Consider the following 41701-nt stretch of genomic DNA (forward strand, 5'->3'; position numbering starts at 1 on the left):
GGCGAGCGTGACTACCTCAAGGCGCTGAGGCCGGACGCGCTGGCCGGCAAGCGCATCGGCGTCTGGCGCTCGGCCGCGGGCAACAACCAGGAGGTGCTCGCCACCCTGGACGCCACCGTCGCCACCCTCAGGGCGAAGGGCGCGACCGTGGTCGACAACCTCGAACTGGAGGGGCTGGACCAGGTCGGCGAGGCGGAGTACCCGGCCCTGCTGACCGAGTTCAAGCACGACCTGAACGTCTACCTGGCCCAGACCCCCGGACGGCACCCGGGCGACCTGGCCGGGCTGATCGAGTTCAACAAGCGGCACGCCTCGACCGAGCTCCGTTACTTCGGGCAGGAGTTGTTCGAACAGGCGCAGGCGACCACCGGCGACCTGAACGACCCCGAGTACCGCGCGCTCAGGGAGAAGGTGACCTCACTCGCCCGTACGGCGATCGACTCCGTGGTGTCGGAGAACCGGCTCGACGCGGTGCTCGCGCCGACCAACAACGGAGCCTGGCTGACCAGCCTGACCAAGGGCGACGACTTCACCGACTTCGTCGCCACCTCCACGCCCTCGGCCGTCTCCGGCTACCCCGCGATCACGGTCCCCGGCGGATACGCGAGGAACGTCCTGCCGCTGGGCGTCACCTTCTTCGGCGGCCGTTTGTCCGAACCGACCCTGATCGCCCTGGGGTACGCGTTCGAGCAGGCCGGTCAGGTGCGCAAGCCGCCGACCTACCTGCGGACGCTGCCCTGACGAGGCTTTCCGCCCGAACGGCCACGCCGCCCCGCCGACACCGGCGGGGCGGTGCGAGGGAACCGCGTGAGTGTTTCCCGATGATCGGCTGATCGGCGAAGGGTCGTTGTCCGGAGCGCCCGTGCCCGCGAGCCGGAGGCTCGATCGGTCAGGGCATGCCGGGCGCCGCTGTCAGGTCCCGAGCGCGGCCAGCTCGTCGCTGGTGAAGGTGAGCCTGATCGCGGGGACGGTCTCGTCGGTGATGAAGCCGATGTAGTCGAGGTCCCAGAAGGGGCTCTTGCCGTCCCCGTGGATCGAGGTGGCGTCCTTGACCCCGTCGGTGCCCGGCCTGGACCCCTGCTGGCGGGCGTACCACTGGTCGACGAAGAAGCACGAGGTGCCGTATCGGCCGACCTGCGCCACGTCTCCCGAAGCGCGTCCGACCAGCACGTAGGCGTGCCCCTGGCCGCCGGTCTTGTCGAGGATGTTGACCAGCTCGACCTTGACGCCGGGACCGAGCAGTTCGGGCTGGTCGGCGAACATCCCGATGACGCAGCAGGCGAACAACGTGCAGTTCGCGCTGGCGAGCGTCTTGTACTTGGCCCGGCCCGCGGCGACGTACCTCTTCTTGAGCTCCGTCCGGGCCCGGTCGAACGTGGCCTCGGTCACCGGCCCGCCGAGCCCGGCGGCTTCGCCCAGGGGGCCCAGGTGCACGGCCTTGAGGTCGGAGAACTTCTGGCCGTCCAGGATGATGTCGGGAACCTCGCCTCTCCTGGCCGGAGCCTGCAGTTCCTTGATGTCGACGCCGTCCTCCACGACATGTGTCCACGGGTTCCACAGCTTCGCGGTGGTCATCTGCGTCCTGCCCAGCGCCGCCTGTACGGCGGCCATGCGGGCCTGCTTCCGGTCTGCCGTGCCGTGCGTGTTCTCACTCATGGTGCTTCTCCCGGTGCTGTTTCTGGCGCGCCCTGACACTCCCATCGCGTTGTCGCAAGGGGCCAGTACGGCACCGGCATCGGCACCGTGGGAGAGGAGCCCTCCGGCCTCCGCCGCCCGGGAGGGCGGGTGTTCCGTGCGGTAATGTCTTGATCATGGTGGCCGCTCCCCTTCTGCGCCTCGCCCGCGCCGTGGTTTTCGCCACGGTGTGCGCCGGGCTGGGGGTGCTCGCCCACCTGTTCGCCGGGGGTACGGTCAGCCCGGAGACGGCCGCGTGGGCACAGGGGCTGTCGCTGCTCGCCGCGCTGCCGCTGACCGGGCGTGAGCGCGGTCTGCGGGTGATCCTTCCGCTGCTTGCGGGGGTGCAGGCCGGAATGCACGTGGTCTTCGCCCTCGTGGACGCCACGCCTTCCGGGGACAGCGTCATCGGGCATCTGCACTGTGCGGTGCCCGGTTTCGGTATGACGATCCTGCACGGTGTGGCGGTGATCCTCACCGCAGTCTGGCTCGCCAGGGGAGAGGCAGGCATGTGGGCGCTGCTTCTGCTGGCGGGTGCCCGTGTCATCCGGCTGATCTTCGCGTGGCTGCTGCCCGAGCCGGAGGACGGGCGCGGGCCGGTTCCCGTCTTTCCCGAGGTGCCCCGCCCCGGGACGGTCCTGCTCGGGTCCGTGGTCCGCAGGCGTGGTCCGCCCGCGGGTGCTTTCTGTCGCTGAACTCCACCGAACTCCAGTGACCTCCGCTGGGTTCGGCTGAATTTCCTCTTCCGCGAGAAAGCGCCTGTTTGGCGTGTCCTGAAAGGACTTTTCCCCCATGCGTTTCACGCATGCCCTGACCGCGCTCGCCGTACTGTGCTTTTCTGCGGCCGCGTGCGGCGGGCAATCGCCGAGGCCGGTCTCGGCCACCCGGGCTGCCGCTCCCGGCTATCCGGTCACGATCACCAACTGCGACCAGGCCTACACCTTCACCGGGCCGCCCGGCCGTACGGTCCTCATGAGCGGCGGCGCGGTCGGTGAGGTCTCCGCGCTGGTCGCGCTCGGCCTGGAAAGCCGGATCGCCGCGAACGCACAGTCCTACGGCACCTCGGACGTGCCGGGCAGGGCCGCCGCGATCGACGGGCTCCCGAAGGCGAAGATCCTGAAAGGGGGCTGGGACATCTCCCGCGAGAGCGTGCTCTCACTCCGCCCCGACCTGGTCATCGGCACGACCGGCTACGACTTCGACGCCCAGAACGGCTACGCCACCAGGCCGGAACTGCTCGAGATCGGCGCCAACACCTGGCTTCCCGACTCGACCTGCGGCGGTCCCGGCACCGTCAGGGGCACTCAGACGATCGAGGACAGCTACGACATGCTCCGCGACTTCGGCAGGATCTACGGCGTCGCCGACCGCGCGGAGGAACTGGTCGAGCGGTCGAGACGGCGGATCGCCGAGATCGAGGCCAAGGTCAGGGGCGGGTCCAGGCCGAAGGTGATGTACATCATCCCCGGCATGGAGATGGGCACCGCCGAGTTCAGCTCGATCGGCGCCAACGGGATCTGGAACGACATCTTCGAGAAGGCCGGTGGCGCCAACGCGTTCGGCGGCGTGACCGACGGCATCTTCGCCAACCTCAGCAAGGAGCAGGTGGCGAAGACCGCCGTCGACGCAGTGGTGATCATAAATTGGCGCAACCCCGACCCGGACGCGGAGGCGAGGAAGCTCTTGGCCCGGTTCCCGCAGTGGCGGGCGGCCAGGGACGGACGCTACGTCGTGCTGTCCGACTCCGCCTACCTCGGCCCGGACAACGCCGTCGCCGTGGAGAGGATCGCCAGGATGCTCCACCCGGAGAGGTTCTGATGCCGCGCCGTCTCCCCCTCGTGCCCTGCCTGGCGGTCCTTGCCGTCGCGCTGCTGCTGAGCATGCTGGTCGCCGTCGGCGTCGGATCGGTCGACGTGCCGCTCGGCGAGACCTGGGACATCGTGACCGGTCACGCGGCCGACCCGGTCAACACCAAGATCATATTGGACTACCGGATTCCCCGGGTGCTGCTCGCCGCGCTCGCGGGGGCCGGCCTGTCCATCGCGGGAGCCGTACTGCAGGCCCTGGTGGCCAACCCGCTCGCCGACCCGTACGTCCTCGGGATCTCCTCGGGGGCCTCCGTCGGCGCGGTGCTCGTCATGACGATGGGCTCGGCCGTCGCGGGCGGCCTTGGTGTCTCCTCGGCCGCGTTCGCCGGGGCGATGGCCGCCGCGCTGATCGTGTTCGCCCTCGGGCAGCGGCGGGGCCGTCTCACTCCGACACGGCTGGTGCTCTCCGGGGTCGCGGTCGGCTACGTGCTGCTCGCCGTCACCAGTTATCTGCAGCTCAAGGCTGACGCGGACGAGCTGAGGAAGGTGATGTTCTGGATGCTTGGCAGCGTGGCGGGCGCGCGATGGGAGCAGCTCCCCACGGTCGCGGTCGTCGTCGTGGCCTGCGCCCTCGGCCTGATGCTGTACGGCAGGCGGCTCAACGCCCTGGTCACCGGGGAGGAGTCGGCGACGGCCCTCGGGCTGGACGTCCGCCGCGCGCGCGTCGGGCTGCTGGCCGTCTCCTCCCTGCTCACCGGTGCGGTCGTGGCCGTCGCGGGCGGCATCGGGTTCGTCGGGCTGATGGTCCCCCACCTGGTACGGCTGGCCTTCGGCGCCGACCACCGCAGGCTGCTGCCGCTGGTGACACTGGTGGGGGCGATCTACATGGTGCTGGTAGACCTGCTGTCGAGAACCGTCGACCGTCCGGCCGAGTTGCCCCTCGGCATCTTCACCGCGGTGTTCGGCGCCCCATTCTTCGCCTGGCTGCTCCGCAGGGAGGAGGCATGAGGCTGCGGGTCGACGGTGTCTGCGTCAGACTCGGCGGGACTCCGATCCTGCACGAGGTCTCCCTCGCCGCGGAATCGGGCCAGGTCGTCGGGCTGGTCGGCCCGAACGGCAGCGGCAAGTCCACCCTCCTGCGCACGGTCTACCGCTCGCTGCGCCCCGAGTCGGGGGACGTGCGCCTCGATGGGCACGACGTGTGGGCCTGGCCGTCGCGCACGGCGGCCCGCCGGATCGCGGCCGTGCTCCAGGACGACGCCACCCCGCCGACCATGACCGTGGCCGAGGTGGTCGAGCTCGGCAGGACCCCGCACCACGGGCTGTTCGACCGGAACGGCCCGGGTGACCGGGCGGTGGTGCGGGAGGCGATGAAACGCGCCGGGGTCCTCGCCCTGGACGGGCGCCGCTTCGGGTCGTTGTCGGGTGGTGAGCGCCAGCGCGTTCAGCTCGCCCGCGCCCTCGCACAGGAGCCGCGGCTGCTCATCCTCGACGAGCCGACCAACCATCTCGACATCCGCGCCAGGTTCGAGCTGCTCGACCTCGTCAGGGACCTCGGCACGACCACGCTCGCCGTCATGCACGAGCTGGACCTGGCCGCACGGGTCTGCGACTCGCTCGTGGTCCTGCACGGCGGGCGGGTGGCCGCGGCGGGACCGGTCCTCGACGCCCTGACGCCGAAGGTACTGAGCCGCGTGTTCGGGGTGCGCGCCCGGGCGGCGCGCGACCCCGACGGGATCATCCGGATCACCTACGCCGCCGGCCCCCTGGCGGACGGCGGGCCGGTCGCCCCGCGGCCGTAGTCCCGCCAGGCCACGCACGCGACGGACGCCCTGGGCGCGGCCGTCGCGTGCGCGGGTCGAGGCCGCGCTTGTTCGGTGTGATTAGAACTCGACATTTCGGACACGGGTTGTGGTGTCGACCGTGAGAAAGGTGGACCCGATGAGTGAGCACGAGCGTTCCCGCAGGATTCCGGCGGCTCCGGACCTGGTCTTCGACCGGGCGAGCGACCTGGACCGGATCGATCGCTGGCTTCCCCAGGACCTGCACGTACGGCCGGACGATCCGCCCGCGGTGACGGTGCACGAGGACGAAACGGGACGCGACGCCCGTGCCCTGTTCCAGGCGGAGCGGGATCAGCTCCGGATGGAGTGGGGCACCCGCGACGACGACCGGTACGCGGGCTGGTTGCAGGTGGCGGGCATCTCCCCCGAGGAGAGCGAGGTGACCGTGCACCTGTCGTTCTTCGAGGAGGAGCGCCCGCCCTCCGACGAGGACATCGCCCGCGCGCTCGACGAGAGCCTGGAACGGCTCGCGGAACAGGTGAGGCAGACCACCTGAACGCCGCTGCGGAACGGCGCGGTTCGGCGGAGGGCGGACCGCGGGCCGCATCGGTGCCCGGCGGGTGGGAGTTTCCGGTTTTTGCCCGGTGGGTCCGCGCTGTCGTGTCGCCACGCGTGCCGGTTTCGGGCTTTGGGCCGCGCTCTTGCCGCCCGTCGCTCCTGGAAAGTTCGGATGGTGTCCACCGGGAGGCGGGTGATTTGTCGTTCTGATAATTCAATATGCTTTTTGGCTGGTGGTGGGCACTCTGTGAAAACCTCTCAAGGGGTTGAGGTCGCGGAGAGGTGGCCGGATCCTCGCTGTGGCCTGGGGATGACGTCTGTCGGCAGGTAGGGCTTCGTGTCGCTTTGGGGAAGAAGATGAAACAAATTATGTATGACAGAAATATCCTTTATTTACTAAGTCTCGATAAATGGTTATTTTGGGTGTTGGGCGGACTTACAGGGATGGAATCAGGGAGACGGGGCACATGGGGGAGTCCGGTGACCAGGGCGAATCCGGCGGCTTGACGTTCGGAACATCCGAGGTTCCAGCCATGACGGAGACCGGGCCGCCTGGCCGGGCGACCGGGCGGCGGACACCGCCTCAGACCGACCCGCGGGCTCAGTGACCGGCTGTGACGGCGCCGCCGTCCCGTGACGGGACGGATTCGTCCGAACGGCCCCGCGGCTTTCGTGTGCCGGGCGTGCCGGATCCGGTGACCGAACGCCGGGACGCCGGTCACCGGGGACCCGCCTGACGGACGGGCGGGAGGCGCTTCTCCCACGTGACGGACACGTGGGGGCACAGGCCCGATGACCTTCCCCGTGAAAGCCGGAGGGCGTGTGGCCGATGCGCGGAGGCCCTGGCCAGGCCGTCGAGTACGCGATTGTCGGTGCGGGGCGTTAGCGTTCCGCGCATCACCGTCACAGGTGCGCAACCCCTGTGCGCGTTGACGATCCGTGTGTGTCGAGAGGTGGGGACCGTTGGGTTGGCTGTCGGCGGGCGAGGGGTACGACGTCGCCCTTGTGGAGGGCAGGGTGGTGGCGAGGGCCACCACGGGCCGAGCGGCTGGACGGCAGTTGAAGTCACTGCCGAAACAGGTGCGGGAACACCCGGAGGCGGAACGGCTGCGCCGCTTCGCCGAGTGGCTCGACCGGCACGCGGCCGCCTGCCTGGCACAGGTGGACACCTGGATGGTGTCCTCCCTGCCCGTCCCCACAGGCCTGGTGGCCAGGGTCTGGCCTGATGAGGCATGGCAGTCGGTGCTCCGCGACCTCGTGGTGGTCGGCGACGATCCGGAGGAGGCGGGATTCCTGCGCGACGTCACCGCCTCGGGCGAGCTGCGGGTGGTGAACCTCGACGGCGAGACCGTCCGGTTGTCCCCGGTGACCGTCACCCTGCCGCATCCGGTTCTGCTGCCCGACCTGGAGGACCTGCGCGAGTTCGCCGCGGAGCTGGGGGTCGTTCAGCGTGTCGAGCAGATCCACCGCGCCACCTGGACGCGGCCGGTCGATCTCGCGGAGAAGAGCACGGAGATGACGGAGTTCGCCGGAGGGAGGTTCGCCTCCCGGTTCGGCCTCGCTGCCAGGGCGACATCTCTGGGCTACCGGGTTTCCGGAGGCTACGTCACCTGCGCGGTGCGCGACACGGGACACGCGGCCGAGGCGTCGGTGTGGATCGGTGAGCCCTACTGGGACGGGGAAACCGAGACGGGCAGCCTGACCTGGCACGACCGGGAGGGCAGACGGCTGCCCTTGCGCGAGGTCGGTCCCGTGGCCTGGTCCGAGGGGATGCGGATGGCGGCGGCCCTTTACGCGGGGCGAGCGGTCGAGGAAGGAGGGGACGCATGAGCGGCGCCACACTGTCAGCGGGCACCGGGGCGGAGCCACGGCCCCCGCAGGGGACGGAGGCCGGGATGCGGGAGCTGCTTGAGGCCGGGGCGGTCTTTCCGCCGGGCATCGAGGCCGGGGACGAGCGGGCTGTGCCGCTCACCGCGCGTGCCTACCGGCACCCGGGGCTTGAGGGGCGGGTAGTCGTCCGCCTGGTCGCGGAGGAGCTCGGGGCGGCCGAGGACGCGGCGGCCGGTTTCCTGGGCCTCGAGCCCGCGGACGAGCCGGTCATGGTCGGGCTGGGCATGAGACGCTCACTCGGCTTTCCCGAGTGGGTCCTGGTGCACCACCCTCGGGACGGCCACCACGCGCTGTCCATCGTGCCCGAGCTGGAGCGTACGGCCCGGCAGGCCAAGTCCAAGCCGAAGGCCGCCCTGGACGCCTACCTGCGCCTGGCCGCGCAGCTCGCCGGGTCGGTGCCGCACTTCCTGCCGACGTTCTTCGAGCAGGCGGGCCGGATGTTCCTCGCGGCGGACAACCCCACCTACGCGGCGCAGATGTTCACCCAGGCACGCAGGGCCGAGGCCGAGCACGGCCTGCGCGTCGACGAGGAACGCCTCGACGCGGTGTTCCTGGAGTTCGCGCTCGCCGGGGCGCTGCCGGTGAAGGCGCTGTCCGGATACGCCAGGGAACTGGCCGCCAGGGTGCCCGCCGACGAGGCGCTGCGCAGGTTCCGCGGACTGTGCGTGCGCCGTACCGCGGGAGGCCTGGCCCCCTCGGCGCAGATGGCCGGTGACCTGCGGCGGCTGGCCAAGGCCGCGGGCAGGGACACCGACGCGGAGGAGCAGGAGTACTTAGCCGAGCTGCTCGGCCTGCCCGCGACTGTCGGAGCGCCGCTCGGCTGGTGGAAGGCGCACCGCCCCGCCCTGGTCGCCCTGGGACTGCGGGACCCGGCCGTGCGCGGGACGCTGCTGAACCTCATGCCCCGCAAGGGCGAGAGCCAGATGCCCGCCTTCTGGCTCGACCTCCTTGAGGAGTCGGGGGCGACCGCGGGCCTGGGCGATGGAGAGGTCTCCGAGCGGGAGCGCCCCGCCGACGGCGTGGCGGGCTGGCTCGGGCGTTTCCAGCGGCTCTGGAGCCCTGGCTGGCAGGCGGAGCCGCGGCTCCCCGGCCTGTACACCCTGGTGGAGCGGGTGGCGGGGAGGCTGCGCGCCGAGCTGGCCGAGACAGGCGGAAACCTGACGATCAAGCCCGATGTCGACCTCCTCGATCTGCTGCTGACGTTGCGGGTGCCGGTCGCGGAGCCCGACGACGACACGCGGCTGCTGCTGGAGCCGTGGGCGCGGGGGGAGGGGCAGCGCGACCTGCTCGCCCTGGCCGCCGACCCGCGGTTCGCCGCGGCCTTCGACCGTGCCGCCGACCGGTTCGACGACGACGAGGACGGCAGGCTGGCCGTACGCCGCCTCGCGGCCTCTCCTGGCGGCAGGCCGATGCTGGCCGAGTGGATGAGGACGGTCGCCAGGCGCTCGTTCACCGCGGGTCTGCCGCAGCTGCCCGACGCCCTCAGACGGCTCACCTGGCTGCCCGCGGAGGCCCTGGTTCTCGCCGAGGAGGAGGTCACCGCGGTCGCGCGGGCTGACCTCGCCTCCGAACTCGCCAGGACACTGCGCGGCGGCCTCGTCGACGAGCTGGGCTGGCCCGCCTGGGAGGAGGCGGTCGCCGCGCTCGTCAGGCCGAAGGACCTCGACGAGATCGAGATCGCCGACGCCTGGCCGCACCTGGTCGTCTCCGGCCCGGCCCAGGCCAGGGTCATCGGTCTCGAGGGCACCGTGCTCGTCCACGACCTGCGCAGGCCGCCGAGCGAGGTCTACGGGGATCCCGGCTTCCACTACGTCGACGGCGAGCTGCTCGTCTACTGGAACGCCTACGGCACGGGTGACCAGCTCCGCGGCTACTGGCACTCCTCTGCGGGGTCGTTCCGGTCGCTGCAGGCGCTGGCCAGCACGTGGGCGCTGCGCAACGACACGGTGACCCTGCCGCTGCCCGGCGGCGGGCGGACCACGGGGGCGGGTGTCGTCCACCAGGGGGACACCGTCGTGCCCGCCAGGGCCAACCTGATCGGCGACGGTTCCTCGTTCTGGGTGTGGGACCAGCAGGGTGAAGGCTGGCGCGAGTACGACCCGGCCGGTGGGGCGTACGGCAGGCCGAGCACGCCGGGCTTCCTCGCGGATGCCCTGCGCTCCGCGCCGGCCGGAAGCACCTTCCAGGGCGGCTGGCTGCTGCCTCTTCCCTCCGGCGAGGCGACCCCGGCGGCCGTCCCGGTGGACGGCCTGCTCGGCTGGCGAGTCATCCGGCTGCCCGACGGGTCGTGGCGCGGTGAGGACCTTGCGGGACGCGCCGTCACCCTGCCAGGCGGCCAGGACGGGCCCGGCACGCCCGCGGGCGCCGTCACCTTCCCGGGAGACGACCGGCCGCGCGCCCTCGTCGAGGAGTACTCCCGGATCAAGCTGATCGACCCCGAAGGAGTCGTCGTCGCGACCGTCACCGCGGGGCGGGCGCCCGGGATGTTCGCCGCGGGCACCGCGATGCTCCCGCCGCTGCGATACTGGCGCTGCCTGCGTCCCCGAGACCCGGAAGGCTCCCTGGCGCTGCGCCGGATCGACGACGAGACGGCGGTCGCCCTGCTGAAGGCCGCCGTCTGCGTCGAGGGCGAGCGGTCCGTGCGGTCGGCGCAGCCCGGACAGCTCACCCATCCGTCCGCCGCGGCGCAGCACGCGCACCCCGCGCAGGGGGCGGGGCACGCACGATCCGCGCAGGACGAGCTGCAGTCACAGATCCGGACACTGCTGCCGCAGGTCAGGAACGAGGCCCTGATCGCCGGGATCGCCGGAGTGGCGCGCTTCGCCGCCGCCCAGCAGATCACCCTGGACGCCGTGGCGGCCAGGCTCGCCCACGCCCTGGCGGGAACCATGGAGGAGCAGCCGCTCTCCGGCCCCTCGGACCAGTTGCTCGCCCGCGCCTTCAGCGGCCTCGGTGTCTCGGGCCCCTGGTGGTACGGCTCGGGCTGCCACGACGCGTTCTGGCAGCTGAGGACGATCGGCCAGGCGCTGCGGACCGCGTCGGACACCGCGGTCTCCGGGGCGGTCGCCGTGAGGCGCGCGGCCTCCGATACGGCGCTTCGCCTCCACTTCGACGGGCCGAGGTTGCCGGACACCTCCCTCAGATGGGAGCCCCTGCTCGACCGGTGCGCCGCGGTCGCCTACCGCGCCGCGTCCGCGGCGTTCGATCCCGAGCACACGGAGGCGCTGCGCGCACTGCTCAACGAGATCGACGCGCTCGGGCTCGACTCGGCCGCCGAGCCCGCCTCATGGCGCCGCTTCTCGCTGTACCTCGAGGAGAGCTGGCTCGTCGACGCGACGGGAAGCAGGCGGGAAGGCACCTGGTGCGGAGTGCTCCCGCTGCCGGGCGGCGCTTTCATCGCCTTCCAGGACAGCTCCATCGAGAACGGCGGATGCCGTTTCACTGCGCTCTTCCACGATCCGGCTGGTCGCTTCGAAGTCCCGCCCCCCTACACCGTGCACGGCTCAGGCCCGGTCGGTGAGGACCGCGGGAGCGGCTGGCTCAAGGAGTTCCTTGCGCTGTGGTCGGCACGCGGCCCCGCGCCCTGGCGCCCCGAGGCGGCGGAGGAGTTCGCGCGGCTCACCGGGGTGACCCTGACGACGGCCCGGCTGGTCGTTGCGGGCCTGCCGTACGTGGACAGCCACGACCGCGCCTTCCTGCCGGCCGCCTCACGGGCCGTGCTCGGACTGAAGGCGGCGGACGCCGTCGTCGCCAGAGACGAGCTGCGCGAGATGGGCGCCGAGGTCAGGAGGCAGGTCGTCGCGGCGTTGCTGCCCGCGAACCCGGCCGCACTGTGGGCGGACGGCCCGGACATCGCCGCCGCGGCCGAGGTGTGGAACACCAGGGTGGGCAGGCGGGCCGCCGTTCCCGAGTGGATCGTCTCCGAGGCGTCCCGCGCGGTGCGGACGGCGTGGGAGCCGAGCCGGGTGCTTCCGGCCCTGCTCGACCCGGCCTCCGCACCGGAGCTGAGCGGCGACCTGCACTGGAGGGTCCATCGCGACCGCGTCTCCCCGGTCGAGGAAGGTGCCGCGGGGTTCACGGAGTCCACGCTGGTCAGCGCCATCGCCGTGACCGCCTGGCTCGCCCACAGGCTGCCCGTGGGAGACCCGGTCAGAGCCGTTTTGCCCGCGGCGCTGGCCGCGGTCAGGAACCGGCTGGCCAACCCCGACCTGATGCTCAGCCTGGGCCGTTACGTCAACCTCCCCGGTTTCAGAAAGGTCGCGGGAACGCCCAGCGAGGTTGCGGACGGATGGGAGCGCTACGGCGCCGTGATCATGGCCACCCATGACAACCAGCCTGCACCGGGCATTCGGATGGCCCTGCTGGACGCCTCGGGGGACGACCCCTACCTGCCCGCCCTGCGGGCCCTCGCCGGGGACGCGGGGGCGCCCTTCCCGGTCGAGCTGGCGCTGCGCGCCGCCCGCGACCCGCGTTTCGAGGCGCTCCTCGCCGACCCCGGTGACCCCGTCGCGGGGGAGCGGGCGGCCGACGGCACCTGGTGGCCGCAGGATCCCACCCGGTCCGTGCCCGAGCTGGTCTCCCAGGCGGCGGAGGAGTACGGCCTCGGCCGCGACGCCGCCGCGCTCTACCTGGCCCTGCTGGCGATGCCGGATCCCACCGACAAGAACGTCGCTCGATGGACCTCCTGGAAGCCCGCCCGGCTTAAGGCGGCCCGCGCCGAGCTGGCCGTCACGGACCTGGTGGTCGAGGCCAGCCGCGCCAGGGCGGGACGGTCGCTGTTCCTGCCGGGAGGCTGGGTCGACCTCAAGACGCCGCGCCTTCCGTTCGAGCAGTGGAAGGCCCCGCTGTACGACCTGATCAGCGGGGAGACCGCGCAGCTGGGGGTGATCGTGCCCGCCGAACCCGCCGCCGCCCTCTACGCCAGAGCGTGGCGACGTGTCCGTGACGGCGACATCCCCCGTTTCGAGGAGCTTCGAATACGGCGTGGCAGGCGCCGCTGAGGCTGCCGGTTCACCGCTCGTTCTGTCTCCTCAGGTGCGCTCCCGCTCCTGCGGGTTCTCTCCGTTCCCCGCCTCTGGTGGTTTCTCCGGCCACCGGCAGGCATGACTCACCGGCACGATCCAGCCGGCACGCCCGGACCCGTCTCGCGGCGGGGCCGGGCGGCCCGAGACATGAAGGACTTCCCTCCATGACCACGACGCGACAGGTGGCGCCCCCCGGGGTCCCTTCCAACAGGCAGGTGCAGCCCGCCGAGGAACGGCACGCCGCCGAGCTCGCCTTTCTCGCAGCTCACGACGACGGTCCCCGGCCGCCGGGCTGGGCGCTGACCCCGCGGGCGGTGGTCACCTTCGTCTGCGGCAGCGGTGACGAACCCCTGGAGCTGCCCAAGGACCGGCGTACGCCCGGCGCCGACGGTCTCGAGCCACCGGCCAAGCTCGTGGTGGCCCCCAAGTTCGTCGGTGAGCGCGCCCTGGTCGAGCGCTGCGTGGTCACTCTCGCCGGTGAGCGCGGCCTGTTGCTGGTCGGCGAGCCCGGTACCGCCAAGTCGATGCTTTCCGAGCTGCTCGCCGCCGCGGTCTGCGGCACGAGCGCGCTCACCGTGCAGGGCACCGCCGGGACCACGGAGGACGCCTTCCGCTACGGCTGGAACTACGCCCTTCTGCTCGCGCAGGGACCGAGTTCCCAGGCGCTGGTCGACTCCCCGGTGCTGACCGCCATGCGCACGGGGCGCGTCGCCAGGGTCGAGGAGATCACCCGTTGCCTACCCGAGGTGCAGGACGCCCTGGTGTCCATCCTGTCCGACCGGCGCGTCAGCGTGCCCGAGCTCGCGGGTGCCGAGGACGCACTGGTGGCCGCCGCCCCCGGTTTCACCGTGATCGCCACGGCCAACCTGCGAGACAGAGGTGTCTCCGAGATGTCGGCGGCGCTCAAGCGCCGGTTCAATTTCGAGACCGTCCATCCCATCGCCGACCACGCGGCCGAGACCGCACTGGTGCGCAGCCAGGCCACGGCCGTGGTGCAGCGGGCCGGTGCCGCCTTCGGCGTGGACGACGCGGTGCTGGACGCGCTGGTCACCGTCTTCCGCGATCTGCGCTCCGGCCGTTCGGCCGAGGGCTGGGACGTGGAGCGGCCGGGAACGGTGATGTCGACGGCCGAGGCGGTGCAGGTCGCGGCGTCCCTCGGGGTGGCCGTGGCCTACCTGCCTGCCGGGGACGTCCTTGACCTGATGCCGGGGCACCTGCTTGGCGTGGTCCACAAGGACGATCCGGCCGACCACTCGCGGCTGCTCGGCTATTGGGACGGCCCGGTGCGGCGCCGCGCCGAGGACGGCTCCGCGATGTGGCGCCGTCTCTGGGACCTGCGGGAGAACCTGCGTTGACCGGCGGCGGGGAAGCGGGGAAAAGCACTGGCCGGGCGGGGGACAGGCGGCACGTGGCCGCTCAGGACGCGGCGCCCGGGGAGGCGGGGGGGCGGAGGGCGGTTGCCCGGGACGCGGATGTCCGGAGTGCGGACGTCGGCGACCCGCGGAACGCGGTCGACGCCCTGGCCGCCTCCGCCTCGCCGTACCTCCTGGGGGTGCGTCACCACAGCCCCGCGCTGGCGGTGGCCGTTCCGGCGCTGCTGGACGCCGCCGGAGCGGAGGTGGTCTGCGTGGAACTGCCCGCCGACTTCCAACCGTGGCTCGTTCACCTGGCGGATCCGGCCACCGTCGCGCCGGTGGCCCTCGCCGGGACCGGGGAGGACGGCAGACTCGGGTTCTACCCTTTCGCGGACTTCTCACCGGAGCTGGCCGCCATCCGCTGGGCCAGGGAACGCGGGGCCGAGGTGCTCTGCTGCGACCTGCCGCTTTCGGCCCCGGCCATGTCGGAGGGAGGGGCGGCCCGGATCTCTTCGCCCAGGCCGGAGCCGTCGCCGGCAGGCCGTTCCCGCGCGAACCCGGCTCAGCCCGAACCGGTTCCCGCAAGCCGGCCTCGGAGCGAGGAGGCTCGTACGGAGCGGTTTCCTGGGGATCCCGGCCAGGGGGGACAGCCTCACGGGGGTGATGGTCAGGCGGACCGGCGGGCCGGTGCGGAGACCCCAGCGGGGAGCGCCTTCGCCGACGGGCTCACCGCCTCCTGTACCGGCAGGGACGGGGACGACATGTGGGATCGCGCCGTCGAGGTGCTCGCTCCCGGATGCCCGCCCGAGGCGGTGCGCAGGGCCGCGCTCGGGGTTGGCTGGGCACTGCGTCAGGACGCGGAGGCCTCGGGCGGCGTGCCCTCAGGGGACCTGGCCCGTGAAGCGCACATGCGCGAGGTGCTCGCCGGAGCCGTGGCCCGTGGCCTCCGGGTCGCCGCGGTGGTCGGAGCGTTTCACGCTCCCGCGCTGGTCCTCGCGCCCGCGCCGGGCACCGGTGCGTCCGCCGAGGAGACTCCCGTTCTCGCGCGGTCCTCCGCTCCCGGACCGGTCCGCGCGCCGGAGCACGACGTCGGCGCGTCCGCCGGACAGCCGCCCGCTTCCGTCTCTCCGGCCGCCGCCCCCGTTTCTCCTCCCGCACCCGCTCCCACGGCCTCCGTCCCGTCCGCCACGTCGCTCGTCCCGTACGCCTTCGACCTGCTCGACTCCCGCTCGGGATATCCGGCGGGCATCCGGGATCCGCGCTGGCAGCAGGCGGTTTTCATGGCCGCGGGCGATCCCGGCGAGGTCAGGGACGCCGCGGCCCGCGCGATCACTAGTGTGTGCAGGAACATGCGCGAGGCCGGGCACACCGCGGGTACCGGGGAGGCTGTGGAGACGCTGCGGCTCGCCTGCGATCTGGCTCGCCTGCGAGGGCTGCCCGCACCGGGCCGGGGCGAGTTGCTTGAGGCGGTGACCAGCGTGCTCGGCCAGGGCGAGCCGCTGGGACGGGGCAGGGCACTCGCCCGTGCCCTCGAAGCGGTTCTCGTCGGCGCCGATCGCGGCAGGACCGCGCCCGGCACGCCTCGTTCCGGGCTCGGCCCCGCGGTGGAAGCCGAGCTGGCGGCGTTGCGGTTGCCCTGCCCGGACAATCCCGACTCCCGGGAGATCCGTCTCGACCCGCTTCGCTCAGATCTGGACAGCCGCCGCGAGATCCTGCTGCAACGTCTGCTGGTGTGCGGCGTCGGGTACGGCAAGCAGATCGAGGTCACCGGAACGGGGGACGCGTCCGCGCTCACCACCCGCTGGCGGCTCTCGTGGACTCCTTCCGTCGCGGCTCTCCTCGACCTGGCGGGCATTCGCGGTGTCACCGCCGCGCTGGCGGCGGCCGGGACTCTGCGCGAGACCTTCCGCCGCGAGTCCGCGGAGGGCGGCCCGACCTGTGAGCTGATCCTCGCGAGCCTGCGCGCCGCGGCCGTTTGCGATCTGCCCGACCTCGTCGCCGACCGTCTCGCGGACGCCGCTACCGTGCTTCCCGCGACCGCGGGACTCCCCGACCTGCTGCGGGCGCTCGACCTGCTGGAGGCGCTGCGGAGAAAGCACCTTCCCGGCACCACGCGGGAAAGCAGGGACCAGGCGGCCGAGTTGGCCACGACCTTGCTGGACGCGGCCGTCCGCGCGCTGCCCGGCCTGGTCGGCAGCGACCGGCACGAGGACGCCGCGGCCCTGGTCGCGCTCGTCACCCGGGCGGGTGAACACCGCCTGGGCCTGCGCATGGACGACATGCTCGGTGTTCTCGCGCGCACGGGTTCCCCGCTCATGCAGGGAGCCGCGCTCGCGGCGCGAGTCCTACTCGACCTGGACGAACCGCACACCCTCGGCGCCCGCGCCGCCGGATGGATCGACACCGCGACCGGCCCCGATGGGCGCCACCGCCTGTCTCGCCTGCTCGCCGGTCTGCTCACCGCGGTGGGCCCGCTCCTGCAGTCGGCCACGGCGGCGTTCGAGCCGATGCTCGACCGCGTCGACGGCCTCACCGACCGGGATTTCCTGGACCGGTTGCCCGCGCTACGCGGTGGCTTCGACACACTCACCCCCGCGGGCCGAGACCGGTTGCTCCGGGTCGTGATCGACCGTCTCGGCGACCGGCTCGACCTGGCGCTGAGCGCGCCGCCGGAGCTGCTGGCCCTGTGGGCCGCGGCGGACGCCGCGGGGCTGGCCACCCTGGAGGCCCTGGGCGTTCCCGTCTTGGAACTTCTTCACCCCCTGCCCGGGCCGGGCCAGGCGCCCGGGACATCCGAGCCGTCTGTTTCATCCGGGCCGGTGGAAAACCTCGACCCTCTGGAGGAGCTCGTTCCGATCCGCCGGAGCGCGCAGCGGGAGGTGAAGCAGGAGAGGACCCCCGCGCGGCGGCTCACCCCCGCCGACCGGTGGCGTCTGCTGCTCGGCAGGGAGACCGAACGGCTGCCCGCCGATGTCCGTCGTTACGCGTACGCCCTGGACGAGTTGTACGGAACGGGACGGGGAGAGGGGGCGACCGACCTCGCGCCGGGACAGGGAAGCGGCGACGGCGGCGGCCAGGGAGCCTCCTTCCCCAGTGCCCGCGAGTGGGCCGTCGAGCTCGACGCCCTGTTCGGGGCGGAGGTGCGCGAGGAGGTGCTGGCCAGGGCGGCGGGCGAGGGGCGGACCGATGTGCTGGCCGTACTCGACCCGGAGGCGGTGCGTCCGTCGGTCGAGCTGCTGGCCTCGGTCCTGTCGCTGGCGGGCGGGCTGCCGGAGCAGCAGCTCTCCCGGCTGCGGCCCCTGGTGCGGCGCCTGGTCGCCGAACTGGCTCGCGAACTCGCGACCCGGCTGCGTCCCGCGCTGACCGGGCTGGCGACGCCGCGCCCGACCCGCCGCCGTGGCGGCAGGCTCAACCTGCCCGCCACCCTGAGGGCCAACCTGGCGCACACGCGCAGGACCGGCGACGGAAGGTTTCTCGTCGTCCCCGAGCGACCGCTCTTCGAGACCTCGGTCCGCAAGGAGGCCGACTGGCGGCTGATCTTCGTGGTCGACGTGTCCGGTTCGATGGAGGCCTCGGTGATCTGGTCCGCGCTGACCGCGGCCGTCCTCGGGGGCGTGCCGACGCTCTCGACCCACTTCCTCGCCTTCTCCACCCAGGTGATCGACCTGACCGACCGAGTCGTCGACCCGCTTTCCCTGCTGCTCGAGGTCCAGGTCGGCGGCGGCACCCACATCGCCGCCGGGCTCGCCCACGCGCGGTCCCTGGTCGCCGTGCCCAGCCGTACGCTCGTCGTCGTGGTCAGCGACTTCGAGGAGGGCTACCCGATCGGGGGGCTGCTCGGTGAGGTCCGTTCCCTCGTCTCCTCCGGCGTCCACCTACTGGGCTGCGCCGCCCTGGACGACACGGGGGCGCCACGCTACTCGGTGCCCGTCGCCCAGCAGCTCGTGGCGGCAGGCATGCCCGTCGCCGCGCTCAGCCCCCTCGCCCTCGCCCGCTGGGTGGGCGACCGCCTTCGAGGAGAAGCCCGGTGAATCCCCCCGCCACGCAGTTGCCGCCGGTGGAGCCGCATGTGACCGCCGCGGCGGTTGAGGACCTCACGCCCCGGCTGCGCAAGAAGCTGGACGCGGCGATCGAACGCTGCGCCACCCTGCCCGTCGTCGCCGACGGGCGGACCGTCTCCGTCAACTGGGGCGAAGACGCGATGGTCACCCTCACCCCTGGGCGGTCGGGTACGGTCGCCGACTCCGATGCGGCGGTGTGCAGCTGTCTGCTGGCGCCGCGCTGCCTGCATCGCGCGGCGGTTCTCACCGCCTGCCCGGTCGCGGACACCGGTGGTGCCGTCGATACCGGCGTCGACGCCGACACTGACGTCGACGGTGCCGCTGGCGTCAGTGTCGGCGTCGCCAGTGCCGCCGCCGGTGACGCGAGCACGATCCGGGACGATGACACGGGCACGGGCACGGACACGGACACGGCCCAGGACGGGCAGGCATCCGCGGACGTGACCGCGGGGAAGGGGCCCACCGCCGGGCAGGTGGCCGCCGCAGCGGAGTTGTGGGGCGCCGCCGCGGCCGTGCTCGTCGCCGGGGTGCCCGGGGCGGGCGCGGTGCTCCAGGCCGAGCTGCTCCGCGCGGCGCACACCGTTCGCCTCGCCGGCCTGCCCAGGGCGGAGGCCGCCGCCTTACGGGTCGTCCGTGACCTGCGGGCCGCCCGTGCGCGCCATGACGGCCACCGCCTCGCGGACCTGGCCTCCGCGCTTCGCGACCTCCTGCTGACCGCGGGCAGGCTCGCGGCGGCCGACCCCGACCCGGCCCTGGTGGGGACCGCGCGCCGCGCGTACCGGCAGGGCGAGGGTTTGCGCGTCCACGGGGTCTGCCGGGAACCGGTGATCAGCGCGACCGGCTACGGCGGAGTGGTCACGCACCTCGTCACGGAGGACGGGCGCTGGTTCTCCGTCGCCGACGTCAAGCCGGGAGGACCCGCCCGTGCCAAAGGCGCGGGCACGGCCACGGTCGCGCTCGGCGCCGCCGCTCTGAACCATGCCCAGCTGGCCCGTGGCGGACTGCTGATCTCCGGCGTGACGGTCTCCCCCGAGGGACGTCTCGGAGCAGGCCGGGGCGTGCGGGCCACCCCCGTCGCCGGCCTGCCCTGGTCGCAGGGCCCGCTGGCCGCGCTGTTCGCCGGCACCCTCGCCCAGGCCGCCGACACGAGGCTGTCCGGGAGCACCTGGAGCGATCCGCAGGCGGAGGAGGAGACGAACCGGCCGGTCGGATGCGATCTGGTGATCGTTGGAGCGGAGGGAGACCGGTTGCTCGCCCGTGAGCTACCGCCCGCGAGTTCGGAGGTGGGCGAGGCACAGAGTGGCGGCGCGGTCGCTCCGCGAGGGCCGCTGATCCGGCTCGTGCCCGCCAGTTCCCACCCCGACCTGGCCCACGTCGCCAACCTGCGGCAGCTCGCGTCCCGTCCCGGGCTGCGGGTGCGGGTGCTCGGGCGGCTCGACCCCGACAGGGCGGCCACCATGCGCCCGCTGGCGGTCGGACCGGTCCCCGGCGCGGAGCCGACGCTTCGCCTGCCCCCGGAGTGGCTGGACCGCGCCGACCTCGGATACGACCGCCTGCGAGGTTCCCATCTCCCGCCTCGCGACGCCTCCCCCCCGAGCCAGGGCAGGCAGGACGACGGAGGAGGCGTCGGAGAGGGCACGGGACGGGGCGTCGCGGGAGAGGTGTCCGGCACCGACCCGGTGACCGGCTCGCCGCTCTGGCGGGTGCGCCGTCTGGTCGAGCTGGCCGTCTCCGGCGGCAGGCGGGCCGTCGCGGAGGCCGCCAGGGGCGGTGACTCCCTCGCCCAGCGGGCACCGCTCCGCCAGGCGGGGTTCGGGACCGCCGCCGAACTGGTCGTCGTGCTCGCCGCCGAGGCCGACCGGCACGCCCGTGACGTGTTCGGCCGTCTGGTGGACAGCGGAGGCGACCGTTACGCCTGGGCGTGGCTCGCCGCCGCCGTCCATCTCACGGCCACGGAACGGGAACTGGTCAGGGCCTCCTGGCACGGGAGCCACTCCTTGTGAGATCCGCTCCCGTCGAAGGCGGCATGCCGGTGACGACGACGGGCCAAGATCACGGGGAGGCGCTCCCGCACATCCTCACCGTCAGGCGAGCAGGTCGGCCAGGCGGAGGTCGGCCAGCTCGGGGGCGTCCTGAGGCAGGAGCCTCAGTGCCGCCGCCTCCTCCAGCGACCGCTCCTGGCCGGGAACCGCCCCGAGACGCCTGACCTCGTCGATCTCCCCGGCGATCAGCCTGGCCACCCGTTTCCTGTCCAGCGGGGTCAGGTCGGGCGAGCACCAGGCCCGCACCACGGCGTCCGAGCGCAGGTCCCTGAACGTCTGGGTCTCCCCGCGCCTGAGATACTCCTCTCCGGCCCGGTCGATCAGCTGGGCCAGCTCGGGGAAGCGCCAGTCGTCCCGCTCCGTCCGGCACTCGATCCGCAGCACCAGGAAGTCGGCCCCGGTGGGAGGCCTGCCGTCCACGCGCAGCCTGCCGTCCTCGATCGACAGCGTTCCCGGCGGCCGGGGGGAGTCGATCACCACCAGGTGCCCGGCGCGCATGGCCCTGCCGCCCGCGCCGGGGGCACCGGGCACCGGCGCGACCATCGTCCGGTGCACTCCCAGGACCGGCTGCTCGCCCAGGTCGCCCAGAATCCGGTCGATGCCCTCCGACACCTTGGTCGCGACGTTCGCCGCGGCGGCCAGCGGCGGTGCGACGAGTCCGGCCAGCCCCCCGACGATCTGTACGGCGGTGCCGAGCGGTCCCCTCCCAGAAACGCGGTACAGGCCGGCCTGAACGGTCACCGTGCCGCCGCCGTACGGCAGCAGCGGCGTGATCGGCTCGTCGAGCGTCACGCCGGGGGCGAGCCAGGCGGCCTGCCCACCCATCGTGGTGAACGCCAGCGGCTCCCCGCCGAGGAAGGAGAGCGAGACCCCGCCGTGCAGCGCGGGATACTGGTCGGCCGCCCAGCTCCGCCGGTCGGCCAGGAAGCCCTCGGCGACGAACAGCCGGAGATACCCCTCGTACGGCGCGAGCGCGACCGCGCCCTCGTCCGGCACGAAGTCGACGGTGACGTGCTCGGAGGCGGCGTGGAACCAGGACTCGATCCGCTGCCACATGGTCATGCGCGGGGATCCTCTCTGGGGGTGGTCGGCAGGAACAGGATCACGTCGAAGGCGGCTTCTTCTCCGCTTCCGAGGTTCCTGATGAGTGTCTTCAGGGCGTTCTGAAGTTCCAGCAGGCGCCATGGTGATGGCGGACGGCGATGACCGGAGACCATGGCCCGCACCAGGCGCGCCGCGTCCCCGGCGGCCTCGTCGGGCAACGGCGGGATGACGAGCACGGCACCGGCACCGGCGTCCACCAGCTCCCTGGCCATGGCCGCGAACCCGCCGCGTTGCTCGTCGAGTGGCGTCGGCGGCCCATCGACGGGATCGGCCTGCAGGATGATCAGGGCTCTCGCCTTCGGGGTCAGCGACGCCTGGCTCAGGAGTTCGGAGCGGGGACTCTCGGATTGACCGGGGCCGTCTTCTGTGGTGAGGCGGAGCCGCGGTCCCGCGCTCGTCGTCACCACCGTGCCGGCGACGTGGAGCACGGGCCGCGGCTCGTCTTCCGCCTCGCCGGGCACCGGCCCGGTGAACGAGAGGAAGTGCTGGGAGCGCTTCCCCGCCTCGTCGAGTACCGACTCGGTGAGCGTGGGGAAGTACCCCAGGTACTCCGTGTTCGCGTCCGCCGACCAGTTCCGGTGCGTTTCCTCCAGGGGAGGTGAGGAGACGCCGCGGAAGACACGTGCGCCGTCGCGGAGGAAGCGTGACTCCCATCGGAGGTGGTCGAGCGAGGCGGGGAGTTTCAGCCGGACCAGGGCGGCGGACCGGAAGGCACGCGGTGCGTCGTGGCCGAAGAGCTCCTCCGTCGAGCCGTTCCACGTGGTGACGTAGGTGTCGCGGCCGGGCCGGTCACCGGACACGTCGGTCCAGCCAGGTCTCCGGTTCCATACGGAACGACGACTGCTGAAGCGGACCGTCATTTCTTCCCCGGCGGTTTCCGCCCCCGGGCGGACAGCCTCGACGGTGACCAGGCAGGGGGCCGCCACGTCCAGGACGAAGGACAGGCCTCCCAGCAGCCGCCCGTCCCAGGAAGACAGAAGGAGGGCGGCCGCGATGCCGAGCGGTGTCGCACCGAACAGGCCGCGCACGACGGGCGGGAGGTTCTCCCCGACGGGCAGCCAGGGTACGACGCTCAGGAGCAGCAGCACCGCGACGGCCGTCCATCTCGTGGCCACGAAGGACATCACGGTCATGAGGAACGTCCGGCGGCGCTCGTGGGCGAGATCGGTCGCGTCCGGATGCTCCGAGGGGACGGGGTCCAGGGCCAGCTCGGGGAGTGCGGAGCTGGTCGCGTCCGGGTCCTCGAGGAGTCCGCGCAGGTAGGCGACCCTCTCCGGCCATCCGGAATCGTGGCGGGGATCGATCAGATCGAGGGGGAGCGCCGCGAGGACGTCGGCGGGCGGGCGTGTCCGCGGGCCATCCGCGCGGATCCGCGTCAGAAGGGCCAAGATCCGGGCCTGGAGCGCGCTCCGCGGATCGTGCGCCTCCTCAAGCAGGGGCGCCGCCTCCTCCAGCATCGGACGCGCGAGGTACGGCAGCCGCAGAGCGAGCGTCTCGGCCCTCGCGAGCAGAGCCCTGCCCCTGCCCCCGGGACCGGGAGCCGGAAGCGTCGCCTGGAGCGGGCCGGGCGGCCGGGGGGCGGCCATGTCCTCCAGCGTGATTCCGTGGTACCGGGCGTACTCCTCGCGGGCGGACAGGGTCAGCCGCCAGGGAATCCCGGGTTCCGGCACGGACGGCGGCTCCCAGGGAGACCGGTTCTCGGAGAGGGAGCGCCGGTCCTGGCATTGCCACCAGCCGTACCAGCTTCCTGCCTCCTCCGGTGAGGAGGGCTGCGCCCCGGTCACGAGGGTCAGGGTGATCCACGCCTCGGCCCGCACCAGAGGCGTCCCGGAGGCCCTCAGCGTGGTCAGCTCGGGATAGAGACCGAGTGACCTGGTGTGACGGCAGATCCGGATCAGCGCGAGCTGGCACTGTTCCACGGTGTCCGGGTCGTCCCCGGCCGCGACCGCCGCCTCGACGCGGTCGCGCAGCAGCGCCGCCGCCTTCGCCGGCTCATCGTGCGCCAGCCACGTCTCGGCCAGCTCGACCACCAGTGGCCGCACCTGATGATGCAGCCACGCCGACGGGCATCTGGCCGAGGAGTACTCGTCGCGAAGCCTCAGCACGTCCAGGATGTACGGGTCGAGCGGCCGCCCGCCGTTGTGGACCCGCACGTGCCACGCGATCAGCCGCTCCATGTCGATGTCGTCGATCGGCACGGAGGACGCGTGCCAGGGCGCCTGGAGGTCCTGCTGCTCCCGCTGTCCCGCCGTGACCAGGTGCCGGACGAGCAGGCAGCGCGCGTCGAGGCGCCGGGGAGCGCGCCAGTCGGCCCAGGCGCGCGCGGGCGTGTCTCCGGCTGAGGCGGTGGCAACCAGGGTTATGTGCAGCGCGGACGCCTCGGCGTCCCCGGCGTCCTCGATTTCCCGTAGGGCGGGCCGCACGGAGCCCGGCACGGCCGAAGAGAACGCGTCCGCGGCCAGCCGCTCGGCGGCGCCGGGATCGCCGTGATGCATGGCCAGCAGGGCCCGCTGGGCGGACATCGCCGCGACGACCCGGCGATCGGTCCACACGCGCGCCGAGTCGTCCTGGTCGCCGCTGACCGGCAAGGAACCGTCTGGCCCCAGCCCTGTGACGAAGTCCCCGTTGATCGCCAGCAGGTCCTCGTCGCGCAGGAGGGACCAGTCGCCGTGCTGCATCCATCCGTCGATCGCGGCGACGACCGATCCGGCGGGAGCCGTACCGCGGGCCACGATGCCGGGCAGGGCGGCGCCGAGCGCCACCTCCGCTCCGGCCGCCGCCAGGCCGAGGAGGGCGCGGTCGGCGAGCGCGCCCGCCGTGGCGGGATCGGGGTGCCTGGGCGCGTGCTTGCCGACGTCCCGCCACAGCTCGGCGACGCCTCCGGTCCCGGTGTGGACGCGGGAGGCCGCCTGCGTGGCGAGGATCGCGGCCAGGATCGTCGGCCCCGACTCCCCGGCCCGCAGCATTTCCTCCGCCGCGGCGCGCACCGCGACCTGTCCCGCCCACGGCCAGGCCTCCTCCTCGACGGTCCGGTCCTCGATCCGCCGCCAGAACTCCGCCGCCTCCTCCGGCGGCAGCAGGCGCACCGCGGCCACCACGGTCGCCGTCGAGACGTCCGCCAGGAGGGGTGTCCCGTCGATGGCGGAGGCGGCGTCTCGGCCGAGTTGTTCCGGCCTGAGCGGGAACCTGTCGGGGGCCGCCGACGTCACATGGAGCAGGCGTGTCCTGACCTGCTCGTCCAGCTCGACCACCCAGGGCCGCGCGTCCGCCCCCGTCTCGGTGACACGCGTCCACTCCTGGGCGGCGAGGCCGTCGAAGACCTGGTCGGGGTCGAGACCCATGCGGAGCAACGTGGGACGCACCTGCGCCCGGTCGAACCGGCCGAGCTCGGCGGCGACCGCCAAGGCGCGGGTCACCCCCTGGTCGGCGAGGCGGCCGATGATCCGGTGCTCCACATAGGGGTCGCCGGTCGCCTGCCGGAGCCGTAGGGGATCGAGTCCGGGATCGCTCAGCGTCCACTCGGCGTACGCGGCCAGGTCGAAGGGGTTGAAGGCGTCCCCGTCCGCGGCCCGGTCGAGTACGGCGGGCCTGAGCCGCTCGGGCACCCCGCGCTCCGACAGGTAGTCCGCCGCCTCCCGAGAGGTGAACCCGCGCGTCCTGACCACCCGCACGTATGACCGGGGCAGCAGCCGGGGACCCGCGGACGCCTCGGCCACCTCGGCGGCGCCTGAGGGCATGGCCAGCCATCGCCGCCCGGCCAGCAGGACCCGGATCGACGGGGCCCGCTCGCGCAGGCGCTCCAGGAGGTCGAACGTCATGTCGATCGCCGGTGCGGGCGCCCGGGGAGGGTACAGCTTGGCCAGTTCCTCACAGGTGTCCAGGACCAGCACCACCGGCGAGGGAAGCATCCTGACAAAACGGGCGAAGGTCTCCAGCACCTGATCCAGTAGAGGGGCCGCGCGCCCGGACAGACGCCTGCCGCGTGTCAGCTCCTCGTGTAACCCGGTGACGGCGTCGACGAACCTGCGGTGCGCGCTCTCGGCGTCCCTGCCGGTGCCGAACCCCAGCAACTCCTCCGCGAGGGCGAGGAGGATCTCGCCGGGACGGTCCTCAGGGTAGCGGGGGTCCAGATGGTCGAAGTCGACCCTGGCCACCGGGATCTGCGGCAGGCCCCGGTCGCGGGCGTAGCGGCCGGAGGCCAGGTAGCGGACGACCATCGTCTTGCCCGCCCCACCGGAACCGAGCAGGTGCAGCGCCCACCTGGACGGGTTGTCGCCGCGCGCTTCCCCGAGGGGAACCTCTCCCGGCGGGCCTTCGCCGAGCAGGTCGCCGAGGGCGTCCTCGATGTTCGCGCGGGACAGGTAGTGACGCAGGAAACGGGCGTCCTCCGCCTCGCGCGTCGCGCGGTCGACCCGGCGGCGGGCCCGCCGCGCGGCGCCCACGAGGGGGTCGCCGAGGACCTCGCCGAGCATTCGCACGGTCGCGACCAGCTGGGCGGCCTCGCTCAGCGCGCCCGCCTCGACCAGGCCGGACACGTCGTCCATGAGCATGCCGCCCGAGCGGTCCACACGGTACGCCGTGGCGGCGCGGTGCCAGTCCCGCAGCTCGGCGAGTCCCTTCGTCAGCGACACCAGCTCCTGGGTCACCTCCTCCAGCCGCCGCCCGTGCGCCTGGCGCAGGTGGTCGCCGAGCTCGGCCCGTCTGCTCGCGCGAACCCAGAACGCGTTGTCCCCGGTCAGCAGGGGGCGAGACTCGACCAGTCCGAGGTCGTCCAGGGCGTCGAGGAACCCGGCCAGCTCGTCCCGGGGGACGAGCGAGAGCCGTACGGCCAGCTCGGTGGTCCACTCGGGCAGCAGCACGAGCTTGGCGAGCCTGGCCGGGTCGAAACGGCCGAACTCCTCCGCCCGCCACGCGGCGCCGCGGCGTTGCAGCTCCGCGTGGAGCTCGGCGGGGGTCACGGTTCGTGCCTCAGGCCGTGCACGCGGGCGTACGCGCTCCACCCCTCGGTGTCGTCGTGGCTGAGGAACACCCTGTGCAGGGCCAGGAGCTGCGCCATCCGGTACAGCTCGGTCTTGATCAGGCCCGGACGTCCCTCGAGGTGGAGCCGGAAGCTCTCCCTGAGCACCACCGGGTCGCTGTCCGGCGCGGCGTAGTAGGCGAGGCGGAACGCGTCCTTGGGGTGCCACGGCTGCATCAGCACCCATTGGAAGCCGAGCGACGCCTCCTCGTCGGACAGCGGTTCGAGGTCGTGGAAGGCGCACCACGGCATTCCGGCCTTCTCCTCGCGGAAGTTGCGCAGCGGCGAACACTCGCCGAGAGCCGCGGTCACGACCACGGGGGCGGGCCTGGCGGCGGTGCCGAGCCCGTCCGGCGTCAGGAGGTCGAGCAACCCCTTCGCGGGCTCGGTCCAGCCGAGGGCTCCCACCCACAGGTGCAGGGCCTCCGCGAGGACCACCACACGGGTGTGCGGGCCGAACGGCCGCCCGAGCGACCGTACCGCCGCCCCGGCCAGGTCGGACAGGTCGGCCGCGAGCAGCGCGTCGACCGCGCTGGGCAGGAGCGGCGCCGCCGCCGTCGCGAACTCGGCGACGGCCGACTTCACCTGTTGCCTCGCCATGACCTCGTCCTGGTCGAGCTCGAAGGGCGCGACCGATCCCGCGGCCCGCAGGGAACGCAGCCTCGGCAGGGGGAGCGACAGACGCTCGCTCGTCCGCACCATCTGAGCGAGGATCTCCCCGACGACCTGGCGGAGACTGTGCGGCGCCGACTGGACGTCGTTGAACGGCGCCAGCAGCAGGGGGAGGTGTCCTGACTGGAGCAGCCGGAACCCGATCTCCCTGAGCAGCCGGGTGCCGCCGATGTTGCCGAAGGCGCCACCGCTGGTGATCCCGAGGAAGGTCCGTTCGCTTCCCGGCGTGATCAGGCCGTCGAGGGTGTCGAAGATGGCGCCTCTGCCGACGTAGGCGGGTCCTTCGAGGAGCTCGAGCTTTCCCGCCATGCTCCTGATCCGGTTGACCTCGCCCGGGTCGACGGCCTTGAAGTCGGCGGGCAGCGTGTCCGCGACGAACAGGGTGGGCATCGCCCAGTCCAGACGGTCCTCGGGATGCCTCTCGCCGATGAGGGCGGCCCTGCGTCCGTGGGCGGCGGCCTCCGCGACGGCCTCCCCCCGCAGCAGTGCCTGGACGAACCGCCGGGAGAACAGGCGGCATGCGTATTCGGTGACTTCCCCGGCCACGGCGACCACGATCGGCACCCCGCCGCGGATCAGCGTCTCGACGAGTCCCGAGGTGCGGTCGAGGCCGCCGTGCGCGCCGCTGTGGCAGACGCTGAGGACGACGGCGAGTGGCGGGGAGGCTCCCGAGGTCAGCGCCGCGCCCAGCTGACCGCTCTTCGTCCAGGTGCCCGCGAGCTCGACCCAGGTCTCACCGTCCACCGGGTCGGCTCTGCCGTGGGCGACCAGATGCACCAGGTCGGGCTGGAAGGCCGCGTAGCGTTGGTGAAGCCGGTCCGCGCTCGTCTCCTCCGCCAGCCTGGTCATCGCGAGCCCCTGCGACTCGCACTCCCTGACCAGGCCGAGGAACATCGCGCCCGGGCGGATGACCGGATCGGTCAGTTTCGCGCCCGACGCGAAGAGGATCCGCGGCGTCTTGCGCACCGTGCGGGGTCCGGCCTCGTAGGGGGCGGGGATCAGCCGGGTGACGGCCACGAGCAGGGTCGGATGGGCGGCCAGCGGGCGGTCCTCGGCGTACATGGCCTCCCAGATCAGCGGCTGGAGCTCCATCGGGAGCTTCAGTGCCAGTTCGACCCCGTCCCAGTCCGCGGCCAGCGCGGTGATCGCGCGCCAGACGGGGCCGAGCAGGGCGTGGAACAGCAGGGTGCCGTACGACCGGGCGTCGGGGCAGGTCGCGGCTCGCTCCAGCAGCGGCGGCCCTGGCTCACGGTTCAGGGGGTAGGACTCCGCCCCCTCGTCGCTGAGGAGTGGCTCGTCCTCGTGGACGACCGTCACCAGGGGGTCACGGTGACCGGGCGGGCCGGTCACCGTGACGAGCAGCCGCGGCATGCTCATCCGAGGCTCCCGAGTCCGAGGCTCCCGAGCAGCCGTCCGGTCAGGTCGGTGGCCAATTCCGCGGTCCGCGGCCCCTGCGGGGCGGCGCCCAGCATTCCCGGGGGGCCGCAGCGGGGAAGGTTCTCCAGCAGGTTGGCGTGGACCAGCGGGGGGTCCGTCCGATGGGCCGTCACGGCCGCCGCGGCGGCCGCGACGAGCAGGCGCGCGGAGTACGGCTCCTCGAGACGGGTCAGGAACGGATCGGGTTCGGTCAGCGAGCGCGCCCACACCTGCGCCCTGCCGTCCGGGGCGAACCAGCCGGGGGACAGGCCGCTGAGCTCGGGGAGCGAACGGCCGCGGGCCCGCAGGCCGAGGAGCGCCCCCGCCGCCCGTGCCAGGTCGGGGGCTCCCGCGCCGCCGAGGCCCGCCTGCCTGGCGACCTCGGCCATCAGCGCCAGCCGTACCGGAAGGGGAGGGTAGCCGCCGCGGGCCCGCAGCAGGGACTCGGGAGGGCCGTGGCCGAGCTCCTCGACGATCCAGGCGGCGGCGGGGCCGATCATCAGGACCGAGTAGGCGTCGGCGAAGCTCTCCAGCGCCCACCTGCGCCACGTCTCGTCGCCCGTCGCCTCGGCGAGCGCGTCCCTGGTGGCGTTCTCGAGCGCGGGATCCAGGTCCTTGTGCACGTGGTGGCCGGTCTCGTGGGCGGCGAGCATCAGCCACCAGGCCTGCCGGGCCGTCCAGTCGGGCAGGCAGACGACCGGGATCGGCAGCCGCTCGACGAACTCGGCAACCAGGGCGTCGGCGGGAAGGCGCAGATCGGGCGGCACGGAGACGCGAGGGGTCGCGAACGCGTCGAAACGCGGCTCCACGTAGGGCAGCGGGCCGGTCGGCGGTTCGCTGCCCAGGACCTGGAACGGCTGCCGCCAGCAGCTGCGCACCACCTCGTCCGCGCAGGCCAGTATCCCGGCCAGGGCCGGATCCCGGCGCTGGTCGTACTTCGCGGTGTACCAGTCGAACAGGCGCCGGATCGTGAACAGGCCGCCGTCGAGCTCGCCGCACCGCTGGTACACGTCGCCGGAGGCGGAGATCAGGGCGACGCTCTCAAGCTCGCGCGTGACGGCGCCGAGCATTTCCGACAGGACGGTGCTCAGCACCTCGAAATGGCGGGTGAAACGCAGGAAACGCCGATCGCCGTGGCTGCGACGCATCCAGTCCGCTATCTCGTCGCCCAGGCATCGAGCCGTGGTCAGAGAACGGTCCAGTCTGGCCCGGACCCGTTCGGGGTGCACAGCAGAAAAATATGCCGGGAGCAGATGGCGCCCGCCGGCACATCGGAATTCGTGACCAGGTCGTTGCGGACCCCGCTCGCCGGATTCGGTCTTTGCCGGGAATCGGGGGACCGTCCACCGGGGAACCCGTTTACCGACAATCTGAAACGTGTCTTCTGCGGTGATCCTGCGGTTGAAATATGAGTTGTATGTCCGGTTTTTTGTGGTGTGAGGAGTGAAACCAGGACGAACCCGCACCCTGGTCGGGTGCGGGTTCGCCGGAGGGGTCCGTCAGAAGAGGGTCACACCTTCTGCCAGAGGCTCGGGACGTTCGGCGGCTCCCAGCCCGGCAGCGCGGTGTGCGCCTGGAGGCACCGGTAGGTGGAGCCGCCGTAGGTGACCTGGTCGCCCGCGCGGTACGCGGTGCCCGCGGACCAGGTCCCGCCGGGGTTGGAGGTCGGGGTCACGGTCGGCGTGACGGTCGGGGTCACCGTGGGGGTCACGGTCGGTGTGACGGTCGGGGTCGGGTCGGGGTTGCCGCCGCCCACCTGCAGGTCGACACACGCGTAGAAAGCATTGCCCGTGTCGGCGATGTTCCAGATGGCCAGAACCTTCTGGCGGCCGGTCCTGCCGCCCAGGCTCACGCTGTGGGAGACGGTCGCGCCGGGCTGCCTGCCGCCGTCGTTGAAGGAGGCGATCTTGGCGCCGCCGATGTAGTACTCCCACGTGCTGGTGGCGTGGCGAGCGGTCAGCGACCAGGTGAAGTTCACCGTGTTGCCGACGCTCGTGGTCGGCCAGTTCTTGCTGTCGTCGTCGAGCTCGGTGAAGCGGGAGCCGCCGCTGCAGGTCCGCTGGCCCTTGGGGCCCTCCACGCTCTGCGGCTCGTACTTGATCTCACCACAGGAGATCTTGCCCTGAGCGCAGAAGGCCTGACGGCTCGGGGGTGAGGAGATGTAACCGTGCGCCTCGGCCGGAGTCGCCATGAACACGGTGGTCACCATGGCGAGTATCGATGCCGACACAAGGGTTGTCGTTCTCCGCATGTAGCGCTCCTTTGCTGGGGGGTGCATCCGAATATAAAGGAAAGTTTCCTAACAGTAAATGCTCAGGCAACGCGTTCCCACGACTTCTGTCAGGTGTTCCGCGCCGGGTGGCGTTCTCGGGACCGGCCGGGAACACCGCTCTGAAATCGCCGTCCAGCTGCGCGAACGCGCGTCCGTCTCGCACCCGGCGCATTGCTCGCGGAGGATCCGTTGAAGGCCCGTTGAGGGCTGGTTAAGTGCCCCTTAAGGCAGTGCGGCGCCGCGTCCGCCCGAGCCTTTTCCGGGAGTTCTCCGGCGGCCCTGGAGCCGCCGTCTTGTCATGGGTGGCGCGAGAGCGTGAGGCGGGCGATCCTGCCCTGCTCCCCTGAGGCCCAGCAGCTCAGGTCGGCGGCGCAGGAAACCGTGTCGAAGGAGCCGGTGTCGAACCGCTGCCACTGCCTGCCGGAGGAGAAGGTCACGTCGCTGCCGGTCGGTCCGACCGCGATCGCGGCGAAGGGCAGGTGAGGCAGCCACGTCACACCTGACCGGTAGGCCTGTGGTTGCGCGGACGCGAGCCGCCAGGTCGCGCCGCCGTCCCGGGTCAGGGCCACGGCGTCGGGAGAGGGACGGTCGGGCTGGAAGTCGCCGCCGACGGCGAGGCCGTGGCGCGGGTCGCGGAAGGCCAGGGCGAAGACGCCCCGCGCCGGGTCGGCGGCCGGTACGGGGGTCTCGGTCACGGTCCAGGTGCGGCCACGGTCGCGGGAGTGGAAGACGCGTGAGCGCGCCCCTCCGCCGCTGGCCAGCCACACGTCGCGATCTCCCGAGGTGGTGAGGCACTGCCCGCTGGCGGCGAACCCCGCCTCCCCGGGGAGGGCGTCCGGCATTCCCGCGGCGGGCAGGACCCGCCAGCTGCGTCCCCCGTCGTCCGTGGACAGCACACGGAACCTGCCGTCGACCGGGTCGCTCACCGCGAGTCCGTGCCTGCGGTCGAAGAAGGCCATGCAGTCGTAGAAGGCCTTCGGGTCGTCGTTGCGGAACGTCTGCGCCCAGGTTCTGCCCCCGTCGCCGGTACGGTAGACGCGCGACGCCTCACCCTCGCCGATCGACAGGATCACGGCGTTGCGGGCGTCGAAGGCCTCGATGTCCCGGAACTGCAGGTCGGTGCTGTCCGGTGGGGAGACGTTCTGCCAGTTCTGCCCGCCGTCGCCGGTGCGCAGCACGGTGCCGAGGCTGCCGGACGCCCACGCGACGTCACGGCTGACCGGGGACAGTCCGCGGAAACGGGCCGTGACCCCCGTCGGTTTGAGCTCCCAGGCGAGGCCGGGTCCCGGAGGTGTCTGGACCGCGGGAGTCTGAGAGGCCGCAGGCTCCTGGGGTGTGGATGCCTGGGGTGCGGGCGGAGGCGTCTGGGGGGAAGCCGCGGGCTCCGTGGTGGCGGAGGCGGCGGTGGCACACGTGGCGGTGAACACGCACAGTGCCGAGATCATACCCAGCGTGGATCCAAGCCTCATGGCGTGCAAGCTAGCCAAAGAGATCAATTCCGTCCATGGGCGCGCACGACATCGGTTGTCCCTCGCCGCCTCGGATGGCCGCCCGCCGTACGGGTTCTCAGAGCGCGCTCCGGCGGCGCTCGCCGGGCTCGGTACCGGAGCTCGTGTCCCTCCTGGGGCGCCGGCCCTTCGGGAGGCGAGCTCGGGGAGGGCGAACGGGTCGCCGGAGCCATCCATCGGGGGTTCACATGGTCACATCAGGTAGTTCAGCGTCAAAAGACTGTCAGAGACGGCCTGTGTGCGTCAGAATCCCGTTTGGATCACTTTTTCCGATCGTCGGCCGCCCATAGCGTGCTTCCCACGCAGTCATCGCGTCTCGCTACCTGAAGGAGAAGGAATCCATGGAGACCTCGCGCCGGAGCGACCCTCCTTTGCTGGTGCCTGTCCGTCCCGGTCGCGCAAGTGTGGCCCTGCGCCTCTTCCGGACGTCGGCGGGTGAGAGGACGGCGGTCGCGTTCACCTCGCGGGACCGGCTCGTGCGGGCGCTCGGTGACGGTCACGCCTGGATGTGGCTCACCGAGCGAGCGCTCCGAGGAATGCTCGAGAACCTCGACGTCACCGGCATCGTGATCGACCCGGCGGGAACCCTGGACGGCCAGGACCCGCGCCTGCGGGCGGCGTGACAGGCGGCGTTGCGCCGCTGTGAGGGGGAAGAGACCTGCCGGGGCGGCCGGGCCGCCGGCGGTGGGTGGCCCAGCGGCGAAGGGGCATTTCTGTGCCCACGGCACAACATGATCGCGTCGGCGATGTGACAGCTTCGCTGCATGCTCAGATGGCTCACCTCAGGCGAATCGCACGGTTCCACCCTCACCGCGATCCTCGAAGGACTCCCCGCCGGTGTCCGGACCGAGACGAAGGACCTCGCCGACGCGCTCGCGCGCCGCAGGCTCGGCCACGGCAGGGGGGCTCGGATGAGGTTCGAGCGTGACGAGGTGCGGTTCACCGGCGGCGTACGGCACGGCCGTACCCTGGGCGGTCCCGTCGCCATCGAGATCGCCAACACCGAGTGGCCGAAGTGGCGGGAGGTGATGGACCCCGATCCGGCGGACGCCGACGGGGTCCGTTACGACGAGCCAGGACGTCTTGAGGACCGGGGCCGTGGAGCGGCCCTCACCCGTCCTCGTCCGGGGCACGCCGATCTCGCCGGGATGCAGAAGTACGGCTTCGACGACGTGCGGCCGGTCCTGGAGCGTGCCAGCGCCAGGGAGACCGCCGCCAGGGTCGCCATCGGCGAGGTGGCGCGGGCCTTCCTCGGCCAGGTCCTGGACGTGGAGATCATCAGCCATGTCGTCGGGCTCGGCGAGGTACGGCTGCCCGACGGGCTGGTGCCCGCCAGAGGCACAGCCCAGGCCGTCGACGCCGATGCGGTGCGCTGCGTCGACCCGGCGACCAGCGAGCGGATGGTGGCCGAGATCGAGGCCGCGCACAAGGACGCCGACACGCTCGGCGGCATCGTCGAGGTCGTCGTGTACGGCCTTCCGCCGGGCCTGGGCAGCTACGTCCACTGGGACCGCAGGCTGGACGCCAGACTGGCGAGCGCGCTGATGGGCATTCAGGCGATCAAGGGGGTCGAGGTCGGGGACGGCTTCACCACCGCCACGCGGCGCGGTTCCGTGGCGCACGACGAGATCGAGTCGGTGCCTGCGGACTCGCTGACCGTCAGGCGGGTCACCGGCAGGGCGGGCGGCATCGAGGGAGGGATGACCTCGGGGGAACTCCTGCGGGTCAGGGCCGCGATGAAGCCCATCTCCACGGTGCCCAGGGCGCTGTCCACGGTCGACGTGGCGACCGGCGACCCGGCGAAGGCCATCAACCAGCGCAGTGACGTCTGCTCGGTCCCGGCGACCGGTGTGGTCGCCGAGGCCATGGTCGCGCTGGTGCTGGCGGACGCGGTGCTGGAGAAGTTCGGTGGCGACTCGGTGGCCGAGACGCGCAGGAACGCCCAGGGCTACCTGGACGGCCTGGCCGTCCAGGTCGGCCCCTGAGCGTCGCCGGTCACCCCGCGGGCCCGGCCCGCCGTCCGGCCTCCAACGCGACGTCGATCGCGGTCCAGGCCATCGCCGTGCCGCCGTCGAGCAGCGCCCGATCGGCGGCCGGCCGTACCGCGAACTCGGCGAACTCCGCCTGGTGCTGCCCGGCCGACCCCGATTCGATCGAGACGAGAGGCTGGATGGACGGTACGGCGAGCGAGACGTTCGCCATGTCGGTTGAGGCGGCCATCCGCTCATCCTGGGGGGTCACCGCGGGAAAGGTCCGGCCGAGCGCCAGCGCGTTCCTCCGGTAGTGCTCCAGCAGAGGTGTGTCATGGCGGAACTCGGAGTACGCGGGCGAGGCCGAGGTGATGGAGAGCGCCGCCCCGGTGGCCACCGAGCCCGCCTCGAAGCAGGCGCGCACCCGCCGCTCAAGGACCGCCAGCTCGGCCAGGGTGCGGGCCCGCACGTAGTAGTCGGCCGCGGTGTGCGCGGGCACGATGTTGGGCGCCTGCCCGCCGTCGGTGACGATTCCGTGGACGCGCTGGTCGCCCGGGACGTGCTGGCGCAGCAGGCCGATGGCGACCTGGGCGACGGTGAACGCGTCCGCGGCGTTGATCCCGTCCTCCGGGCAGGCCGAGGCGTGCGCGGGCCTGCCCTCGTACTCGACGTGGAGTTGCGCGCGGGCGAGCACGGGCGGGTCGAGCCGTTCGCGCGGCGCCGGATGAACCATCATGGCCAGGTGCAGGCCGTCGAACGCGCCGCGTTCGAGCATGAGGACCTTGCCGCCCCCGTTCTCCTCGGCGGGCGTGCCCAGCACCCTGACCGTTATCCCCAGGTCGTCGGCGACCCGGGCCAGGGCCGCCCCGGCCGCCACCGCGGCGGCGGCGATCACGTTGTGGCCGCAGGCGTGGCCGATGCCGGGCAGCGCGTCGTACTCGGCGCAGATCCCGACGACCAGCGGGCCGCTCCCCGCCGTCGCGGTGAACGCGGTCGGCAGGTCGCACACCCCTGTCCGCACGGCGAAGCCGTAGGAGGTCAGCTCCTCGGCGAGCCACGCGCAGGCGCGCTCCTCCTCGAAGCCCGGCTCGGGGTGGGCGTGCAGCCGGTGACTCAGTGCGACGAGGCGCCCGGCCTCCTGGTCGATCACCGCGCGTGCCGCGGCCTTCGCTCGATGGGTCATGGGCGGATTCTTGCACCGAGATAAGGGTGTCCTAAAAGGCAACTAATGCTGTGAACTATCGATACGTTTTGTACCAAAAGGCCAAATTTGCAACGGAGGCCTCATGGATCACCTGGCTACTCGGGGAGATCTGGACAGCGCGGTCAGCCGACCGAAACCCCCCTCCAAGGGGGCGGCGGTCACCGTGGAGGAGTTCGCGAGCGCTCTGAACGAGCTGGCGCTCGGTGGTGACGGATGGCGATCGGTCCTCGCCAGACTCTCCTCGGTGACCGGCAGGAAGGCCCGCCTCGTCGGTGTCCACGGCGGCGTGTTCGCGGCGACCGACGGCGGCGACGCGACGATGAGTCCCTCCGAGGTCGCCCGGATTTTCGCCGCGCCCGAGCCGACGACGGTCGAGCTGGCGGACGGTTTGTCGGCCAGGGCCCTGGCCGTGTGGGCGGGGCAGCGCAGGGTTGGCCTGCTCCTGCTCGCCGAGCCCGTCGACGAGCGGAACCTGGCCTACCTCAAGGCGTCGGCGACCGCGGTGGCCATCGAGGCCGTGCGGCGCGACGCCGCCGCCACGGCGAAGGCGGAGAACGCGAGCCGGCTCATCGACGAGCTCCGGTACGGCGCGTTGCGCGGAACCGACGAGTTGACCAGGACCGCCGCGCGTTTCGGCCTCCGGCTGGACGAGCCGCACGCCGCCGCGGCCTTCGCCTACGACGGCCCGAACCGTCGGACCTGGTCCACGGCGCTGTCCTGGCTGGAGATGCCCGTGCGCCAGGAGGACGGTGAGGGCTGGACCGTGCTGGCGGGGGACATTCCCCGTGAGGTCGGCCGGATTCGCGTCCGGCTGCAGGGCATGGTCGGCGACGGGACGGTGCTGGCCGCCGCGGGTCCCGTGGTGACGGGCCCGAGGGACACCGCCCGATCCTTCAGGGACGCCGAGACCGTGCTCGGTCTGCTGCGCCGCAGGAACGGCGAGACCGAGCTGCTCTACTCCGAGCTGGGGCCGGCCCAGTTGCTGCTGGCCGTACCGCCGGAGCGGCTGCACGCCTTCGTCGAGCAGCAGCTGGGGCCGATCCTCGACCGTCCCGAGTTGATCCTCACCCTCGACGCCTGGCTGGCCACCCGGGGCAGCAGGGCGGCGGTCGCCGACCTGCTCCACCTGCACCGCAACTCCGTCGGCTACCGCGTCGGCCAGCTCAGGCAGCTCCTCGGCGCCGATCCGCTGGACCCCGAGACCGCCCACCGCATGCGCACCGCCCTCACCGCGAGAGAACTGCTGCACGTTTTCTGTCACCGAACCTCTTGAATCTTCTGGTCTGTCCAACTTATGCTCCGATTGTCAGACCAACAGACCAACTTCTTGGGGGAGACGATCAGATGGGTATCACCCGGATGAACCACGCGGTCCTCTACGTGCGAGACGCCCGCACGACCGCGGACTTCTACCGGCGGGTGCTGGACTTCAAGGTGATCATCGAGAGCCCGGCGGGACAGTACATGTTTCTGCGGGCACCCGACTCCGACAACCACCACGACCTGGCGCTGTTCACCATCGGGTCGTCCGCGGGTGACTCCCAGGCCGGTCAGCGGACCGTGGGCATGTACCACATCGCCTGGGAGGTCCCCACCCTCGACGAGCTGGCGGCGGTCAGGGAGCGGCTGGCGCGCGAGGGCGCGCTGCACGGCGCCAGCGACCACGGGGCCAACAAGAGCCTGTACGCCAAGGACCCCGACGGCCTGGAGTTCGAGGTGATGTGGCTGGTCCCCGCCGAGTTCTGGGGCGAGGAGGAGCACGAGGCGATCATCCGGCCGCTGGACATCCCCGCGGAACGCCGCCGCTTCGCCGCGCTGATGGAAGGCGCGGGCTCGTGAGCCGCCCCAGATTCGGCCCGGTGGCCCGGCGCATGGTCTCCGAGGAGATCCGCGACAGCCTGCTGGAGAGCATCGAGGCCGGCGCCCTTCCTCCTGGCGCGCAGCTGCCCTCGGAGCGCGCGCTCTGCGAGGAGTTCGGCGTGGCCCGCACCTCGGTGCGGGAGGCGGTGCAGAGCCTGCTGGCACTGGGCCGCATCCACAAGGTCGGCAACCGCTTCCACGTGGTGGAGCAGCTTCCCGAGGTCAGCGTCGACCCCCGCAAAAGCCGGGTGCGCGAGCTTTTCGAGTGCCGCAGGGTCATCGAGGTGTCGATCGCCCGCTTCGCGGCCTCCCGCGCCACCCCGGCGGAGCGCGACGAACTGGTCAGGATCGCCGAGTCCTTCACCGAGGACATGGAGCTTGAGGACTTCCGCGCCTCCGACCGGCGCTTCCACTGGGCGGTCGCCCGCGCGTGCGGCAACCCGACCCTGCAGGAGCTGTACGGCAAGGTCCTCGACGGCGTCTTCGCCTCGGAGGAGTTCCACACGCTGCTCGACTCGACCACCAACGCCGCCGCGGTGCGCGAGGTGATCGCCGAGGCCTGCGACGCCCACCGGCGCATCGCCGAGGCCGTCAAGGCGGGAGACGAGGACTGTGCGGAGCGGGCCGCCGAGTTCCACCTCAGCCAGGTCGAACACGCCATGGTCGCCCGGATGGTGTGACGCCTCAACGACGCGATCCCTCAACGACGGAGACAGCATGACCGACCACGTCTGGCGTTTCGACGACGCCGCCTTCAAAGAGATCAAGCCCGGTTTCAAACGCCGCATCTACACCGGTGACGACCTGATGCTCACCCTGTGGCGGATCCGGGAGGGCGCGGGGCCGACGCCGTACGACTGCCATCCCGACAACGAGCAGTTCGGAATGATCATCAAGGGCCAGCTCGACTTCCGGCTCGGCTCGGACGAGCGCCGCCTGCTCAAGCCCGGCGACGTCTACTGGGCCCCCAAGGGCTACCTGCACGGCGACAGCCACTTCATCGGCGACCCAGAGCACGGCGAGACCTGGATTCTCGACATCTTCACCCCTCCGCGCGAGGACTACAGGGAGTAAGGAAATGAACCTCGGAAGCGTGATGATCGGCTCATCCGAAGTCCCGGCGATGAAGGACTGGTATCGCGCCGCCTTCGCCGCCAAGGAGAACGAGATGGGAGCCTTCGAGTTCGGCGGCGCACAGCTCTTCATCGAGGAGCACAGCGAGGTCGCCGGGCCGACGCAGGAGCCCGCCCGGGTCATCCTCAACCTCGACGTCGAGGACTGCCGCGCCGTCGAGACGCACCTGCGCACGCTGGACGTCACCTGGGTGCGCGAGGTGGAGCAGATGCCCTTCGGCCTCATCGGCACCGTCGCCGACCCCGACGGCAACTACGTCCAGATCATCCAGTGGGGCGCCCAGCCCGAGGCGCACAAAGACTGAACCACCCTCCGCGCGTCCTTTGGAGGCAACGCGATGAACACTTCGGCACGGACCGTCCTGACGATCGCGGTCGCTCCGGCGCTGCTGCTCACCGCCTGCGGTGACAGCGGCTCCAGAGCGCCGCAGGACAAGGCAGGCGGTTCCTCCACCACCACCGCAGCCAAAGGGCAGCCCGACGTCAACGGGGATGGGAAGGTCGTCATCGGGGTCATGAGCCCCGGCGACACCCATGACAACGGCTACTACCAGAGCTTCGTCGACGACGCCAACGGCATCGCCAAGACCAACGGCTGGGAGGTCCGCACGCTCGACAAGATCAACCCGGCCGACGCGGTCAACCAGGCGCGCAACCTGTGCAGGCAGCGCGTCGACCTGATCGCCGTCGCCGCGAGCGAGCTCAAGGACTCCCTCACCGCCGCACCCGAGCCCCAGTGCAAGGGGGTCAACTGGTACGTCAACGGCGGCGGCGGCGTCCAGCAGACCGAGTACTTCACCCAGTCCCAGGACACCGTCAACCAGTCGCTCTACGCGGCGGGCTACGCGGCGGGACTGCTGCTGGAGAAGTCCGGGGGAGCGAAGGCCGGCTACATCACCGGCCCCGAGCTGGACTTCGCCAAGCAGGCGGCCAAGGCGTTCAAGGCGGGCATGCAGGCCGTCGTCCCGAAGGCCGAGCTGGTCACCACCTACACCGGTGACTTCGACGACTCGGCCAAGGCCAAGGAGGCGTTCGAGGCGCAGAAGGCACAGGGCATCAAGGTCGTCTACCCCTACCTGGGAGGCGCGACCGACGCCGTCACCCAGCAGGCCAACGCCGCGGGCGTGCCCGCCCTGACGCCCGGCACCGACCGGTGCGCCGACACCACCACGAAGTACGCCGTCTCGGTCGTCTTCAGCCCGGGGGCCTACTTCGCCGCCGCTCTGGAGGACTTCCAGAAGGGCACGCTGAAGATGGGCACGGCGCGGGTGTGGAAGATGGGCGTCGACCCGGTGCCGACCGTCAAGATCTGCGCCGCCGAAGGCGACCAGCAGGCCCGCATGGACCAGGTCATGAAGGACATGGGAACCGGAAAGCTCGATGTCGATGCGGCCGTCGACGGAGCGCGGTAGGCGACGCGGGACCGCGACGGAGTCCGTCGCGGTCCCCGCGCAGATGAACGCCGACGGCCGGATCCCGCACCGGGGGCCGCAGGTCCCCGAGGCCGCCGAGGTCACCTCACCCGGCGTCCCGGCCCAGAGCCCGGCCCCCGGCCTCCCGGCCGACGACGTCCGTCCCCCGGACCCGGTGGCCCGGCAGGACGCGGCCCCCGCGGTCGAGCTGCGCGGCGTCTCCAAGCGGTTCGGCTCCGTCGTGGCCTGCGACGACGTCCGCCTGAGCGTGCGCCGCGGCGAGATCCACGGCCTCCTCGGCCAGAACGGCGCGGGCAAGAGCACGCTCATGAAGATCCTGACCGGCCTGGTCGTCCCCGACTCGGGACAGATCATCATGGACGGCAGGCAGGTGGACATCGGCGACCCGCTGGCCGCCGCGGGGCTCGGCATCTCCATGGTGCACCAGCACTTCAGCCTCATCGGCCGGATGCGGGTGTGGGAGAACGTGACCCTGGGCGAACGCGGCCGGGTCGACCGTGACCAGGCGCGGCGCGCGGTCAGGGAGGTCGCCGAGCGCTACGGCCTGGTCGTCGATCCCGACGCGTTCGTCGAGGACCTGTCCACCGGCGAGCGCCAGCGGGTCGAGCTCGTCAAGTGCCTGCGCCGCGACCCCGACCTGCTGATCCTGGACGAGCCCACCTCGGTGCTGACCCTCGCCGAGTCCCGGGAGCTGTTCTCCGTGCTGCGCCGCGTCACCCGCGACGAGCACAAGACCGTCATCCTGATCAGCCACAAGCTCGACGAGATCCTGCACGCGACCGACCGGGTGACGATCATGCGCTCCGGCGCGGTGGTCGCGCGCAGGGAGACCGCCGAGACCGACGTGCGCGAGCTGGCCCGCGAGATGGTCGGGCGCGAGTTGTCCAAGTGGACCGCAGCCTCCGCCGTCGGGACCATGGACGCGCTGGTCGAACCCACCGCGGCCGCGCGACCACTTCAAGGAGAGGTACGGCTGCGCATCCGCGACGCCCACGCCACCGCCCGTGACGGCCGCCCGTTGCTGCGCGGCCTGTCGCTGGAGGTTCGTGCCGGGGAGATCCTCGGCATCGCGGGGGTCGAGGGCAACGGCCAGACGGCCCTCGGCGACCTGCTGTCCAGCCTGCTCGAGCTCGACGCGGGCTCGGTCGAGGTGTGCGGCTCCGCCGTACCGGCGGGCAGGCCAGGGGCGATGCACGGTGCCGGGATCGGCGTGGTGCCCGAGGACAGGCACGTGTCCGGATGCGTGCTGGACATGAGCGTGGCCGAGAACCTGGTCATGGCCGACATCGGGATGGTCTCCCGAAGAGCCTTCGTCAGTCCGCGCCGCCTGCGCGAGCGGGCCACGAGGCTGATCGAGCAGTTCTCCATCGCCGCCCCCTCGCCCGACACGCCCATGCGGCTGCTGTCCGGCGGCAACCAGCAGAAGGTCGTGCTGGCCCGCGAGCTGGCCGCCGACCCCAAGGTCCTCGTCGTCGCCCAGCCGACCAGGGGCCTGGACGTCGGGGCCATCGAGTACATGACCGAACGCGTTTACCGGGCGGCCCAGGCGGGGATCGCGGTGCTGCTCATGTCCACCGAGCTTGAGGAGATCCTCACGCTCGCGCATCGCGTAGCGGTCATCCACCGCGGTGCGATCGTCGGCGAGATGGCGCGGGCCGAGGTCGACCTGGAGCGACTCGGCATGATGATGGGAGGTCAGGCGGCTTGAACGAGACAGCGAACCGGCCGCCGGGGGAGACGGAGGTCCCGGCCGTACTCGCGGCCGGGACCGTCTCCGAGGCGGACCGTCCCGGCGGCCACGGGACCACTGCCGGGACCACTGCCGGGACCGTTGCCACAGACGCCGCCGGGGAAACCGGCGGTCCCGGCACCCCGGCCGGTTCCGCGCGGGACGCGGGCGGTGGGGGCCGGGGCGG

Annotated in this window: 28 protein-coding genes and 1 pseudogene; 21 read left to right on the forward strand and 8 right to left on the reverse strand. The window is 72.2% G+C overall.

Annotated elements, in window-relative coordinates; genetic code table 11:
- Positions 1-741, forward strand: a 741-nt coding sequence (locus AB0395_RS37880) for an amidase family protein (RefSeq protein ID WP_366289676.1), incomplete at its 5' end; no start/stop codon positions are given.
- A 171-nt stretch (positions 742-912) separates the two neighbouring features.
- On the opposite strand, the gene AB0395_RS37885 is transcribed toward AB0395_RS37880, so the two are convergent.
- On the reverse strand, positions 913-1656 hold the full coding sequence (locus AB0395_RS37885; protein ID WP_366289679.1) for a hypothetical protein: 744 nt from the start codon (positions 1654-1656) through the stop codon (positions 913-915).
- Between the two features lie 155 nt (positions 1657-1811).
- On the opposite strand from AB0395_RS37885, the gene AB0395_RS37890 reads away from it, so the two are divergent.
- The 10 genes from AB0395_RS37890 (at position 1812) to AB0395_RS37935 (ending at position 20157) form a co-directional block, all read left to right on the forward strand.
- Positions 1812-2369, forward strand: a complete 558-nt coding sequence (locus tag AB0395_RS37890) for an MFS transporter (RefSeq protein WP_366289682.1) — start codon at positions 1812-1814, stop codon at positions 2367-2369.
- Between the two features lie 97 nt (positions 2370-2466).
- Positions 2467-3492, forward strand: a complete 1026-nt coding sequence (locus AB0395_RS37895; RefSeq protein ID WP_366289685.1) for an ABC transporter substrate-binding protein — start codon at positions 2467-2469, stop codon at positions 3490-3492.
- On the forward strand, positions 3492-4490 hold the full coding sequence (locus tag AB0395_RS37900) for an iron ABC transporter permease (RefSeq protein WP_366289688.1): 999 nt from the start codon (positions 3492-3494) through the stop codon (positions 4488-4490). Before AB0395_RS37895 ends, AB0395_RS37900 begins: the two co-directional genes overlap by 1 nt.
- Positions 4487-5284: an ABC transporter ATP-binding protein gene (locus tag AB0395_RS37905; RefSeq protein WP_366289691.1), complete on the forward strand. Its 798-nt coding sequence runs from the start codon at positions 4487-4489 to the stop codon at positions 5282-5284. The genes AB0395_RS37900 and AB0395_RS37905 overlap by 4 nt, the downstream gene beginning before the upstream one ends.
- Before the next feature lie 139 nt (positions 5285-5423).
- A complete protein-coding gene (locus AB0395_RS37910) occupies positions 5424-5822 on the forward strand; it encodes an SRPBCC family protein (RefSeq protein ID WP_366289693.1) in 399 nt (132 codons plus the stop codon).
- A 965-nt stretch (positions 5823-6787) separates the two neighbouring features.
- Complete coding sequence (locus AB0395_RS37915) at positions 6788-7654, forward strand: DUF4132 domain-containing protein (RefSeq protein WP_366289696.1); 867 nt, start codon at positions 6788-6790, stop codon at positions 7652-7654.
- Positions 7651-12714, forward strand: coding sequence for a DNA-binding protein (locus AB0395_RS37920; RefSeq protein WP_366289699.1), 5064 nt, complete (start codon positions 7651-7653; stop codon positions 12712-12714). The genes AB0395_RS37915 and AB0395_RS37920 overlap by 4 nt, the downstream gene beginning before the upstream one ends.
- Before the next feature lie 188 nt (positions 12715-12902).
- Positions 12903-14093, forward strand: coding sequence for an AAA family ATPase (locus AB0395_RS37925; RefSeq protein ID WP_366289702.1), 1191 nt, complete (start codon positions 12903-12905; stop codon positions 14091-14093).
- Between the two features lie 53 nt (positions 14094-14146).
- Positions 14147-18124: a DUF5682 family protein gene (locus tag AB0395_RS37930; RefSeq protein WP_366289705.1), complete on the forward strand. Its 3978-nt coding sequence runs from the start codon at positions 14147-14149 to the stop codon at positions 18122-18124.
- Positions 18121-20157 (forward strand): hypothetical protein, encoded by a 2037-nt coding sequence (locus AB0395_RS37935; protein ID WP_366289708.1) that lies wholly within the window; start codon positions 18121-18123, stop codon positions 20155-20157. Before AB0395_RS37930 ends, AB0395_RS37935 begins: the two co-directional genes overlap by 4 nt.
- An 81-nt stretch (positions 20158-20238) precedes the next feature.
- Here the strand turns inward: AB0395_RS37935 and AB0395_RS37940 are convergent, their stop codons facing one another.
- The 6 genes from AB0395_RS37940 to AB0395_RS37965 all read right to left on the reverse strand — a co-directional run bounded on the left by AB0395_RS37940 (position 20239) and on the right by AB0395_RS37965 (position 32146).
- Complete coding sequence (locus AB0395_RS37940; protein ID WP_366289711.1) at positions 20239-21258, reverse strand: hypothetical protein; 1020 nt, start codon at positions 21256-21258, stop codon at positions 20239-20241.
- Positions 21255-26258, reverse strand: a complete 5004-nt coding sequence (locus AB0395_RS37945) for a hypothetical protein (RefSeq protein ID WP_366289714.1) — start codon at positions 26256-26258, stop codon at positions 21255-21257. The genes AB0395_RS37940 and AB0395_RS37945 overlap by 4 nt, the downstream gene beginning before the upstream one ends.
- Entirely contained in the window at positions 26255-28366 is a 2112-nt protein-coding gene (locus AB0395_RS37950) for a CHAT domain-containing protein (RefSeq protein ID WP_366289717.1), read from the reverse strand. Before AB0395_RS37950 ends, AB0395_RS37945 begins: the two co-directional genes overlap by 4 nt.
- A complete protein-coding gene (locus AB0395_RS37955; protein WP_366289720.1) occupies positions 28363-29634 on the reverse strand; it encodes a hypothetical protein in 1272 nt (423 codons plus the stop codon). Before AB0395_RS37955 ends, AB0395_RS37950 begins: the two co-directional genes overlap by 4 nt.
- 281 nt (positions 29635-29915) lie before the next feature.
- Entirely contained in the window at positions 29916-30656 is a 741-nt protein-coding gene (locus tag AB0395_RS37960) for a lytic polysaccharide monooxygenase (protein ID WP_366289723.1), read from the reverse strand.
- Positions 30657-30973: 317 nt separating this feature from the next.
- A complete protein-coding gene (locus tag AB0395_RS37965; RefSeq protein ID WP_366289726.1) occupies positions 30974-32146 on the reverse strand; it encodes an oxidoreductase in 1173 nt (390 codons plus the stop codon).
- Between the two features lie 380 nt (positions 32147-32526).
- Between AB0395_RS37965 and AB0395_RS37970 the strand changes: the two genes are divergently transcribed.
- Entirely contained in the window at positions 32527-32808 is a 282-nt protein-coding gene (locus tag AB0395_RS37970) for an SAV_915 family protein (protein ID WP_366289729.1), read from the forward strand.
- Between the two features lie 141 nt (positions 32809-32949).
- Positions 32950-34170 carry a chorismate synthase gene (gene aroC, locus AB0395_RS37975; protein WP_366289732.1) on the forward strand — a complete coding sequence of 407 codons (1221 nt, stop codon included), beginning with the start codon at positions 32950-32952 and terminating at the stop codon, positions 34168-34170.
- Positions 34171-34180: 10 nt separating this feature from the next.
- On the opposite strand, the gene AB0395_RS37980 is transcribed toward aroC, so the two are convergent.
- A complete protein-coding gene (locus AB0395_RS37980) occupies positions 34181-35338 on the reverse strand; it encodes a M20 family metallopeptidase (RefSeq protein WP_366289735.1) in 1158 nt (385 codons plus the stop codon).
- Positions 35339-35441: 103 nt separating this feature from the next.
- On the opposite strand from AB0395_RS37980, the gene AB0395_RS37985 reads away from it, so the two are divergent.
- The 8 genes and pseudogenes from AB0395_RS37985 to AB0395_RS38020 form a co-directional block, all read left to right on the forward strand.
- Positions 35442-36632: a helix-turn-helix domain-containing protein gene (locus tag AB0395_RS37985; RefSeq protein WP_366289738.1), complete on the forward strand. Its 1191-nt coding sequence runs from the start codon at positions 35442-35444 to the stop codon at positions 36630-36632.
- A gap of 71 nt (positions 36633-36703) precedes the next feature.
- Positions 36704-37198, forward strand: a complete 495-nt coding sequence (locus AB0395_RS37990) for a VOC family protein (RefSeq protein ID WP_366289741.1) — start codon at positions 36704-36706, stop codon at positions 37196-37198.
- Entirely contained in the window at positions 37195-37899 is a 705-nt protein-coding gene (locus AB0395_RS37995) for an FCD domain-containing protein (protein ID WP_366289744.1), read from the forward strand. Before AB0395_RS37990 ends, AB0395_RS37995 begins: the two co-directional genes overlap by 4 nt.
- Before the next feature lie 37 nt (positions 37900-37936).
- Complete coding sequence (locus AB0395_RS38000; RefSeq protein ID WP_366289747.1) at positions 37937-38293, forward strand: cupin domain-containing protein; 357 nt, start codon at positions 37937-37939, stop codon at positions 38291-38293.
- 4 nt (positions 38294-38297) lie between these two features.
- A complete protein-coding gene (locus AB0395_RS38005; RefSeq protein ID WP_366289750.1) occupies positions 38298-38657 on the forward strand; it encodes a VOC family protein in 360 nt (119 codons plus the stop codon).
- Positions 38658-38690: 33 nt separating this feature from the next.
- On the forward strand, positions 38691-39764 hold the full coding sequence (locus AB0395_RS38010; protein ID WP_366289753.1) for a BMP family ABC transporter substrate-binding protein: 1074 nt from the start codon (positions 38691-38693) through the stop codon (positions 39762-39764).
- Positions 39733-41493: an ABC transporter ATP-binding protein gene (locus tag AB0395_RS38015; protein WP_366289756.1), complete on the forward strand. Its 1761-nt coding sequence runs from the start codon at positions 39733-39735 to the stop codon at positions 41491-41493. Before AB0395_RS38010 ends, AB0395_RS38015 begins: the two co-directional genes overlap by 32 nt.
- Positions 41490-41701: pseudogene (locus AB0395_RS38020) on the forward strand (hypothetical protein); the annotation flags it as partial. The gene AB0395_RS38015 and the pseudogene AB0395_RS38020, both read left to right, overlap by 4 nt.

The sequence above is a fragment of the Streptosporangium sp. NPDC051023 genome (assembly GCF_040689595.1).
Classification (GTDB): domain Bacteria; phylum Actinomycetota; class Actinomycetes; order Streptosporangiales; family Streptosporangiaceae; genus Streptosporangium.

Bases quoted from the DNA above. Each gene is read 5' to 3' on its own strand.
- AB0395_RS37960 (WP_366289723.1), bottom strand. From the start codon at position 30,656: ATGCGGAGAACGACAACCCTTGTGTCGGCATCGATACTCGCCATGGTG.
- AB0395_RS37910 (WP_366289693.1), top strand. From the start codon at position 5,424: ATGAGTGAGCACGAGCGTTCCCGCAGGATTCCGGCGGCTCCGGACCTG.
- AB0395_RS37890 (WP_366289682.1), top strand. From the start codon at position 1,812: ATGGTGGCCGCTCCCCTTCTGCGCCTCGCCCGCGCCGTGGTTTTCGCC.
- AB0395_RS37925 (WP_366289702.1), top strand. From the start codon at position 12,903: ATGACCACGACGCGACAGGTGGCGCCCCCCGGGGTCCCTTCCAACAGG.
- AB0395_RS37950 (WP_366289717.1), bottom strand. From the start codon at position 28,366: ATGAGCATGCCGCGGCTGCTCGTCACGGTGACCGGCCCGCCCGGTCAC.
- AB0395_RS37990 (WP_366289741.1), top strand. From the start codon at position 36,704: ATGGGTATCACCCGGATGAACCACGCGGTCCTCTACGTGCGAGACGCC.
- AB0395_RS38010 (WP_366289753.1), top strand. From the start codon at position 38,691: ATGAACACTTCGGCACGGACCGTCCTGACGATCGCGGTCGCTCCGGCG.
- AB0395_RS37985 (WP_366289738.1), top strand. From the start codon at position 35,442: ATGGATCACCTGGCTACTCGGGGAGATCTGGACAGCGCGGTCAGCCGA.
- AB0395_RS37885 (WP_366289679.1), bottom strand. From the start codon at position 1,656: ATGAGTGAGAACACGCACGGCACGGCAGACCGGAAGCAGGCCCGCATG.
- aroC (WP_366289732.1), top strand. From the start codon at position 32,950: ATGCTCAGATGGCTCACCTCAGGCGAATCGCACGGTTCCACCCTCACC.
- AB0395_RS38005 (WP_366289750.1), top strand. From the start codon at position 38,298: ATGAACCTCGGAAGCGTGATGATCGGCTCATCCGAAGTCCCGGCGATG.
- AB0395_RS37940 (WP_366289711.1), bottom strand. From the start codon at position 21,258: ATGACCATGTGGCAGCGGATCGAGTCCTGGTTCCACGCCGCCTCCGAG.
- AB0395_RS38000 (WP_366289747.1), top strand. From the start codon at position 37,937: ATGACCGACCACGTCTGGCGTTTCGACGACGCCGCCTTCAAAGAGATC.
- AB0395_RS37905 (WP_366289691.1), top strand. From the start codon at position 4,487: ATGAGGCTGCGGGTCGACGGTGTCTGCGTCAGACTCGGCGGGACTCCG.
- AB0395_RS37970 (WP_366289729.1), top strand. From the start codon at position 32,527: ATGGAGACCTCGCGCCGGAGCGACCCTCCTTTGCTGGTGCCTGTCCGT.
- AB0395_RS38015 (WP_366289756.1), top strand. From the start codon at position 39,733: ATGTCGATGCGGCCGTCGACGGAGCGCGGTAGGCGACGCGGGACCGCG.
- AB0395_RS37980 (WP_366289735.1), bottom strand. From the start codon at position 35,338: ATGACCCATCGAGCGAAGGCCGCGGCACGCGCGGTGATCGACCAGGAG.
- AB0395_RS37920 (WP_366289699.1), top strand. From the start codon at position 7,651: ATGAGCGGCGCCACACTGTCAGCGGGCACCGGGGCGGAGCCACGGCCC.
- AB0395_RS37965 (WP_366289726.1), bottom strand. From the start codon at position 32,146: ATGAGGCTTGGATCCACGCTGGGTATGATCTCGGCACTGTGCGTGTTC.
- AB0395_RS37900 (WP_366289688.1), top strand. From the start codon at position 3,492: ATGCCGCGCCGTCTCCCCCTCGTGCCCTGCCTGGCGGTCCTTGCCGTC.
- AB0395_RS37895 (WP_366289685.1), top strand. From the start codon at position 2,467: ATGCGTTTCACGCATGCCCTGACCGCGCTCGCCGTACTGTGCTTTTCT.